Source organism: Pantoea sp. X-Soil-OKNW-556 (assembly GCF_059730695.1).
Map to the genome: position 1 here is coordinate 2,814,125 of NZ_AP035990.1, position 57,671 is coordinate 2,871,795.

The window sequence follows — 57,671 nt, forward strand, 5'->3', positions numbered from 1 at the left end:
ACCGGCAGCGTTGCCCCTGCCAGCGCATCCTGCCAGCGACCGCCAAATAACGCCTGCTGGCGCAGTAATTCCGCATCTTTCAGTTGAATACGCGACATGCTTTTCCCCTGTGTCTGTGTCATTTCACTGTAACGCGGCGGCACAGCGCAGGATGTTTTTCTGCGACGGGGAAATAACACAGGTACGCGTTTTGCGACGGGAAAAGAAATTTTATGCTGTGCGGCCCGGATGGGCCGCGCAGGGGGGATTAGATCTGGAAATCGATTGCCGGTTCGTCGCCGGTTTCGTAGGAGAGCGCCTGACGTTTGATCTCTTCCAGCGACAGGTTGGCGTTACACAGTTCGAGGAACTGCCAGACATAGTTACGTTGCAGCTGGCCGCGCTTCAGGCCGAGCCATACGGTGTTGGCATCGAACAGATGATGTGCATCGATTTTCACCAGGTCTTCGCCATCATAGATGTCGCAAGCCTGGTCAGCGAGAATACCGACGCCCAGCCCCAGTTCGACATAGGTTTTCACCACATCAGAATCCTGTGCGCTGAGCACGATGTCTGGCTTTAATCCGGCGGCCTGGAAGGCCCGGTCAACACGCGAACGGCCAGTGATGCCCTGCCGATAGGTGATCAGCGGATAACGATTTAGTTGTCCCAGCGACACCGGCTCGCTCTGCAACAATTCATGATCGTGCGGCACCAGCAGCGAGTGATGCCAGCTAAACCACGGAAAAGCCGCCAGACTGGCGTTGTTCACCAGTTGCTCACTGGCGATGCCGATATCCGCTTCACCCGCCAGCAACATCGCCACAATTTCCTGCGGCGATCCCTGGTTCAGCTCCAGCCGCACATTGGGATAGAGTTGACGAAACGCTTTAATCACCCGTGGCAGGCTATAACGCGCCTGCGTGTGGGTGGTGGCGATGGTCAGCACCCCGCTGGTTTCATTGGTAAACACATCCGCGAGGCGGCGCACTTTACCCGCTTCATCGAGGATGCGTTCAGCAATGGTCAGCAATGCTTTGCCGGGTTCCGTCATCCCCAGCAGACGTTTGCCACGGCGGATGAAAATTTCAACGCCCAGCTCATCTTCCAAATCGCGTATATGGCGACTTACCCCGGATTGTGAGGTAAAGAGCGTATTGGCGACCTCTGTCAGGTTGAACTCGCAACGGGCTGCTTCGCGTATAATTTTAAGTTGCTGGAAATTCACACCCTTTTCTCCTGATTCCTGCCCTGTTTCTTCCATGTTATGAAGTTGCTGGCAGCACAACAAATAATTAAAAACGGTTTGTTATGCGGAATAGTAATAAGGGGATTGGAGGGAGACAGGTTGGTTCAAGAAGGTTCCACCCACCCACCGCCTGAAAGCCTGCTGCTTGCTTAATTGCGCGATCAATCGCGCCGCTACAAATGGCAGCACATTACTCGTAGCGGCGCGATTGATCGTGCAGGCAGCAATGATGATATGACAGCGAAGTTAACGTCGTGCAGCGGTGAAAGGCGGTGTTGAATTGTAGCGGCGCGATTGATCGCGCAAAAAAAGAGGCTGGCGCAAGGCCTGGGATTGCAAAGGGTGCGGCCAGGCACCCTTTGCTCGGTCGCCACACCGGCGAACTGCAACTACATCAGCCCAAGGCGAACGAAACCGGCACGAATCCAGCCGCTATCAGCTCACCAGCATCAGTTCACGATCTTCCACCATCGGCTTGTTCAGCAGCGACAGCAGGATATTCTTCACCGCCTGAGCCGACGGAGAGAGTGGCAGGCGCGCCGACACGTTCAGCGACAGCGGCAGGTTCAGAGATGGGCTATTGATACGCGCCATCCACGCATGAGTGGAACTCACCAACGCACGCGCCGCAGATTCCGGCAGCACGGTCACACCCATCCCGCTGGATACCGCTGCGGTCAGCGTCGAAATCGATTCGATTTCACCAATAATACGTGCACTCAGGCGACGCAGGGAGAAGGCTTCATCCACGCGTTTACGCACGGCGCTGTAGTCGCGTGGCAGGAACAGATTCATCTGTGCCACATCGGCCAAATCAACAGTTGCTCCCGGACAGTCAGTAGCACCGACCAGGTAGAGTTCTTCTTTCATCAGCGGAATGCTGTTGATGCCCGCAGTCGGTGCACGGTCATACAGCACCGCCATATCCAACTGACCGTTCATCACTTTTTCATTCAGCGACGTACCGCTGTTCTCGTGCAGATACACCAGCACATCCGGGTACTGCTCGCGGACGGTTTGCAGCAGCGGCATGGTCAGCGACGACGCTGCGGTTCCCGGCGCCAGACCAATCGAAACCTGACCATTCAGCGCCTGACCAGCATTGATCACAGCCGTCTGTGCCTGTTCACACTGGCGCAGGATGGTGCGAGCGTGGGCATAAAGAATTTTACCGGCTTCCGTCGGCGTCACACCACGCTTGGTGCGGATCAGCAGTTGCTGATCAAGTTCATTCTCCAGCGTAGCAACCTGCTGGCTAAGCGCGGGCTGCGCAATATGCAACACTTCTGCTGCCTGAGTCAGGCTGCCGATATCGACGATTTTTACAAAGTATTTCAGTCGTCTTAAGTTCATTTTGCCTCCGTAACGGATCCCCGAATGCCCAATTATAATTGGAGCTCTTAGCCTGCTGGCTTGTGTCATAAAGATTGCAATATGCAGGCCAGGTTTTATCAGTTCACAAAAAAGCTTTACCAGATTTTTCCTAACGGCGCGGAAAATAAGCGTTTCTGATTACCCCATAAGGGTTAATAAGCGCAGGGCATGGCACGGATTGTTGAAAGATTGCGCTGAATGCACCATTACGGTGCAGAAAATGCGAGGCAGATGTGCAAAAAAGTGATGACCCGACGTGCACCATTGGTGCAGGTCGGGTCATGGATATCACGCAACTACGCGTGGAGACTGGATTTCCTGGTACTGGCGCACAGGCTACCGTGCAAGGCAGTAGCCTGATTTACTCAGAAGGTCATTAGCGTTTCTTACGGTTACGATGCATGTCGATGGACACTGCCGCAACGATGATGATCCCTTTAATAATGTCTTGCACGTAGGCGTCCACACCGACGAAGGTAAAGCCACTTTTAATCAGACCGAGGATCACCGCACCGATCAGGGTGCCGGTAATACGTCCCACCCCCCCCATCAGGCTGCTACCGCCGATAACGGCTGCGGCGATGGCATCCAGTTCGTAAGCAAGGCCCATGCTGGATTGCCCACTGCTGACGCGCGCCGCCAGTACCACCCCGGCCAGGCCAGAAAGTGCCCCGGCAATGGTGTAGACGATGATCAGGTACTTATTCACGTTGATGCCTGACACTTTGGCGGAAGTCATGTTGCCGCCAATCGCGTAGACATATTTGCCGTAGCGGGTATGTTTCAGCGCGATATGGAACAGGAACGCTACCACCAGGAAGATGATAACCGGCATTGCGCCCTGGCCAATTGAGGTAAAGCCATCCGACAGGAAACTGATTGGGTTGCCCTGGGTGTAGTACTGCGCCAGACCACGAGCAGACACCATCATCCCGAGCGTAGCAATAAACGGCGGGATACCTGTGCGGGTAATCAGCACCCCGCTGACCAGACCACACAGCAGCCCTACCCCAATCCCCGCGACAATCGGAATCGCAGCAGGCAGGTTCACCAGCGAAGGATACATCGGCGACAGGCTATCGGAGGTTTGCGCCAGACTGGCCGCCACCACCGCCGTCAGGGCGATTACCGACCCTGAGGAGAGGTCGATACCGGTGGTAATGATGACCTGAGTCACCCCAACCGCGATGATACCGATAATCGCCACCTGCAATACAATCAGGACCAGACGGTTAGTGTTCAGCAGGAAGGATTGGTCACGCACATACCAACCCGCAATTTCGAAAATCAGGGCAATGCCCAGCATAACAACAAAAATACCGGTGTCTTTGGGCAGCTTGTGACGCAAGTTGCCGAAAAACGAAGTCTGCTCGGTGGCCTGGGAGGCCGTCACTTTCATGTTGCTCATGGTTGTCTCACGCCTCACTCGGATGCCAGCGACAAAATGGTTTCCTGGTCGGCCTCTTCTTTATTGAGGATGCCGGTTATACGTCCTGCGTGCATCACCATCACGCGGTCACTCATGCCGAGGATTTCCGGCAATTCTGACGACACCATAATGATGGCGACGCCACGGTTAGCCAGTTCACTGATCAGACGATAGATCTCTGCTTTGGCGCCTACGTCGATACCACGCGTCGGTTCGTCAAGGATCAGGATCTTCGGCTGCGCCAGCAGCCAGCGGGCAATCAGCACCTTCTGTTGATTCCCCCCGCTGAGGTTATTGATAATTTGGTCCATCGTCGGCGTTTTAATGTTCAGCTTACGGATCTGCTCCATGCAGTCCTGCGCCATTTTCATATGACTGACGAAGCCGCTTTTTCCGATGTAATCCGGCATGTTGACGATGCTCATGTTCTCCAGCACCGACAACACCAGGAACAACCCGGACTTTTTACGGTCTTCCGTCAGGAACGCCATGCCTTTTTCAATTGCAGTGGACGGTGAGTCGATCTTCACCGGAACGCCGTCAATCAGCACTTCGCCGCTGTCGAAACTCTCCATACCAAACAGGCTTTCCATCACTTCACTGCGTCCGGCCCCCACCAGCCCGGCAACGCCGAGGATTTCGCCTTTACGCAGGGTAAAATTGACATCCTGAAAGCGACCTTTGCTGTTGAGGTTACGTACCGTCAACACTTCTTCACCGATGGCGTTATTGAATTTCGGGAACAACTGGGTGAGTTCACGGCCTACCATCTGCGTAATCAGCGACTGACGGGTAAACTGCGTGGTGCTGTTGCTGCCCACCCAGGCACCGTCACGGAAGATGCTGATTTCGTCAGTGATGGAGAAGATCTCATCCATTTTGTGGCTGATATAGATGATGGCTTTGCCCTGCTCACGCAGGTCACGAATAATGGTGAACAGATGCGAGACTTCGGTTTCTGTCAGTGCCGAGGTTGGCTCGTCCATAATGACGATGTCTGAGTTCCACGACACCGCTTTGGCGATCTCCACCATCTGCTGCGCTGCGATGCTCAGTTCACCGACCATGCGCTCGGCTTTGAGACGGATATTGAGTTTGTTCAGCAGCTCTTGCGTCTGCCGGTTAAGCAACGCGTGATCGACAAAGCCGTATTTCATCGGTTCGCGACCCAACCAGATGTTTTCGGCCACGGTCATATGAGGCACCAGATTCAGTTCCTGGTGGATCATGGAAATCCCGGAACGCAGCGCGTCCATCGTGTCCTGAAACTGCACTGGCTCCCCTTTAATGCGGATGGTGCCCTTATCGGGACGATACATCCCGATAAGGCATTTCATTAAAGTGGATTTGCCCGCGCCATTTTCGCCCATCAGGGCATGTACCGACCCCGGTTTCACTCGCAGTGAGACATTATCGAGTGCCTTCACTCCAGGGAAGAACTTGCTGATGCCTTCGGCTTCAAGCGCAAAAGCGGTCATACATCACCTCCGTACGGCTTTGTCGGGTTCGGTTTATTTCTGGTTCATGCTGGCGAACTTGGTGTAGTTGTCTTTGGTGATCAGCTGGAACGGGATGTCGACGATCTTCTGTACCTTTTCACCGTTGACCAGTTTGATAGCAGTTTGCACTGCACCTTCACCCTGGCCTTTGGCGTCCTGGAACACACTGGCGACCATTTTGCCGTTTTTGATCATCTGCAACGCATCAGGCGTACCATCTACACCAGCAACCAAAATGTGGTTCGGGTTTTTGCCCAGAGCCTGTAAAGCACCGATCGCCATTTCGTCGTTGTTGGAGGCAATAGCCTGGATATCATCCCCCGCAGTCAACCAGTTACTCACCACATCCACCGCATCGTTGCGGGTGAATTTTGCAGTTTGCTTCTGTACCACTTTGATGTTCGGATATTTTGCCACCACCGCTTCAACGCCTTTGGTACGCTCACGGGTTGATTCGTTCGCAAGGTCACCCAACAGGATGGCGACGTTACCTTTACCGTTCATCGCTTTGGCTAATGCTTCCATTTGCAGACGACCTGCCAGTTCGGAGTCGGAACCCACGAAAGCCATTTTGTCGGTGAGTTCGCCCGCCGGTTTACGGTTAACAAAGACCAGCGGGATACCGGCTTTGCTTGCTGCATCAATCACTGGTTTTACCGCATTGGTGTCAACTGGGTTAACAATGATGGCGTCCACGCCCTGCCCGATAAAGTTCTGCACCTGTTGCAGCTGCTGTGCAACGTCGCCCTTAGCGTCTTCCACCTGCCCTTTGATGTTGTCTTTTTGCATCTCTTTTTGCATTGAGGTACGCAGAATGGTCAGAAAGTTGTCATCAAACAACGCCATAGAAACACCAACCTGGAGATCTTTTGCCATTGCAGCGGCAGGTAACATGCAAACTAACAGGGAAGTCACTAACGCTTTTTTAATGTTCATAGGTAACCCTTCTTTATCGTTAACATGCACAGGTTGGCTGATACCTCGAATGAAAAAATTCTTTTACATTCACTCAACGTCACTGGCGTTTTTTATCTGGTTGTAGAGGTAAGGCTTCTGGTTTAACGTTATCGGTTTGCAACAACTCCTTTCTGTAACTTGTTCCTTATCAACAAGTTATTTTCAAAACAGCGTTTCGGGTTGTAAAAGTTGTTCCGCCAGTGATGATAAGCAGTTCATTTATTCCATCTCGATGCCATTTGAAATTTTCATCATAAAAGCACTGAAACGATTGTTTTAAAATCGGCAAATAACAAAACTTTGACACGCATCTAACATCTGCGAGGAATTGCGTTTAAAGTGAGATCTTGCTGGCAGTTTGAATTGTGATCATTCAAGGCAGAAAAACAGCAATCCGCTGCTTTTCCGCGCACTTAAACCAAAAGTGTGCAGGAGGGCTTTGACAACGGGAATCGGCATCGCTAATATGCGCCTCGTTCCAACGATTCCTCTGTAGTTCAGTCGGTAGAACGGCGGACTGTTAATCCGTATGTCACTGGTTCGAGTCCAGTCAGAGGAGCCAAATTCTGAAAAGCCTGCTTTCTAGCAGGCTTTTTGCTATGTGTAATCAGGACCTTCATCGATACCTGCCCTGCCATTGTCATTAGCCCTCCTTTTGTCCGTTGACATTCCCAACAACATGTTTGAAATATTTTGATACACCCGGGTGACGCATCCCGTTAATGCATTGAGGGTAGAGCAAAATGCCAATATCTAAGTTCCTGCTTTTAACCATTGGTCTCATAGCTAACATAGCAATGGCAGATGAATGTAGCAGCACCGATACAGGCGGTTACTTTAAGCGACATAGCCTTAAAGAAACCACAGCCAGGACCATCGCATGTGATTATCAAAATGAACAAAAGATGTCTCTTTATGATGGTGAAATTGGGCTTGCGTTATCCGGTGGTGGCACGCGCGCGGCCCTCTTCTCTCATGGGATTATACAAGGCCTGCACGATAATGGGTTGCTCGATAAAATAAGCATTATCTCTTCTGTGTCCGGTGGGGGGTATGCTGCCTACTGGTTAATTGCCAACAGCCATCAGGCACAAAAAGAAACGTTCAAGCAGCAAAAAATATTTGAAGACTGCGTACCCATTTGGGCGACCAGGGAGGGTTCCGATGACAGACGGATTTTGAACAACGTACCTGATATGCCTCGTTGCCCAAACAATAATTATCTCCTCCACAAAAATCCATCTTACCTGCAAGACGCCTACCGCTGGCAGGCTAATATTGCAACGCATCCTGATCTTTTTCGCAAAACCCCAACTAACGTTAAAGGTGATGCTCAGAAAACTAATTGGCTAAAGCTTTTAGAAGTAGTCGCGAAAGGAACATACGATGCAACAATATTATCAAAAGTGGGAGGTGGACTGACTGGTTCACTATATGAACAGGGGATTAAGCGCGTATGGGGCCCTCTACCAGAACATTCGATGCAGACCATTGATCTGAATTGGTCTCAGCTTCAGGCAGATTATAACAAACACAAGCTACCGTTTTGGATCCTGAATAGCAGACACGATCAGAAGAGTGTCGAAAATGTGGATGAAGAACGTATTTACGAAATCACTCCCTATGCTCACGGTTCTGAAGAATTAGGCTATACCACTTTACCGTTCCCCTTTAAAAATATTTCGACCGCAGTGCGATTGTCCGGGGCTTTTGTCGATTATCAGGGACTCACCCCAGATAACCAAATGGGGAGGTTTATGAAAGCGATGCGACTGATATCCAGCACCACCTGGGGTGAAGAGATTTCAGTTCCCGACGCTCAAACCAATAAAAAAGTTCGGTTAAGTGATGGAGGTGGTGAAGAAAATCTGGGTGTTATCAGTCTGATACGCCGTGGGGTCAAAAATATAATTATCGCTGATGGAAGCTACGACCGAAGTGGAACAATGGAAGATCTTTGCCGGGTTAAACGTATACTGGAAAAGAATTCAATGCAGATAACATTTTCCAGCCTGCCTGACCTGCCAGATGTATGTGCAGGGCGAAAGGCTTATAACATTTCGAGGTGGCTCAATAAGGTTTTGCCAGGAAATATCAGTTGGAATAGTCAACAACATCAGCCAATAAAGGTTTTCTATTTCAAGCTTGGCTGGAATGAGCCTTATTTTCAGCGACAATTGAACGCTTACCACCAGAAAAAAGTTGATGCAGCAGAACCTGCTGCTGCGTTCCTGACCTTTTTCTATTTAAATAACGCTAGCTTGCGCAATAAAAATGACAAGAATATGTATTTCCCCCAAATAAACACCGCGAATTTGACCCTGAACTCAAGCTCTTATCTCTTCTGGGGTTATCGCGAGCTTGGACGCTATATGGCAAGAGAGTTGGATGCCAGCGCTATTAATAATTCGGGGAAAATTAAAGTATGTGTGCAGAAGGCAGACAATTTAAGTGCTCAGGAAAAACTTTCAGAACAAACACCTGTAGCCAGAGATGGCAGGATGTTTTCGGCTTGTTTGAACGGAGAAAATGTTATGCTTTCCGAAGTTAAAATTTAATTTTTTCTCTTTTTCAAAAGATATGAGTACAGGGCTTTTGAAAATAAACCAAATCACAAGAGGTTAACGTGCTGCTCCCGGCAGGCGCGATAAATCGCGCCGCTACGCTCTTGTACGGCAATCCCGGCTGGCATAAATACCGCTCCAATACAGCGTAAGAATTTATTAGCACCAGTAAATAACGGCTTGACGTTCAACACGATATCTACAGCTTGGTGAGGTGTTTGGCTGAGTCGCTGAATTACTCAGACCTGACTCCTTCACGCTATTACAGAAACAAACGCACCTACGCACTCTCCCCTGATTTCACACTACAAAATCGTAATGTGAACCGTCTGGCAACTCAACATCAACACGCAGCTTGCCACCCGCCGCTTAAACATAGCGTTTTAGCGTCGATAGCTTCACATCCCGCCCTGGCTACGACAGAGGGTTTTTCATCAGCCAGTAATTGTTCCAGCGTACGCCCCATACATCACTCTTTCTTTGTCAGTTGCTGGAGATGCCCGGTCAGTAGTCTAAGGAAGAGTTGCAGGGAGGTTGTGAGTGAGGTTGGGAGAAGTGAGAGGGTTGAAGTTAGTCATAAAAAAAGCCGGAAAGGCCATAATAATCAATTCCGGCGTAACATTATAAAGTTACGAGTGCATCATTTATCAGATGATAACCTAATCGCCTTTGAAGCAACCAATATATTTTAATCCTTTAAAATCACTTCCTATAGCAGGAAGGTGGTCAATGTCAGAGCTTGAATACCATAAAATAGAATTTGCTTTATTAATCCCCAAACTCAAGCATGTTTTTTTTACGTTATTCATCTCACTCTGGTCAACGGCTGCTTTCTGAAGAATTTCGTCAAGAGGTATATCTTTATCTTCTCTTGGTATAATTCCAATAAAATCATCATCATACCAATTTATGCCAAGATACTGACAAAACGCACAAACTTTATAGGAGGGATCTTCAAAATCACCTTCGGTGGAGTAATCCAGCTCGAAGTATTTAAAATAGTCGCCCTCTGAATCATGATTACTTCCTATCCAAAGATGTACACTATCAGCTTCGTAAGCATTACTCATCATGAGCATCCTGTTCGTTTCATGTGGATCGAATGGTATTTTTCTATAATATCCATAGCTCGCATCTTAGTTTCAGCATTTATTAAGTCACTGATAAGTTAGTGATAGTGTTTGAGTTCTTCGGGGAATTTTGTGTTAAAGGAAGAGTTACAGGGAAGACTGGATGCGTTGTCAGGAAAAGAGATGAGGATTAAATTAACAGCAAAATAAGGCCGGAAGTTTAGATATGTTCGCCTCCGACTTGTTTATGGCTCGATTTATTTAATTATTTCTTTATCACTGCATAACAAGAAGAAATATCACCCATATAAATAATCAAACCAAGCATCAAAATTTGAAGGCCCAATTAAATTTTCCACTCGAAATCTCAAATCATTTACAAAATCATCTTTAATAACATCATCAGCTATGACTAACGAGTCATCAGACAAACTTTGATATCCTGATTGTACAGCCATGATCGTATCAAGTGAAAATATTTTTATAGGTGAATAACCAGTTTCTATTTTTATATCACTCGGCTTTAACGAAGAATAAAACTCATGCAATTCAGATGATGATAATATTTTCACCCTTGTTTCATCACTAATATCTTCAGGTAGTGTTGTTGAATCCATTCCTGCGATTGAATACTTATTTAAAATAAACACCAACTTTTTAATCGCGTCATTTACATCTATCATAATCACCTCTGAAAATATTAAGTTCAACACTTAACCATTCTTGTTCGTGTTGTCACACGATCGATGAGTCGTCCTTTGCCCGCATTTTCAAAATTACCCCAATGCTCCTGGAGACTATGAAGATGCTCATCAAAACCGCTCGGATGGTTCCCATTCTGCAAGAAAACAATATTTCTCGCATCCCCCTGCCAGAGAGTTCCAAGTTCACCATTACCCTTAACACTATTAATATGATGACCTGTATACCCCATTTCAGACATAATTGAAGTGAGTTGCCGATTATTTGTAGTATTGAGGATTACTTCTTTCTCTGCCGCAGACCAATCGCGTATTCCTCCACCAGCAGCCACTAATTCGCGTTCCTCTCCCTATGCACGGCTAATTGCTGTTGCCCTTGCTCCTGGCTGAGCAGTGATAGATGAATTAGGTTTATAACGAACCAAATCATCAGCCGATAAACCCCATTGGTCATCCAACCCAGAGGTTCTGGCACATACCCCTACAAATTCAACCCATCAACCCTATCGGGTCCAACTGGGTGTAACGCCCGCCGCACGGGTCATAGTACCGGAAAGTGTTATAGTGCAGACCGGTTTCGCGGTCAAGGTACTGCCCCTTAAAGCGCAGGTTCTGCGATACTTCCCAGTCAACACCGGTGCACCGGCTGTTAATATTGCGCGGCCAAAAAACCGCACAAGAGTTTTAAATAAGGAAACTTTGTGAAACTGTTAAAACAGCTTGTCGTATTTTATGTAAATAAAGAGGAGGATTTATAGCAAGATCGGAAATGAGAGGGGCAATAGATGACGGGAAGATAAAGCTGGAAGGTTCGTTAAAATCGCATCCAGCCTCAACTAAAAACCTATATTTTATCGAAATCTATATTTTTATATGGGAAGCCACCTGGAAATGAATCAGGATTTATCTTTTTGGATAAAACACCGAAAATCAAAGAGGTAATATTTTCATCAAAGTATTCAACATCAGGAGATCTCGATGCGACTATTGCAGTTTTCCAGGAATTGCTATTTTCCTTATCATTTACAACCCAAAACAAATAATCACCATTATCAGTTACGCCTACTGGCAAAAGGCCATCATCGTTAGGATATAGGATATATTTATAATAATCAGCATCTTCCTGAATAAGATAATTAAAATCCTCAATAATCAGACTTTTCTGCTCAAAAAAGTTTATATCTTCATTTTTTGAAAATGGGTTAAACAATGCAATAAAATCTGCAATTCTACCGGTGCCATAAGCGCTAATGAATTCAACATAATCTTCTGGGAATTCTATCTTATCATCGATGAGGGGCCAAATTTCACCGTTCCCATTTTCATTAGGCAATGCGGGAGGGATTAAAATGTTTTTCAAATTCGAAATAGTCATTTTTTACATTCCTGGAGGATTAAGAAGGGTCACATGCTCATAGAAGCCACCACTACCTTCTGCACTTATTGTTATCCCCGCAGGGATTCTTGAAGGTCCTTTGTATATTGGTGTTACCGACATATCAACTGTCTCCCCTCGTTCTAAAGCCTTTCTTATACGTCCTTCAACACTACTCATATCAGGCGTGTTAACTGGACGATGCTGGATAGTGACCAGATTTCTTACATCATCACCTGAGCCCCCCAATTGCCGCCCCAGCAAATGCCCACGAGCACGATTGGACCCGGCACCGGTAATAAATCCAGGTGGTTGAATCGCAGGATTCGCATGCGTGCCTGTATTTATATCGCTAGCATCCAATCTGGCCCTAACACCAGTAGGACGACCTAGCTCATCCAATTCTCCATAGCGAATATTGCAATTGCTTAACCCTAAGGGATCTACCCAATTTCCGGGGTTTGGCACATACCCATACAAATTCAACCCACCCATCAACCCTATCGGGTCCAACTGGGTGTAACGCCCGCCGCACGGGTCATAGTACCGGAAAGTGTTATAGTGCAGACCGGTTTCGCGGTCAAGGTACTGCCCCTGGAAGCGCAGGTTCTGCGGCACATCCCAGTCAACACCAGTGCGTTCTCGTGTGGTGCGTCCCCAGGCGGAAAACACCCCCTGCCAGACAGTGTCACCGCAATTATTTGTCACCCGGTCTGGCAACCCATTGATCTCGGTGTGATACCAGTAAACCTCAGCGTGTTGCTGATAACTGTCGATGCGCGCTATCGGTTCGTAGCTGTTTTCAGCATAGACATACTGCACCGCAGCTTCGGGTTTGCTGTCGCTGTGCTCACCCACCATCTGCATGCCGGACCACGCGTAATGCGTGCATTCGGGCTGCACCGCATTGCGCCGCCACACCTGCTTGCCGATGCGACGGCCCAGCGCATCGTATTGATACTGCGCGCGGGTATATTCGGCATCCCCCTCAATCAACACCTCGCAAATGCGGTGTTCATCGTCGTAACTAAAATGCTGCACAATGCCGCGCTGGCTATCATGTCGTTCGGTTATACGACCAAAACCGTCGTATTCCCAGCGAATGCCTTCCAGGCGCTTCAACAGGTTATCCCACACCGGATGCAGATCTTCGCTGGTGCGGTTATCCGCCGCGTCATACCAGAAACGTTCCTCGCCGCCCGGCTGAATGCTGCGCGTCATTCTGCCTGCGGCATCATAGCCCCATAAAGACTGACTGTATTTTTCTGCCGGGCTGGAAGGTGCGCCATCGGTGACAATCTGGCGAATGATTTGGTCAGCGCGATCCCACTGATAACGCCGTTCCGACACCAGCCGCTGGCGCAAATTATCGACGCTGCGACGCTGGGTAATGCGCCCGGCAATGTCGTACTGCGTCTCCAGTTCCAGTTCACCCTGGGTGCGATGCGTTTCGCGATGCAGACGGTCACGCTGATAGCCCGCCAGCGCATGCGTCCGCCCACCTAACGTTAACTGCATCTCCAGCAGATGGCCGGTACCGTAGCGCAGGTACTGCATTTCACGCCCATCGGGGTACACAGAAGCGCTCAGGTTGCCCAGCGCATCATACTGGTGGCGATATTCGCCAGAATGATTCTGTTCACTGACCAGCCGACCCAACGGGTCGCGTTGGAATACCATCACTTCCGCGCCAGTCGGTTCACATTCGTTGATGATGGCCTGGCGCCATGCATCGTATGAGAAGCGGTGGATCTCGGTGCTCAGAGCATGGTAGCGATACTCGGTGCGGTGCTGCGGCGTTTCGCGCGCCGCCATCCTGCCCAGAACATCGTATTCATAATTCACCACCGTTGGTGCCAGTTGACTGTCGCGCACCGGGTGACGGATCAACGTCTCCACCTGCTGCACGCCGTTGTACTGGTATTCGGTTTTACGTCCGGCGTAGTCCTGTTGCTGCGTGAGCAGTCCGGCTGGCGTGTAGTCAAAATGCCACTGCTGTCGGTTGCCGTTGGTTAGTGTCACCAACCGTCCGGCCCGGTTGAAGTCATAGCGAGTCACCTGTCCGGCGGGATCAACCGCCTCAATCACCTGACCGCGCGCATTGAGCGTTACCCTGCGTTCCAGCATGCCATCAATATTCTGACCGCATAGCAACCCGGCCTGGTTGTACTTAAACAGCGTTTCCCGCCCGTCGGCGCGAACATAGGTTTGCAGGCGTCCCGCTGCGCTCCACTGGTAGCGATCGGTGTTACCCAGTGCATCGGTAGTGCTGATCAATTTTCCACAGGCATCGTACTGCCGCTGGCTTTGATAGCCCGAGCAGTCCTCTTCACGGATCAACTGCCCGCGCATGTCCCACCAGAATTGATGGCTGTTTTCCAGCGCATCGATACGTCGCGTCAGATCGCCCTGTTCATTCCATTCAAAACGGGTAACGCCGCCTGCGGGATCGGTCAACGCGACCACATCACCCGCCAGATTGTAGTCGTATTGCCACAATGCGCCGTCCGGCAGTACCTCCTTGAGCGGCAGCGCGTACAGCGGATGCCAGGTGGTGATGCGGGTGCGATCCAGTGGGTCGCGCTCCATCGTCATATTGCCGCGTTCATCCCAGGCGTATTCCCAGCGTGCACCACCTGGCTGCGTCATCGCCAGAAGTTGCTCGCTGCTCGCCGCCCAGTCGAACGACCAGTCTCCACCGTGTGGGTCGGTCCAGGCGGTAATACGGCTGAGGGCGTCCCAGTGGTGCTCGCTGCTGACGCCTTCATCATTGCTGACACACGCAAAGCGCTGCTGCTCATCTGTCTCAATGCGCCAGCTCTCCAGCACCTCATCCCGTTCGTCGCATACCTGATACGCATGGACGCGCCAGTGCCGTGAGTTATGAGCAGGCCGCCACTGATACCGGATCGTTAGTCCGGTCGCATAGCTGTGCCATGCCATCATATCGCTCGCCTGATCCCAGCCGTAGCGACGAGTGACGATAGCGTCGGCGTCCGTCACGGTCGTCAGTTGCCCCTGGTCGTTATAACCGTAGGTAACCAGCAGATGACGTGCCCCTGCCGCAATCTGGTAAACCGCGCTCAGACGCCCGGAATGCGTGCCATATTCCAGTTCCACATCCAGCGCGTCGTTATCGCTGGAAATACGAACCAGTTTGCCTTCATCATTCCAGCTAAAATGCTGTACGTTTTCGTGGCGGTCATAGAGACGATGGATGCGCCACTCGCCCGGTCGCGTTGGATCCGGCTCAAACAACTGATGCTCACCTTCGCTGGTCTGCATCACCATCGCGCCATTCGGGCTGCAAAACAGCTTCAGCCCCTCCTGCTGAAAATCAATCACATCGCCAGGGTTGACCTCCCCCATGCCCAGCTCGCGTCCGGTCATGTCCTGGTAGATCAGTTGATTACCCGGCAAGCGCCAGAGGCGAACTTCAAACGGCAGCATCCAGCCAGTACCGAGCATACCGGTAGCCAGATTGCGGCTGTGGTAGATACGCTGCCAGTAGAGCGGCATACGATCCGGCAGGACAAAATCGAGATCCTCTTCGCGTGCGAGGATTTTGGCCCCGGTGGCGATATTTACCGGGTGTAAGGTCTGGACAGCGGCTTCCATGCCAATGTTGCCGAAAATCGGGCAGATCGTTTCTTTTGCCAGATCGCGCAAAATCAAGCGGCTGAAGCCAAAGCGGTACAGCTCCGGCAGGATACCCACCAGCGCACCGCCGATCAGGTTCCCCGCCATGTACGCCCAGATATTTTTACCGCTGTGGATGTCACGAACCGTAATGGTATCGCCACCGATGCGCACCCGCGGATTTTCACTCAGTTTGATTTCCGCTTCGCAGGTACTTTTGTGTCCGTTACGTGCGGCGGGTTGATTGTTGATCAGTACCTTTTTCGAACCCTGCGCAATAAAATTGCTGCTGGTGACCATATGACCTTTGGTGCAGGCCACGGTATCGAGCGGCAGCGGAGTCGCATACGGACTGGCGCTCTCCACCACCGGCTGCATCAGGCTGGTCCAGACGTTTTTACCCCAATCCTTAACATCATCCAGTGAGAGATGACTGGCTCGCTCGGCTACCGCCATCAGCGCGGCACCGGGGTTAAGCGCGGTCTTCATTGCCGCCGCCACGCCGGTCAGCGCCAGCATGCCTACCGCCGCCCAATCGATGCCATTGTCAGCCGCCGCTGGCGCATTAAGATAATCGCGCGACACGCTACCCGCCGCGCGCGCCGCCAGCTTCCCTTTGATATGGACGTTGCCGGATCCGCTGACAATAAACGCATCCGGCGGTCCGGGGTCAATAAGGCTGTCGACCAGTGACGCCGCCGCATTGCTGATCGTCTCCAGGCCGCCACTGAACACCAGCGTAGCTATTGCTACGCCACCCAGCAGCGCACCAACGCCGGTTCCGGCGGCGATCACGATGCCAGCGACAATCGCGCCTTCCACCAGGCCGCCGACAAAATCCGCCAGCGCCGAACTGTGCACCAGCGGATCGCCGATACGCGCCGCGAGATAATCTGTCATCCTCAGCCTCCCGGTTGCAGACCAGCTTTGATCGCGGTCCAGAAGGCATCTGCATTCGCATCAAACGGCTGCATCCGGCTGAGGGTAAACGCCAGCAAATGGTCATTCACTCGTGCCACGGCGAGCTTTTCATACACCATCACATGTTGATTTTCGAAGCGCAGTGCCACCTCACGCGCCGGTAAACCGGCAACGTCGCTGTCCACCACCGGCCCCAACACCACCTTTTTCATATTGCGTTTAATTTTGGCCAGTTGCTGGCTGAGGTATTGCTCCTCATCCCCCACCGGGATATCCCACGCACGGGTGATCACCAGGGTCGCATCGGCGAACTTCAACACATTGATGCTGTGATCCTGGACTGCGCCAGGCAGGTTAAGTACCCCTTCAGAGAGGGCAAAAGGGACGGTTTTCATGCGTTATCTTTTCCTTGATTAAATGCCGCTTTGACGGCGTCCTGGATTTGCGCCGGGGTTGGCTCTACGGCGGGCAGTGCGCCGGGTTGCTTCAGGTTGAGATCCAGCGTTCCGCCGGTGTTGATCTGGCCAGTGCCGGATGCATCAATATTAAAATTCACGCATTGCAACGTGACCTGACCGTTAGCACCTAATTCCAGCACCGACTGGCCCGCCACCAGGCGGATGCCGCTGTCGGAAGCCTGCACAATCGCCCCCTGGACACGCTGAATAAAACCGCCACCCACCAGTTGGGAGTGGGCCAGTTGCGTCGCCTCCGTGTGGCTACCTGACACCGTGCCGTTGTAGTCCTGGGTGACACTGACGGTACGCGAACCGCCAACGCTGTGGGTCTCGTCGTTTTTGACGTTAGTATCCATGTTCTTCTGTGCCTGGATCCATAGCTGCTCTTCGCCCGCCTTATCCTCAAAACGCAGCGCATTGGCGGTGTCTGACGTGCCATCTTTCGAGCGACTGAGAAATCCCATCTGCGTCGCCGCCGCGGGCAGCGCCCAGGGTGGCATACTCGCCTCGTTATACACGCGGCCAATGATCAGCGGGCGATCCGGGTCACCATTGATAAAATCCACCACCACTTCATCGCCGACACGCGGGATCTGCACCCCACCAAAGCCCTGGCCCGCCCAGGCACTGGAGACTCGCACCCAGCACGAACTGGTGTCGTCACCTTTTGCCAGTCGGTCCCAGTGGAATTTCACCTTCACCCGGCCATAGCGGTCGGTCCAGATCGATTCACCTTTTGGCCCCACCACTTTCGCGGTCTGCGGGCCATGCGTTTTCGGCCACGGCGTTCTGGGGGGCGCACGATAGGTGATCGTGGTGGGTAACACGGTAAAGGTGATGTTGTGCGATGCGGTGACATCGCCGCTGGCATAGCTGTTTTCCTCGAAGCGATATTCCGCACTGGTGGTCAGATACTCACCGTTGTCGCTGAAATGTGGCGCATTGAGCAGCTCAAAGGTGTAACCGGGCGCAATGCCGGTCGCCGTACCGGTACCGCTGACACTGTGATGCTCCACTTCCCACACTTCCTGGCGGATGCGGGTATAGAAATCGCCGTGGCTGTGATCAACAAAATGGCCCGGCCAGTCGTACACATCCACCGTACCCGGCGTGGGCGCGACCGGATTCTGCCGTGCCTGCAACATCCAGGCATTCGGTTTGCGGAAATCGTAATCGTCGGTGCTGTACATCCCCGGCGTGACGCTCTCTGCCAGCGACCACTGGCTGATCCCCTCTTCCGTTACGCTGCCACCGGAAACGGCAACGTGGTAGGGAATGGTGGCGTAGCCGCTAAACGGCTGATGCTGATCGGCCGCATCGCACAACACCAGCGTATGTTTATCGGACTCGTGGCGGAACCAATAGTAGATCCCCTCCAGCTCCATCAGACGGTTGATAAAATCGAAGCTGCTTTCCTGGTACTGCACGCAGTACTCCCACACCCGATAGCTGCTGGCGAGCTTTGACTCGACATTGACGTTGTACTCCTTCAACAACGTCTGCACGATCTGCGGCACCGTCTGGCTCTGGAAAATACGCAGGTTACGATCACGCTTCATCGGCCACAGGTCCGGCTCGACGGTCAGCGCATAAACCGCATAACGCGTGCCGTTCAGCTCCTCGCTGCGTACCGCTACGCGGGTGATCTTGCCGTTGATATAGCGTGGCGTAAGCAGATTCTGGGTCGGCAACGTAAAAGTAACCGCTTTACCCAACAGGGCATGACGATCGATGCGGGCATCGGTCGACAGCAGGTCCGCCTGAAGGGTGAATGATTCTGACAGGGCTTCACGCCCGCTGAGTTTCCAGAACAGCAGGCCCTCCGTGGGCAGCTGGACGGTGATGCGTGAGAACATAAGTAAATCCCGGAAATAATTAACTGTGAGGATCGAGCAACCAGACACCTTCCGCGCCAATGGTGAGCGTTTGGGCGCGTGCGCCGTTATGGCCGCTGATGGCGAAGGTGTAATGTCCCGGTGCCAGTTGCAGTGCCGCAAAGCCATTCGCTGCGGGGACCAGCGCCTGCGGCTTGCCATTCACCTGCACCTGCTCACCCGGTTGCAGGCGAATGTAAACCTGAGCCACCGGTGCCGCAGGAGGGGCCGGTTCCGGCTCACGCTGAGCCGTCTGGACAGGTGCCGGAGCAACCGGTTTTTCTGCCGGAACCGGTGCCGGTGACACAGGCGCCGCAACAGGCGTGTTGTTCGCCTGCACCGGAGCATCTTCACTGCCCCCGGCCATCATTAGACCTACGCCCAGCCCCACCAACACACCCGCAGCGACCAGGCCTGGCAGCGCGAAGCGGTGTTGCATTAAACGTTTAACCGGTGAAACCGCTACGTCTTCTTCCACCGCCTCCACCGGCACCAGCATGGTGCCCGGACCGCTGATTTTTGCCGCGAGCACCGGCTCGGCTTCCCGCTCCGGCAGCGCCATTAACTCGGCAAATGCGTCAATGCTTTGCGGGCGATCTTCTGCCTTCAGCGCCAGCGCGCTGTCGACCGCTTTCAGCAACGCCGGGGAGTAGCCCGCCGGACGACGTTGCGCCAGTGGCTGATAGTTGTCTTCGATACTGCGAACCACGCTGACCGGCGGCGGTGCGCCGGTGATCAACGTATGCAGCACGGCACCCAGGGCATAGATATCGGTCCACGCGCCCTGCTCGCTTTCATCGTTATCGCTGTACTGTTCAATCGGCGCAAAGCCGGGACGCAGCATGGTTTCGCTTTCATCGGACAGGTTGCCGATGGTTTTCCGTGCCGAGCCAAAATCGAGCAGCACCGGTTCACCGTTGCTCTGGATCTGGATGTTGTCCAGTGAGATATCGCGGTGCAGATAACCCGCCTCGTGAATGGTTTTAATCGCCCCAAGCAACGGCGGTAACAGGCGGCGAATCCAGGCTTCGTCAATCTGCTGCGGATTGCGCGCACGCAGCGTTGACAGCGTGGTGCCGCTGTAAAACGCCGTCCCCATGTAGGCGGTGTCGTTCTGCACCCAAAAGCGCAGGACATGTAACAGGTTGGGATGATTAAAACGCGCCAGCAGGCGAGCTTCCTGAATAAAACTGTTCAACCCGGCATGGAAGGTTTTGCTAAAACGTTCGCTGCGTAGCACCAGGTTTAACCCTTCGCTGCGCACCGCCAGCGAGGCAGGCATAAACTCTTTGATGGCGATATCGCGCTCCAGCTGATGATCCCAGGCGCGATAGACAATGCCAAAGCCGCCACCGCCGATGACTTCTTTGATCTCGAACTCATTAAACCGGTAACCCAGGGGCAATGCGTTGGGGACATTGAGGTGATTATCGTGTTCCGACATAGACGAAAACTCTCTGATAACGAACGGCTTTAGACAGCAAACTGGCAAACAAACTCGCCCTGCTCGGCTCGCACCTGTACCCGGCGATAACGTTCATCGCGGGCATGGGCGCTGAGCAGCATCTGACTCATTTGCGGCAACAGGGTATTGGTGAGAATGGCATCGACCATACGGCCGCCGGATTCCACCTCGGTGCAACGCTGCACGATCTGGCTGACCACGGCATCGTCGATGTCTGCCGCGATACCGTGGTTCTCCTCCAGACGGCGCACGATGCGTGCCAGTTGTAACCGGACGATTTGCGCCAGCATCGCATCGCTTAATGGGTAGTACGGCACCACCAGCAGGCGTCCGAGCAGCGCCGGAGGGAATACCTCCAGCAATGGCTTGCGCAGTGCGGTGCTGAGTGCATCCGGCTCCGGCAGCAGTTCGGGATCGGCGCACAGCGCGCTGATCAACTGCGTACCGACATTGGAAGTCAGGATGATAATGGTGTTACGGAAATCGATATGGCGTCCTTCGCCATCTTCCATCCAGCCTTTGTCGAACACCTGGAAGAACAACTCATGCACATCCGGGTGAGCTTTCTCGATTTCATCCAGCAGCACCACGCTGTATGGCCGACGCCGCACCGCTTCGGTTAGCACGCCACCTTCACCATAGCCAACATAGCCCGGCGGTGCGCCCTTCAGCGTCGAGACGGTGTGCGCTTCCTGGAATTCGCTCATGTTGATGGTGATGATGTTCTGCTCGCCGCCATACAACGACTCGGCCAGCGCCAGCGCGGTTTCGGTTTTCCCTACGCCAGAAGGGCCGCACAACATAAATACGCCAACCGGTTTATTGGGGTTGTCCAGCCGCGCGCGTGAGGTGCGAACCCGTTTCGCAATCAGATCCAGCCCATGACGCTGACCAATGACCCGTTGGTTCAGGGTATCGGCCAGATTCAGCACCGCATCGATTTCGTTCTTCACCATGCGCCCCAGCGGGATGCCGGTCCAGTCGGCGACCACGGCGGCGACCACGCTGGCATCCACCGCGGCAAACAGCAGCGGTTCTTCGCCTTGCAGGTCATGTAACTGCTGCCGGGTGGCGTCCAGTTCGCTGCGCAGCGCCGTATCATCTTCACTGACGCAACGTGCGCGCAATGCGATAAGTTGATCCACCAGCGCCCGCTCCTGCTGCCAGCGCGCTGTCAGCGCATCACGCGTGGCGCACAGTGCAGCCTGCTGCCGGGCAATCTCCTGCTGGCGATCAGGTGCTCCCAGCCCCACTTTGGCCTCGCGCCCGGCGATTTCTGCTTCAATGTCGAGCGCCGCCAGACGATGTAAACAATCTTCCAGCGCCGCAGGTTGCGCCCCCTGGCTGACCGCCACCCGCGCACAGGCGGTATCGAGCAGCGCGACCGCTTTATCCGGTAACTGCCGCGCCGGAATGTAACGATGCGACAGTTTGACTGCGGCGCTGACCGCTTCATCCAGCAGCAACACCTGATGATGTTTTTCCAGCGCACTGACGGTGCTGCGCAGCATCTGAATGGCTTTGGCCTCATCCGGCTCCTGCACCTGCACCGTCTGGAAACGGCGCGTCAGTGCCGGATCCTTCTCAATGTATTTTTTATATTCTGCCCAGGTGGTGGCACCGATGGTACGCAACTGACCACGAGCCAGTGCCGGTTTCAGCAGGTTCGCCGCGTCGCCGGTCCCCTGCTGCCCACCGGCACCAATCAGGGTGTGGATTTCATCCACAAACAACACAACAGGGGTGGGACTGGATTGCACTTCGTTGATCAACGCTTGCAGGCGCGCTTCAAACTCGCCCTTCATCCCGGCCCCGGCCTGCAACATGCCGATATCCAGCAGCCAGAGTTGCACATCGCGCAGTGGCGCAGGCACATCACCGGCGGCAATGCGCAGGGCCAGCCCTTCCACCACCGCCGTCTTGCCGACACCGGCTTCACCGGTCAGCAAGGGATTGTTCTGGCGGCGACGCATCAGGATATCCACCATCTGGCGGATCTCTTCATCGCGTCCCGTCACCGGATCGATACGGCCATCACGCGCACGCGCGGTAAGGTCCTGCGCGTATTGCGCCAGGGTGCTGCTGCCTGCTGCTGCCGGAGCGGCGGCGACATCCGGCTGCGTCAGCGCCTGCTGCGCCTCTTTGCTGTGACCGAGTAAAGTCTCGAATTGATCCAGCAGGACATCGACGTTAATGCGTGAAAACTGAGATGAAATACCTTTCAGCACGCTGGCAAGGCTGTAGGTCTTGAGCATGCCGATTAACAGGTGGCCGCCACGAATGCGGCTGGCCGCATATTTGAGCGAGGCATACACCCAGGCGCGCTCCACGGCGCTGTCGATGTGTTCGGCGAGATCGGAGACGGCACTTGCGCCGCGTGGCAGGCGGTCGAGCGCCGCCACGATATCCCGCGTCAGCGCGTTTTCATCCAGTGAAAAATGACTGATCACCTGCTGTAAGTCACCGTCCTGCTGCTGCATCAGTTGATGCAGCCAGTGCACCAACTCGACATACGGGTTGCCGCGCAGCTTGCAAAAGGCGGTGGCGCTTTCCAGCGAGGTAAATAACAGCGTGTCCAGTTTACCGAATAACACGGCTCGGCTGATTTCTGACATATCGAATCTCTGTAATAGAAGAAGCAGGCTATGTGACAGGAAAAGGCGATGGGGCTACCGTGCGGTAGCCTCAACTTCAAAAACGAAATCTTCACGATCGACAGGCTGTGCCGGCTGCCCCAGCCAACTGGTGTAACCCAACCGGGCATTGCCCCCCAGGGTCGTGCCCTTGACCTCGTCAGCGGCGAGGATCAGGCTGAGATCCCACTGCATTTCAATGCCGAGGTAGTGCCGTACCCAGTCGCGAACTTCACAGGCCCCACGCGCATCGGGCAGGAAGTGCGCGTACTGTTCTGCCGTGAGGGGACCCAGCCGCAGGCGGAAACGGTGCTGCACATCGCGCACTGCCACACCGAGAAACGCGGACTCGCCCAAACGCGGCATATGTCGTCCGGCCGCCAGACGTGCCTGATCGCGGCTATCCAGCGTCAGCCACTGTGGCTGGTTCTGCTCCAGCCTGACCGGGACGCCAAAGTAAAGGCGCAGAATCCGCACCAGCCCTTCGGCATCGTGCCCATGCCGGCTGAGGTGCCCCACCAGCATCAGGCGCGCATGCAGGCTGAGCGAGCTGGCCTGTTGCTGTGCCGGAAAACCAATCCCGGCCAGACAGGCCAGATAGTCCTGAAAACGTTGGTCGTCGCCGCGATCGAGAGAAGCCGTCGGCTGCGCATCCGCCCAGGCGCGATAAAACAGCAAGGTGGCACGATGATGAAACAGGTCGGCAAACGCCGCCAGACTGTGATCCTGATGGTGGTCGATACGTTCACGCACATACTCGGTCAGATGCGTAGGCAGTGGACCATTTGGACCAAACAGGCCAAAACTGTAGATAGAGATAGCATGACGGCCATCCGTCTCACGCTCACGCACCCCGGCGAGGGTCGCGGGTGCGAAGGTCAGGAAAGGTTTTTGCCCGATGCGCACCGTTTCGAACTTCGGTAGCGGTGCACGTCCCAGCGCATAACGCTGGCCGCTCTGCGCATTGATCCGACGCAGCAGCTGGAACAGATCGTAGCGCCACGGTGCCGCCATCACCGCTGACCAGAAATCATCTGGCAAACGGCTGGCACGCGACAACGGGATAATTTGTGCGCCCTCACTCATAACAACGCCTTCTGGCCCATACGTGGCGGCCAGTAACCGACTTCGCCGCGTTGCTGGCTGCTGAGGGTGAGTTCGGTAAAGCTGTTCAGCGCCACCAGCCGCGCGAAGACACGTTCCAGTACGCTACCGAACAGCCACGGACTGGCCCCGGAGAACACCTGTTCATCCACCTCCAGCGCAATGCTGACCCCACGCGCAAACACTACCGGTCCCGGTTCCGGCACTCGGCGATGTACCGCGCTGAGCTGGCAATGGCGAATACCTTCGATCTGGCGCGCCACTGGCGCTTCCGCCAGGTTGGCGTACAGGCTCAGTAGCTGGCGTAAGGCGCTGGCCCCCTCACCATCGGCGCTGTCCATCAGGCTGAGGTAGTTCATTTGCAGATGGCTGATCAGCCGCCAGGAGGATAATCCTTCCGCCAGCGCCGGACGCGGCGGCGTCGGCCCTTTACACAATGTCAGCTGGCTCACCGGGATCGAATCCGGCATCACGAAATTACCCTGCTCCTGTTGCAGCAACATCAACGGCAAATCGCGGCTGGTACACATCACCTCGGCGGAGAGGTAACGCATCTCGTCACGCCACGGCGTGTGGTGTTCGTCCACCAGCGAGAGAAACACTTCGGAGCCGATATAACCGGTCCGGGTGCCGTAGCGTTGCGCATGTTCCGACAGGGTGCGCTGCTCACGGCGCAGAGAAAAATAGGCACCGTAGTCACCCTGATCCGGGCTGAAGGTGCTCCAGAAGGGGCGAAACACCTGCTCCTCGCGCTGCCCTGCCACGGTAGCAAACAGACGTTGCACCGAATGCACTTCGTAATCCAGCGGGCGGATATTATCCACCACCAGATGGTATTCATGCTGGCTGTCGCTGACTTTCAGCCGTTCTGCCATTTTCGGAAACAGGTTAATCACCGGGGTGCAGTGCAGCGCCAGATGACTGCGATCGACCACGCTTTCCAGATCCGCATCGGCTTTATCCAGCAGGATGATGATGTCAAACGCGGTGGCTTTGTCACAGCGCGGCAGGAACGTGGCCAGCTGATGCAGACTGATAAACTGGAAGCGGGCTGGAAAGGCAAAATACTCCTGCAACAAACGGTAGCCGTCGAAGTTACGCAGATCATCCGGCAGCAGCGCCTGCTCCGGTGCAAAGCCTTGTTGTTGCAGCGCGTTATCGGTCAGCACCTGACGTTGCGGCTGCGGTTCCACCGATTGCAGCACCATGCCAACACGGTGCTGCATCAGCAACTCCAGTAACTTCAGCGCCTGAATATCCGGCCCGCTGAGGTAGAGCATCAACTCATCCAGCGTCAGTTGGCTGAGCGAGGCCACCCCTTCACACTCAATGCGGATACGCAACGCGCTGGCCGCTCCCAGACCGCTTAACTTCAGCTCACCGAGTGGGATATCACCAGGTACGCCACCCAGCGCCACATCGCTGATGCGCAGCGGATGCAGCATCACGTCATGTGCCGTGGTGTAACTACAGGTGACGCCCGATTTTTTCAGGCTCTGGCTCTCCATCATGGTGCCACGCGGCACCAGAAAACCGTTGCTGATGTCCCCTTTGCGGCTATCCGGCGTCAGTTGCGCTATCGCCATCGAGGGTGTCGGCGCTAAATAACCCGGCGCGATCATCTCCAGCAGTCGTTGTGAAAAGCGCGGAAACTCGGCATCCATTTTCAGTTGAACGCGCGAGGTGAGAAACGCAAAGCCTTCCATCAGTCGCTCAACGTAGGGATCGGCGATATCAATGCCGCGCATCCCCAGCCGTCCTGCCACTTTGGGATAACGTTCGGCAAACTCTGCGCCCATCTCACGCAGATAAGCCAGTTCGCGGTTGTAGTAGTCGAGTAGTTTGCTGTCCATGATTACCCCGCATCCTGTAATTCGAAATGACCATTCTCCAGATCAACCTCGGTGCGAAACAGAAACTCCAGCGGATACGGTACGCACCACAGACGCCCTTTGATCTCAATCGACAACACGTTGTGCAGGTCAAGCGCGGTCAGATCGCTGACGCAACGCACCTGCAAGCCCTGCGGCAGAATGCGCGGTTCAAAATGCAAAATGGCGTTGGTCATTTTGCGCTGGATGTCCTGCCATTCGATATCTGACATATTTTGTCCGGCCAGCGGTGCCACACCGAAATTCCACACCGAACGTTGTACCTCGCCATACGGGCTGAGATCCTGCTGTGCTTCGTTGTTGATGGTGTTAAACAGCCACTGCAAGTCGCGCAGTACATGGCGACGCAGGGTGCTGTGGGTGATCAGCACGCTATTACCCGGCTCGCTACGTTTGTCCGGTGCATCGTCCGTCAGACGATCCAGCAGCGAGGATTGCAACTTGTCGCGTGAGGTCAGCGTGTCGCGATTTTTACGCGCACGATACCCCCCATGCAGTTGGGCGTAGCCGTCATCACGACTCATGATCTGGCCCGATGTCGTTAAAGGTCAGGCGCTGAAGGGCCAGCAGCGAGAACTCCGCGTTGTCGCTCAACCAGACTTTCTGACCAAGGCCGATAAACTGGCTTTCATCGTGGCCCAGCGGCTGCCATTCGGTAACGCTGCCACGCAGCCAACGTTCTTCGGCCTGTACCGGTAAGGGATAGCGCAGCGGAATCTGACACACCTGTTCGCTGCCATCTACCAGTTGGATCAACGTATGACGCCACACCAAATCCGTGACGCTGGCCGGTGGCTGGAACTGCATTTCACGGATGGCGGCAAACGGCACCCAGTAATAACGCCCATTGACGATGGCCTCACACACCGGACCGAAACGGCTGTCGCCATCCATCAGCCATGAAAACGCCACCTGCTGATCCTGCTGCTCCAGAGTGCCGGGATTGGCCTGCGCATCGTCCAGCGCCTGTTGCCGCAACTCGGCACCGCGTGCCGCGTCACCCGTGACTTCGGCCTGCAACGCCGCCAGCAGGGTTTCGCACCACGGCCAGGCACTGCCCGGCAACTGCGGCTGCGCTTCACCGCGCAACACCGCTGCACGCTGCTGTTCCCCGGCAATCGCCTGCTGGAGCAAGGTGATGGTCGGCTGCGCCTGGGGGGTGAGCGCCAGCCAGGATGGCAACTGCGTCTGCGCGCGTCCCCAGTTGCCCGCCAGACACAGCAGTTGGACAAAAGCGGCGCGCAGATCGGCATCGGCTGGATTGGCCTGGATTTGCGCCGTAATCTGCGCCAGATTATCCGCCAGTGATGCAGTTGCCAGACGTTGTTGTAACGACTCCATGCAAACTCCTTTTGCGTTAGTTAAGGGTGCGGTAAGCGGCAGCAGCTGGATCTTGCAGCTCCGGGTGCAGCTGCTCCACCAGCTCGACTTTCAGCGGCGCGACACTGTGTAACCAGGGCGACCAGACTTTGCGTACTTCCTGTAAACGGGCGCGCAGCGCGCTTTCATCAGCGGCTTCGCTGGCGGGCATCTGCACCACCACCTGCTCCGGTGCCAGCCAGCCGTTAAACTGTGCGCTGAATGGCAGCACCAACCAGCTTTCCGGCGATTTCTCATTCGCCAGCACCATCCGTTCACGGTTTACGGTGGTAATGGTCAGCTCGCTGGCGGGTTGCCCGCTGCTTAATCCGGCAATCGGAAAACCCTGTACAAAAGTGACGTCGACCGACTTTGGCGCACCGCGACCCATCTGCGTCAGGGTGCTGTGGCCGCTTAACCAGCCATCCTGACCGCATACCAGGCCCTGCTTCGACGGTACAAAGATGGCGCTGGATTGCGCCGGTTGCTGCCACCAGGTACGGAAGTGGCACCCATCCAGCAGGCTAAATTGCTGCCAGGGGGTAGTGTCGGCGGGTGGCGAACTGATCGCCGGAGCCGCAGGTGCCGGGACGGCCGCTTGTGGTGGCGGCGTGACAACCGGTTGCCAGTTTTGCTCCCGCTCAGCATTCCCTTCGGCCAGCGCATTGCCATCCGCATCCTGCAATTGCCAGTGCAGCTGTTGCAGCGCTTTACACTGCGACGCCATCAACCCGGCAACACGCGGCAGAAAGCTATCCAGCACCGTGGCACTTTTTTCCCCTTTGGTGACAATGCGCAGGTTCACACTCTTCTGACACCAGCTCGCCAGTTGGTTATCTTTTACGTCATCAATCCACACATCCAGTTTCTGTGTCGGGGACTGCACAATGCGGTAGTTCTCGGCCATAGCCTGCGTACTCAGCAGCAACGCCGCCAGTCCCAGTAATCCATATTTCATGTTGGCGTTCTCAATCGCGAAGAGGGAAGAACTGCGCCGCATCAGAAAGCGAGTGCAGTAAGGTGGTGTCCTGAGGCGAACCGACCCACACGGCCAGCGCACTGAAATTGTCCTGCTGACCGTTGGACGGTTGATCGTTTTTAATGATTTGTTGCATCAACGTGAGCCACTCCTGCGGCGTGTTGACCATATGCAACGATTGCTGCATCTGCTCCAGCGAGACGCCATGCCAGAAACCGTCGGTGCAAAGGAGAAAGGCGTCACCGTCTTCAATCTCCACCACATCGCTGTAGCTGGCATCGCGCTGCTCATCGCCCATGCCGAGGGCAAAATAAAGCAGGTTGGTGTTGATGCCTTCAGTCTGGTGCCCGGCATCCTTCATTTGTTGTACCAGGCTGTGATCGGTGGTGACGTGATAGAGATAACCGCGCCGAAACAGATAGAGCCGGCTGTCCCCGGCATGCGCCCAGTAAGCCAGCTCGTAATCACGGTCGATAAACAGGCTTACCAGCGTGGTACCCATTCGGCGGTGCTCGCTGCTCGCCTTCTGTTGCTGACGGATAGCCTGATTGGCGTGATTGACATAATTACGAATCGACTGCGCATTCAGATGGGTTTCGCCGTTAAACGTCTCCATCAAGCTGCTGCGGGCGATGGTGGCGGCGACATCTCCGCCAGGGAAACCGGCCACGCCGTCACAGACGACAAAGCAGGCTGAGCGTTCACCGATGATCTCACCGGTCTGATCCTGATTGCTGGCGCGGTCGCCCTGATTCGACGTGGAAGCAATAGTGATATTCATGCGTCATCCGTGTGGGTTTGTGAATCTTTGTACTGATTAACTTCCATGTCATAGGCGTGCAGGAAGGCTTCGCCAAACAGGGTGTGGAAGTCGTCTTCTATCTCACCAGCGGTTTCGCCGTAGCGCTCAACAAAATGCTCCCACAATGCCGCCTTACGACTGCCGGGCAGTGCCAGACGAGACACGGAACCCGCCTCACGCGCTTCCTCTTCTAACTGGTCCGGGTTAAAGGATTGCAGCATTGACGCGATGATGGCGCGGATACCGGCAATCATCCCCAACTGATGCGCCTGAAGGTCGATCAGTGCATCACGCACAGCCTGGCGTGGCGGCATAAATCCGGGCATCCGACTGCCAAACATCTGCATCAGCACGGTTTTGCCCGACGGCAGCAGTTTGAACGGGTTGTTGGCATCGTCGAGGATCACCGTCATATCGGCTTTCACGCCACGCTTGAGAATCGAGCGTGAAGAGAGTAACGCCACCGTGCCTTGTGAGAACATGCTCAGCATCTGGCCGAACTGGCGCATCTGGTCGCGATCGAACTGTGGCGTGGGCTGCAAATCCTGTAAGCCCATCCCTTCCAGCAGCGCATCGAGTAATTCACCTTTCAGTGCATCACCGCTGCTTTGCGCGGCGGCTTCACGCTGACTGCTGGAAGCCACCGGATCAATGCGCAGACGCCCTTTGGGTGTAGGTGATGGCGTACGCTGCACCGCCTGCGGGGTTGGCAGCGTGATGCCACCATACTCCAGCGGTGTCGGGCTGACGTCTGCGGATTCGGGTTCGGGTTCTGATTCAGGCTCTGGTGCCGGTTCTGGCTCCGGCACTGGCAGAGGTTCAGGCTCCAGAATTGCTGCTGGCGTAACCTCCGGTTGTGCCAGTGGCACCGCCCCGCCCATCATCAGGCCGAGTGGATCATCGTGATGGCGTGGATCAGGGGTGTTCTGGCTGCCAAACAGGCTGAGTGGGTCCAGCTCTGCCGTTGGGTTTTCCACTGGCGTTGGCGCGGCGACACGTTTCTGCCCCACCAGCGCACTGGGTGTCGCATCGTCAAAAATGCTCTCCTCGGCAAACAACGCATCACCTTCATCAAACAGGCTATGGGTGGTGGGCTGCTGTCCGATATCCAGGGGCGCATCGCTAATCAGCGCCGCCAGCGGATCCTCCGGGTTGCGCTCAACCGCGGCCGGGGCAGTCAGCGGATGGGCCTCGGATGAAGCGGGTACTGGTTTATTCCGTTGCGATAAATCGTCAGAAATGGAGAACTCTTTCGCCAGGCTATCCCAGATTTCACTGGGGATGGCGGCGGTGTTGCTGCTGACAGTGGGGGGTTCATCCGCGATGATTGCCGCTTTGGCCGCCGGTTTTGGCACGCTGCTGGCTGGCTGTGCCGCGTGAATATCGTTGACCAGCAGTTGGTAATCATCAATGCCCAAAATATCGCCATCCTGTAATTCCACCTGGCGACCCCGTTCCAGCGGAATATCATTCAGCAGCACACGCGTAACATTGCCGCGATTGGTCAGGCGACATTCACCATCGGCGGAAATATGGACGATCGCCTGTAACCGGGAAATGGTTCGGTCATCATCGGGTAATACCAGGTTGTTATCCACACCACGGCCAATGGTGCCGCCGGGGGGTAAGAAGTCAAAAAGAGTTTGCGGCGGCTGATGGCCGGGTTTAGTCGTTATTATCGTAAAGCGCATAACGGATTCCTGCGGTTAGCTGTTCGGCATCTATATCGCGCCTCTCTCGGAAAAGAGGCGGAATATAGGAAGCGTTTTTATGACTGGTAGCGGCGCGATTTATCGCGCTCTTTTCGAAGGGTTAATTCTGTACTTTAAACCGCGCGATAAATCGCGCCGCAACGGAATGAGTGCACTTATAAGGTAAAAAGCAATGTGCTAGCCACAAGTAAAATGAAAGAGGTCAGAAGAGATTTATTTATACAAACGACGGCCCCAAATAAAAGGGGCCAGCAACAAGAAACAACTTAGAAATGGTTATTCATAAGGGATAGCTTTAAGTTGCTCTACACGATCCAAATCAATTCTGGCGACGCATTTATCCGTAAGCGTATCGTGAGTAATGGTTCCTTTCTCAGCCATAAAAGACTCAAGATTACATTGACCATCGCGGTACTTCAGCCAACCGCGCTGGGATTCGGTTAACGTTGACGTGTAGCTTTGTAAATCTGCCGGTGAGGCGGAATACTCAGCATCGATTCTTTTCTTTGCATTTCCATATTCCTGATTCAATTGTTTCTCAGCGTCTGCTTTTGATGCTTTGTAACAGGCATTGATTTCTGCATCGCTGGTTGCGTTATTACAGTCATCTTTAGCAAATGCTGAAACCTGATACAAAGATGCGACCATCGCCAGGAGTACAATCTTTTTCATTTAGCTTATCCTTTTTGCTTGAGGTACTGAACGCGCTGGCGTCCTTTCTCATAAGATTGCATAACCGAACTTTTTTGTATATAGGTGATCAACTCGTTCACGTCATTGTGCATACCTGCTTTCATCGGGCTGGCACCCTTCGTAAAACCCTGATACACAAAATCGACCAACACGTCCCTAATCGCCGGTTTGAGTTGATTCCATTCAACCGCATCATTAAACGAGGATGTCCAGTTACGGTAATTATTTGCTGCACGCTGTATATAACCGGGATAGATCAACTCAAACAGATTTTTTTGCATGGTATGACTGATTTCACCAATGGCATCTCTGTTTTTATCGACAAATATCTTTGCCTGCCCCCCTTTTAAGCCTGAGCCAGAGGCAATCATTCTTGCCTGACTGTCAGGCACACCTGCACTGGTAAGATCCTTATAGCTATCCGTTTCTTTCCTGCTGCCAATATCATATCCCCGACCGATAGTGACACCAGATAATGCAGTCGGTGGCCAGTGGATCATGCGGCTAAAAAATGCGCTACCTTTAATATCGTTACCTTCCGCATCAAAAGTTACCTGACCAAATTTAACTTTTAATACACCAGCGACATTTTCATATTTTTGTGGCTCAACGGGAACAACTGCCGGTGCCGGGTTACGACTTTGTGAATCTTCAGCCGCTAAGGTGCGGAAAGTTTTACCGTTAACATCTACAACCCCATCGGGTTTCGCCATAAATTGTTTTTGCAGATGAAGGATATAATGGACTGTTCTCGGTCCACAAATCCCATCCTCACTCAATCTGGCTGAAAACTTCTTATTCAGCAGGTTTTGAACAATCTTAACATCCTGAGAATTATTGATACCATGAATACCTACTGAATGATAAATTTTCATGAGCACATCCTTATCCTGATAAAATCAAACCGGGAGACACAACGGGTCTCCCGGAGGGCTAATTAAGCCTCTTTATTTTCCTTAATATTCCATCCAGCACTGCTCTCCGCGCCCTTACCACCCGTAGAGGTCTGCTCCCAGTATTGTTGTTTCACTTTAGATGCCTGGAAGGAGTAGGTAATACCTACAGTATCACCATTGTCTGAACCGGTGTAATTGACTGCTGTAACCAGCACATCTTCTAAGGTGATACGTGCATATTCGACCTGCTGACCACCCGCTTTACAAATTGAGAGCTCAACTTTAGTCAGGTGTTTACCATTTGCACAATATTTAAGGATCGCAGTAGTTGATTTATCAATTAATGCATCAACATGCAGGTCATTGAAATTAACCTTACCCGCACCACCGCCACCGCCAACCGCCATATTTCCAGGTTGGGTAGCGCCCCAGTTAAAGGAGGTAATATCGGTCCAACCGGTGTGGTTAGAATCTTTCGATTCACCGGTCACACCATCAACTTTTAAAAACATATCAATAGCCATAATTATCTTCTCTTGCTTGATTTACGTTCTGCTTTGAAAAAGCATCGTTATGGCAAACAGGAAAGCATGGGGCTGAATAAAACCATCCATATTTTACCTCTGCCTCGTTTTCTGAATAGATTGCTACATGTTTATTCAGAGGGGTTCTCATTGCACAAACAGTGAATAAGAAAAAGGTTCAGAGAACCTGCTCTTCAGGTTCTCTGATTAAAGCGCGTGTTACTTATCGTTGGTTTTCAGCGAAGGCAGTTTCGATACCAGACGCAGTGATACCGTCAAACCTTCCAGCTGATAATGTGGACGCAGGAAGAATTTCGCTGCGTAATAACCCGGATTGTCTTCCTGCTCCTCAACATTAACCTCAGCCGCCGCCAGCGGTTTACGTGATTTGGTTTCCTGGGAGGAGTTAGCCGGGTCGCCGTCCACGTAGTTCATCACCCAGTCGTTCAGCCAGCGCTCCATCTCATCGCGTTCGCGGAAGGAACCGATTTTGTCACGCACAATGCACTTCAGATAATGAGCAAAGCGGCAGCAGGCAAACAGATACGGCAGACGTGCCGCCAGACGCGCATTGGCGGTGGCATCCGCATCGTGGTATTCCGCCGGTTTTTGCAATGACTGTGCGCCGATAAAGGCCGCGAAGTCAGAATTCTTACGATGCACCAGCGGCATAAACCCGTTTTTCGCCAGCTCGGCTTCACGGCGGTCGCTGATAGCGATCTCGGTCGGACATTTCATGTCGACACCGCCATCATCGCTGGGGAAGGTATGGCACGGCAGGTTTTCTACCGCCCCGCCCGATTCCACACCCCGGATCGAGGTACACCAGCCGTACTCTTTGAATGAACGGTTAATGTTGGCCGCCATCGCATAGGCTGCGTTGCTCCAGGCGTAGTTGTTGTGATCGGAGCCGTCGGTTTGCTCTTCGAAATCATAACTGTCCACCGGATTGGTACGGATACCGTACGGCAGACGCGCCAGGAAGCGCGGCATCACCAGACCGAGGTAACGTGAGTCTTCCGATTCACGCAGGCTGCGCCAGGCGGCATATTCGGTGTTCTGGAAAATCTTGGTCAGATCGCGTGGGTTCGCCAGCTCCTGCCACGACTCCATCTGCATCACTTCCGGTGCAGCACCGGTGATAAACGGACAGTGTGCGGCGGCACCAATACGCGCCATCTCACCCAGCAGTTCCACGTCCTGCGGGCCGTGGTCGAAGTAGTAATCGCCAACCAGGCAACCGAAAGGCTCTCCACCAAACTGACCATATTCCTGTTCGTAGATTTTCTTAAACAGCGGGCTGCGATCCCAGCCCACGCCTTTGTAGCGCTTCAGCGTCCGTCCCAGCTCCTGCTTGGAGATACTCATAAAACGGATTTTCAGCATCTCATCCGTTTCAGTGTTGTTCACCAGATAACTCAGGCCACGCCACGCACTTTCCAGTTTCTGAAACTCCTGGTGGTGAATAATCTGGTTAACCTGCTGAGATAACTTATCGTCGATTTCCGCGATCAGGGACTGGATGGTGCGATAGGAGTCGTTGGAAATCGTGACGGTGTTTTCCAGCGCCTGCTGCGCCAGGGTTTTGACCGCACTTTCAACCGCTTCCCGCGCCTGATCGTTTTTCGGGCGAAACTCTTTGCTCAGTAACGCGCTGAATTCATCCTGGCTGAAGCTGGATGCGCCTTGTGGCTGCTGTTGGCGTTGCTCGCTCATTATTGCTCCTCCTTACCTTCTGCCGCGTCTGCCTGCTTCGGCAAATGCGTCAGTGCCTGCAACAACGTCGGGTCATGCAGAATCTTGCCAATCAACTCTTCCGCACCGTTTTTGCCGTCCATATAGGTCAACAGGTTGGCAAGTTGGGTACGTGCTTCCAGCAGTTTGTTCAGCGGTTCCACATGACGGGCAATCGCATCCGGCGAGAAATCATCCATGCTTTCAAAGGTCAGCTCGACATTCAGCTTGCCCTCTCCCGTCAGGGTATTATCGACCTGGAACGCCGCACGCGGCTTCATCGCCTTCATACGTTCGTCGAAGTTATCAATATCGATCTCAAGGAATTTACGGTCATCAACGGCAGCCTGCGGTTCCAGCGGCTTGCCAGCCAGGTCTGCCAGTACGCCCATCACGAACGGCAGCTGGATTTTGCGTTCCGCGCCGTAGATCTCCACGTCATATTCAATTTGAACGCGGGGCGCGCGATTGCGGGCGATAAATTTCTGCCCGCTGGATTTCATAGTGGCCATGATTTTCTCCATAAATGATGCGCGGGTTAAGGCGCGCAGGTCTCACTGCGTGATGAAGCGTTGGACGCGGCGTTAGTCGTGGCGTCCGAAGATGTTTTGCAACTGATGAACGCCGTCCGGCGCCAGGTCGCGGATGATGTCCATAAAATCGAGTTCGATCAGCCGCTGGACGCGGTCAATCATTAATGGGGCCGGATGGCTGGGTTCATGTTGGGCGAAGTATTGCTTCACTTTTTCCAGCATCAACTGAGCATCTGCGCGATTGGTCAGCTGTGCTGTGCGCCAGTCAGCGACAGAGCGCGGGGCCGGTGCGTCGGTCTGTTGATCGTCGGAGGTGTCCGGTGCCACCTCAGCCACTTCAGCTGATTGCGTCAGGCTGACCAGCACGGCAAAATTTTTCTGCACTTGCGTCATATCAGGTACGGCGCTTTCACCCAGTCGTTCGGCAATGATGTGGTGCAAGCTTTGCAGACGCTGATCAATTTGCTGCACGGTGGCGGCAGCGGGCTGTCCCTGCTGCGCCAGCTCATCACGCAAACGTGCCATGCCGCCCGGATAGTCTGTCGTCTCGCTTTTGCTGCCATCGCACAAGGCGATGGCATCGCGCAGGGTGATGCCATCCGAGGCGTGACGTAGCAGCCATGCCTGGCGAACAGCGGCAGTCAGCGAGGAGGCGTCCTCCAGCAGCGCCAGCGCATTGATGCGATAGAACGGATCCAGCTCGCCATCCTCTTCGAGGCGGGGCCACAGGGGATCCCAATAGCGCAGCAACGCCTGTTCAATCAACGCCAGCCCCTGCGCATAACCCGGCAGCCCGTTAAGATGGGTCCATGCCTGGGTGAGGGACAGCATCACACGTAAATCTTTGCTGCGACTCAACAGTTCGGTCGCCAGTTTTTCTACCCGGTTCCAGTCAGCCGGTTCCGCCGGGATGATAGTTTCACCAAATTGCTGCTCGGCTTTACCGGCGCTGGCCTGTTCCATCGCCTGAAAATCAGCGTGATATTCCAGGTTTTCACCGCAGGGGTCGTCGTTGCTGATCGGCACCAGCAGTGCGTCGAGATCGATAGTCATGCGGGTTGTACCTCAGGATTCAAACATCGGGGGATAAAGTCCATTTCGTCCAGGTTTCGCACCGCCAGCCGGATCAAACAGCAACGAAAACAACTGGGCAGTGAAGTTGCCGCTATGCACATGGGTGTACAACGGGAAACCGTCGCTTTGGTTGGTCCACCAGAAACTGGTGTAAAACTGTGGGTCAAAGCTGTCGGCAGGCAGTTGCCAACTCAGGTTCGACACGCTGCCTCCGTCACCAATAATCGTCAGAATGTCAGATGACTCTCCCGCTTCGGGCGGCTGTGGCTGGGGAATGCTAAGTAACGCCTGATCCAACTGTTCCGGGCTGCTGTTATCCCGTCCCCCCCGCAACAAGGTATTTCCCACCTGTTGATACCAATCACCCGAGCGGGCCAACAACGCAGGCGACCACTCCGTCGGGCTGAAGTGGCGCAGAGCGCACAGCGGATAGTGGCGACCCACGCTATCACGCGAAGCGGTGAGACTGCCCATCTGTACCAGCTGACTACCCAGCATGGGCGGCACAACAAAATTCCACACCGGTGCACTGAGAAAGGCGCGCGAAGGGGCGCTCTCCCCTTCAGCACTGGTTTGCCAGTGGTGTAAACCCACCTGAAACCAGTGCGACCATTGCCGTAGCAAGCTATCGGGAAAGCGCCGCTTAACAAAATCACCCGCGCTGGGCAATTTGCCGTACCAGCCGGGGGCTGCGTATTGCGTCATCGTAAGGCTCCGATTCAGGGGCAGCTAAAAGCGGGAAGCTGGAACGGGTTGCGAATGCTGCCGGGGGTAAATGACAGCGTGACCTGATGTCCTTCGACGTTAAAACTGGCTTCACGGGTCAAACCACCCGCTTGCGACACGCGGGCGCGATCAAAAAAGCGATTTAACGCCCAGGGACCGCTGGTGATGAGCGTTGAGGTGGTGCCGTTGGTTAAACCAAGCTGCATCCTGACCTGACTGGTCCCCCCCGGCCCCGGCCAGTTGACCATCTGCACGGCCTGTGGACCGTGGCTGTAGCGCAGAATTTGTCCGTCAACATCCAGCGTCAGGGTGAGGATATCGTTATCCATTTTCACCGTGCGCAGGGTGACGCGGAAAGATGGCGTGGTCGCGCCATTGGTGAAGAATGCATCGCGGATTGACTGAGCCTGCTGGAACGGTCGCAGCAGCGCTTCGCCACCCGGTAAGGTTTTGCCGTCAATCCCCGGCGTAAAGCGCCACGCGGCATGGGTGGTATCGACCTTGTTCGCCAGGTTGTCGCGGAAGAAGCTGTCCATCAGGCCGCTTCCCGGCGCAAACATGCGCGCCAGATCGTCGGGCGTCACTTCGTTGCGGCCGGTGCGCACCAGCGGATAACGTCCGGCGATGGCCTGCTGACAGAAACTCCCCACCTCCATCTGGATGCGTTTGCGCACGTTATCCATATCACGACGCTGGGCATCCGAACTGGCCCCTACCGCCATGCTGGAGACCATGTTTTGCAAGGTACCCGGCAAACGACCGGCGCTGGCCTGCACGCGGCTGATGGCATCACTTGATGGCGGTGGCATGCCGCTGTTGGCGGCATCCTGCACCGCAGTCAGGTAACGATACAGATCGTCGATCTGGTGCAGAAAATCGTCCACCGCCAGCACTTTACTGCCCTGCTGCAACGGCTGCGCCAGCTCGATGATCGAGGCAAAATGCGCGCCCACCACCTGTTCCGGTGCCGCGCCGCCGCTACTTTGCGCTGCATTGGCTTTGGGCGCGCTGAACAACGCCTGCAAGGTGCGGGTGGCGCTGTTGTCTGAGGCTGGCGGCGTTGACTGTTCCGCTTTGTCATCGGCTGGCGCGCGCGTCAGCGTCAGCACTTTACTCAGGTTAATCACCAACTGGCGCAACGGCGAATGGTTGCCGGAGAGCAAGCGGGCCGTGTTGATACGCTGTGCGAGGTCGGCGCTGTTGTTGAGCTGGATATCGCTGAGGAACTGCTCCCATTGGCTAATGTAATCCTGCATATAAAGCTGGCGTACCGCCAAATCGGTCTGCTGGCTGTTCTCCTGTTGCGTCGTGCCACCTAACACCCAGCCATCATCCTGGTACAGCGCCTGCGTCACCGGCGCGATCTGTTTGTCGACGTGCTGCCAGTACCCTTCCGGGGTATACAGGCCAGAGACACCCTCGTTGACCGACTTACCGCTTTTGCGCGAAAACACCAACTCGCTTTGTGGACCACCCAGTGCAGCCAGGCTGACGGTGGGTAAGCTGCCATCACGTTGTAGCAGGCGCTTCAGGCGTCCGTAAACGCGCTGTGATAGCGGCATCTGATTAATCAGCGCCTGCTCGCGCTTTACCAGCGCATCATCCTGCGCATAGGGCGAGGACTGAATTTGTGTCTCCAGCAATTGTTGCAGATGCCATGCCAGTTGCTTCACTTCCTGCTGAGTCACGTTCTGCGGCAGCTCACGCGAGATATTCAACATCAACCAGGCGTGCAGGAACTTGCCGTCATAATGCTTCGGTTGATACAGCATCTGATACGCCTTCAGCGCCTCGTAGCTGTAGTCTGCATCGCTGCCGTTGTCATTACGCAGCCAGCGGGTGATGTTTTGCGCCACCTGGGGCAGCAACAGTTGCTTCAACGCTTTGTTGTACAGCGCCTGACTGGCATCGCTCACTTCAGTACCACGGTACAACCACATACGACGCGTCAGTGGCGGGTCCTGCAATGAAAAGTCTTTACTCTCTGGCAAATGCAGCAGCGTATTGAGATAAGGCACCAGCGCAAACAGATCGCCGGTTCCCTGGCGTTGTAGCTGTTCACCCAGTTGCTCAACCTGCGGCGTTTTTGCCGCCATCTCCTGCAAATAGGCTTTGTTTTTGCTGTAACTGGTGAGCCATAACGCCCCGGCAATCACCACCACCACCAATAACGCCAGATAGCCAGACCATAAACCGGCGCGATTGCGCAGCTCCCACCAACGATTGCTGGCCGCCAGCCCGGACTCCTGAAAGACGACATCTTCCAGCATGTCCTTGAGGAAGAAGCTTTGTCCCTTGCCAGGCGGAATCGGCGCGTCTTTCCCCACCTGATCCCAGCGGCCTGATTCACCCTGCTGTTGCCCCGGCAGATGGAGCGCACGGGTCAATTCCCCCATCACGCGGTCAAACGGCAAACCTTCCTGCGTGCCACTGGCGAAGTAGATGCCGCGTGGTGCGAACTGGGTTTCGAAATCGGAGCGGGCGAATAACGTTTCCAGCGCCTCGGCCAGCAACGGACGTAATGCGGCAAACTCCTGCGGGAACAGATAACTTTCTGCGCGCGCCTGGGCGTCGCTCTCTCCCAGCAGGGTATCGGCTAATCCGGCATCCAGACGTTGTTGCAGCAGCGAATATTCCTGCTGAAATTGGCTGCTGAGTTCGAAATCGGCGGTGGAGGCTTGCGCCCAGGGAAAGGTGAAGCCCCAGATTTGCTCGCGCTGTGCTTTATCCAGCCCGGCAAAATAGCTGCGGAAGCCCTTTAACAAATCCGCCTTGGTGACCAGCACATAGACCGGGAAACGGATACCGAGACGATCATGTAACTCCATCAAGCGCTGACGTAACGCCAAAGCCTGATTACGCAGCGCTTCCGGTGTCTGGCTCAACAGATCCGCCACGCTCAGGGTGACGATCACCCCATTGATCGGCTGACGACCACGATATTTGCACAGCAGCGCAAGAAAGTGGTGCCACTCGCTGGCGTCGCGCTCCTGCTGACTCTCCTGGGTGGAGTAGCGCCCGGCAGTGTCCAGCAGTACCGCTTCATTGGTGAACCACCAGTCGCAGTTACGCGTACCGCCAATGCCACGCAGCGCCGCCTTACCCAACTTGTCAGCCAACGGGAATTGCAGGCCGGAGTTGACCAGTGCGGTGGTTTTCCCGGCTCCGGGTGCGCCGATGATCATGTACCACGGCAATTGATAGAGATACTGGCGGCTGAATCGTTGCGCCCAGAACGGCGTTCCTTTGCTGTGATGGCGTTGGAAATGGGCTTTCTTTAGCATCTCCGTGGCTTCGCCAAAACGGCTCGCCAGCACCTGTTCCTCGTTGGTCAGCCGTTTGCGATCCTGATCGGGCACGTCCGACTGTGGGGTTTCGAGGCTCGACATCAACTTACGATTGAGCCACATGTTGTAGAAACGAGGTATCGCCTGGCTTAACCCCCACACCAGATACAGCAAGGCAATGCTGATCACGCGATTCTGCTCCGGCTCCAGTGGCCGCGAATCGACAATCGAGAACACCGGGCCAATGACCCAGATGATAAATGACAGCGCCGTGATGCCGACAAAACCCCAGGCGAGGCGGCTGGTCAGCACGGCAAAAAGCAGATTCAGCATGGATTAGTTCCCTCTCGCCAGGCCGTTAAGTTCAGCGTGCGTTGCATCCGGTGCCACCAGCAGCGTGATTTCTACACGACGGTTGCGTGCACGGTTCTCGGCGTTGGTGTTCGGCACCAGCGGATTGCTTTCGCCGCGCCCTTCCGCTTTAACGCGCGCCGGTTGGGTCAATTGCTGTTGCAGCAAGGTCTGAACCGACTGCGCGCGCGCCAGAGAGAGTTCATAGTTGGAGGCAAAGCGGGCGCTGCGGATCGGCACGTTATCGCTGTAGCCCACCACCAGAATCTTGCCGCTGACGTTGTTCATCGCCGCCGCAATACGCTGGATAACCGCTTCATAACGGCCACGCACCGTGGTCGCACCGGAGGTAAACAAGCCATCCCCTTTCAACGTCACCACGCTTTGATCGGCTTCATCGCGAACTGCCACCAGACCGGCATCAATTTCCGGTTTGAGGAAGGTTTTCAGATTGAGCGCGGCAGGTGGCGGCGGTGCCGGGTTAAGGATCTGCATTTCCGGTAATGAGGTCTGATAAATGTTAGCCAGCACCGGCGTGGTGTAATCTCCCAGTCGCCAGTTAAGAATGATATAGAACAGGCAGGCACCGAGCGCGGCCACTGCGGCACAGGCCCACAGCGGAATCATCGGACGCCACAGCTTGCGCAGCACCGGTTGATCGGTCGGATGCACCGACAGCGCCGCCGCATAACTGCCGCGGACGCTTTTAATCATCTGTAACAGCCGTTGTTTGATGGTTTCCAGCTGCGAACGCCCGTTGTCCAGTACCCGGTAACGCCCTTCAAAACCCAGCAGCAGGCAAAAGTAGATCAACTCCAGCAGCAGGATATGCTGACGCGGATTTTGTGACAGTTTTGCCAGCAACTGGAAAAACTTCTCCCCGCCCCAGGTTTCATTGTGAAAGGTGACCAACAAACCGTTGCTGGTCCAGACGCCACGGCTACCCCACGGCGTCAGCGCGGCGGCTTCATCCAGCGCGGTGCACAGGCAGTAACGCGCACCAATGATCACTTCATAACTCAGGCCAGACTGCTGACAGCTCAGCTCAAAGCGACGGATCTGGTCAATTAACTGCTGACGCAGACGCGCGGGATCGTCATGGGAAACGGAGTGCCGGATCTGCGGGATGGCGTTAATCAGCGGATTTGCCGCTGCCACCAACACATTCTGGTGGCTAACATCGGGCTGCGCGGCATCACTATTCGGTTTCTGTTGTGGCTGCATCATGCGTGCTCAGTTTTGATTATTCTGACTGACTGCGAATGGCCCAGAACTCCATATTCAGGCCTGGAAATTCACCGGCGAGATGAAGTGCAAAGGCTCCCGAGCGCTCCATCTCCTTCCACAGCTCGCTGTTTTTATCCAGTTCAAAGTAGCTGTAGCCCGCATGCCACGGGATTTGTGGCGGCGCACCCGGCATGGCGATCAGTGACAGGCCAGGTAACTGCAACTGCACCAAATCGCGAATTTTGGTGACGGGCGCGACTTTCATCTGCGCCGGGAAATGGGTTTTTAGCGCATCGGCGGGTACGCTGGCTTTCACCGCCAGCACAAAGCCGAATTCGCGCACCATGCTGCTCTCCGGTACCGTGGCCACATTCAGCCCGTGTGATCGTTGCGTCAGCGGCAACTGAATCGCGCTCTCTTCCATCACCTGCGACAACCCCTGCCGGAGTTGCAACGTCAACCGCATGAAGCAACCATGTAGATCGTCATGGTCATAACGCGGGAAGGCGTCAGGCGTGCGGGCGGGCGACCAGGTGCATAGCTCTGACGCCAGTTGTAGCCAGTGGCTATACAGGGATTCGGGATGCAGCAACGGTAAGGTTTGCAGATGCGCGTGCAGACCAAGCTGCCGGTTTAACAGCGCCAGCAGCATGAAATCGACCATATCAGCGCTGTTGAATCGCCCGGTACCAGGCGTGCGCTGGCTCAGTTGTTGGCTGCGTTGCTGAATCAGGCCATGCAGGTCGTTCAGCATGCTTTGCAGCCCGTGGTTTCCGGTCAGGGTGAGCATGGGCGGAATGTAATCACTGTCGAGACGAACATGGTTATCGCTACGCTTTTCCACCACCCGCGCCACACCCATCGCGGTCCATTCGGCGGTGAGGTCTTGCTCCAGCATCAGACGCAGGCGCAATTTACCGAATTGCACCGTGGCCGCGCCAACGGCCAACGCATTGTCATCCTCGACCTCCGTTTCCCAGGCGAGATAACGCGCCAGCGAGTCCGACGCATCCTGAAAGGTCACGGCCTCGCGTCCATTGCGTCGCGTCGGGATCGCCAGCACCACTTTCGCCCGATCAACATTGTCCGGCAGATCCAAAGGAGCCGGCCCCTGCTGTGGCTGACTGAAGGCGAAGAAGGTGCCATCCGGCAGACAACCACTGGCCGCACTCAATGCCAGCTTGCCCTGGCGCAGCAGCGCGTCATCAAATTCAACGTCAAAAAATCCCCAGGTGTAGACACGCTGGGACTGGCCCCATTCCCGTAAGGTACTGTGCAGAAAATTTTCCGACTGCTGGAAGTGATGCGGGCGCAGAAACATACCTTCCGTCCACACCACCTTTTCGGCTCTGTTCATAATCATCCTTTACTGCTTAACCAGGCGCAGGCCGTTGATATCCGCCACAATGCTGGCATTCAGCTCACCATCGTTACTTTTCCAGAACTGCCAGAACGCACTGTCATCCCCGTCCGGGAAGGGCAGTGCCAGACGCCAGACTTTGCCGTCCAACGTCTGATATTCCGCCATGATGCCGATGAAGCGGGCTTCGGCCAGACTCTTACCACTGAGCGTGTTACTGAGTTGCCCTGCTCTCAGGAAGAATTCCTGGTTATTGAGCAGTGAAGCGCCGAGCACTGCCCCCGGCTGGTTTTGTAGTGAATAGAAGTCGGCAGACATAAATGCGGCGTCAGAGGTGAGTAGCATCACCCGAACTTTGAGCGGCGCACCCGCATTGATTTGCGGATGCGCCTGGAAATGCAGGTTGTAGCGCGCTACTGAGGTTTGGCTACTACTGCATGCCGCCAGTAACAGGACGAACAGCGGCAAACACCACTTTCTCAGGCGACTTATCAACATCACCTGTCCCTCCATGTTTAGCGAGATTAGTTGATGATCCAGGTACCGCTGTTACCGTTCTGACAGGCTTTGCTGTCGCCATCGACCGACACGCAGGTCTTTTTCTTTGCGGTACGCACCCGACGTTTCGGCTGATCGGCTTTCAGGGTTTGATCGTAGAGATCGCTTTTCACCAGAGCGCGGAACGGGACATAACCAGTGAGCTGGGCCGCAGCTGGCGCAGCCGCGGTTTTCTGCCCTTCTGTCGGTGCGGCTTCGGCCTGTTGCTGTTGCTGCGCCTGCTCGCCAATCGCCAGCCAATTGTTCTCAACCATGCCAAGGACCGTGTAGGTTTCACCGGTTTTCAGCGTGGTCACCACTTTGCCGCCGTAGTCAGGGCGCGTCATCACCGAGGTCGGGTAGAGCGCGCGATAGGCGTCATTGACAGGACTGAACTGCGCAGGCGGATTGACCGCATGACGGTGGACCAGGGTTACACCGTCAACAGTGCTGGTCACCAGGGTGTCGTCAGTGATGGGTGGTGGCGCTTTACAACCTGCAACAACAAAGACAAACAGCAGGCTTAACGCAATGCGGAGATTCACCATTTTCTTCATGTTTAGTTCCATTAATCTCTAAAAAATGGCCATTGGCCGGTTGTTAGCAAAATAAATCACTGAATGCCGGGCGAACCGATGCAATCAGGACCATTTAGAAAATTGACCACACTATTTATCGGAATCTCTTGACCAAATGTCTGCTTAAAATTGATCAGTTCCAATTAAGTATTTCAGATGCAATAAAAGGGAGCGTAAGACCAGGAGGGGGTTGATATGCAGTTATAAAACATTCACTAAAGTGATCAATATCTGCAACTCAATAGGGGGTAAAGCAGCGTGCACAAGATTTACTTATGACATTCCTGGTCTGAAATCCACCCTGCCTTATAAGACCGCTCAATCAGGGTGCAAAAGTCGTGACGAATATTAATCGCGAGCAACATGGATCACAATCGATCTAAATCAATTAGTTATGATCATTCTGTAGCATCATAGCTACCGCACGAGCCTGGTAAAACCCGCCCGTGAGCATAAATCATCATCCATGTGTTAACATCGGGCAAAGGTTTACATAAGCCTGACAAAATATCAACGTGCGGTATTCCTGGAAACATCCATAAACATTACTTAACAAATAATTCTAATGGAAATTTACCTCGTTTTAGGCAGACAAAATCAGAATCGTCTTAAAAAATGATGCAATTAATAAGAATTTTGCTACTAACAATGAAAATTCACACATCTAAAATTCATAAAATTTCACAAAAAAAGTGGTCCTGATTGAGTACGCATTTACTCAATTTGAGTTATGTCAGGTAAGACAGGTTTTTATACTTACAAAACCAAAAAGGGACATAGTTATGTCTGTAAATGGCAGAATTTTGACCTGTCTCTTAGATAGAAACATGCAGCTTGAATGTGAAGGGAATGGAATGAATACCGGGTTTACACCAGAATGAACGGAACAGGCATAAAAAAATGGCGCGATTTATCGCGCCATTACGAGGAAATCGTCATTAATGACGCTTATCCACTTTTGCCACCAGTCGATCACCCAGCCACTGAATACCGCATACCAGAATGATCAGCACCGCGATCACCGCCAGCATCACGTTGGTTTCAAAACGCTGATAGCCGTAGCGAATCGCGAGATCCCCCAGGCCACCGGCACCAATCGCCCCGGCCATCGCGGAGGCACCCACTAACGCCACCAACGTAACGACGAATCCCGCCAGAATACCCGGTAACGCTTCCGGTACTAACACTTCCCAGACAATACGCAATTTACTGGCTCCCATAGCACGCACAGCATCGATCAGGCCACGATCCACCTCGCGCAAGGACACTTCCGCTACACGGGCAAAATAAGGCGTCGCGGTGATCGACAGCGGAACAATCGCCGCCCAGGTTCCCAGCGACGTGCCAACCAGAAAACGGGTAAACGGGATTAGCGCCACCAGCAGAATAATGAAGGGTAAGGATCGAAACCCATTGATGATGATCCCCAGCACCTGATTAATCAGCCGGTGTTCGGCAATGCCACCGGGACTGGTCACCACTAAAATCAAACCCAATGGCAGCCCGGCAACCAGTGAAAACAAGCCAGAAACCAGCGTCATCAGCAAGGTTTCGCCAATGGCGTTAAGCATTAAATCAATCATTACCGGTGACATAGCCGATTCTCTCCACTTGTGCCTGCTGCTGTTGCAGCCAACTGATGACGGGTTGCTGTTGCGCCTGCGGCAGCGCAATAAAGAAACGGACTACCGCGTAGTGCTGAATGTGGTCTACCCCACCCTGCAATAAACGGAATGCCCCCGGCCAGCGCGTTGCAAGGCGCGTCAGTAAATCGCCCTGATCATCTTCACCAGCAAAATCAACGCGATAAATGGCTTCACCGACAGGCTGTTGCTGAAGACGCGCCGCCAGATTTTCCGGCAACTGGGGCAGCAAACCGCGCAGCAGAGTTTGTGTCAGTGGGGTTTGCGGATGGGCGAATACCTGCCATACCGGCCCGCTTTCAATAATTTCCCCGGCGTCGATCACCGCGACCCGATGCGCGACGGATTTGATTACCTCCATCTCATGGGTGATCAACAGAATGGTGATGCCAAGTTGCTGATTAAGAGATTTCAGCAACCCCAGAATGGAGCGGGTGGTTTCAGGATCTAACGCTGAGGTCGCCTCATCGCACAGCAGCAACGCGGGCTTTCCCGCCAGCGCCCGGGCAATCCCCACGCGCTGCTTCTGACCACCCGACAGTGCCGCCGGATAGTGATCCGTTTTATCGGACAACCCCACCAGCTGCAATAACTCCGCAACACGCTGCTGACGCAGTGCTTTCGCCACACCGGCAATTTTCAGTGGCAACGCCACGTTCTGCGCCACGGTTTTCGCCGAGAGCAAATTAAAGTGCTGAAACACCATGCCAACCCGGCTACGTACCGCTTGCAGGTCCTGTTCCGACAACCCACTGATCGCACGCCCCTCGATTTCAATCACGCCTTCGTCCGGCTGTTCCAGGCCGTTAAGACAGCGAATCAGCGTCGATTTCCCGGCACCGCTGCGGCCGATAATACCGAGGATTTCGCCTTGATTGACGGTCAGAGAGAGTTTGCGCAGCGCATGAGTTGCACCAAACGTACGAGAAAGATCGCGTACGTTAACCACCACCGGTGCACGGTGCACAATATCTGTCGTATCCGTGGCCGCACGGCGCGATAATGAAATGTCATCGGGAAAGAGTAGTGTCATGGTTCACCTGCATCGGGCGCGCATGGCCCGGCTCGCGGGCCGGGAATCAGCGCAGTATACGCAGCGACTTATTATCACTTAATCTCGATTTCAGAATTGTTATTCACAAAAAGCATATAAAGCGCACAGCCTTACGTTTTCACCCGGCATGCTGTGCTAACATCACCTTTTCGCACCTTGTTATTGAGCACTATGTCAGAAACGACCAAACGTAAAAATGACCCTGAAGGGCTGAAGAAACGCATCCTTGCTGGCGCACTGAAAACCTTTGCCGAATTCGGTATGCAAGGGGCACGGCTGGAGCAGATTGCTGAACACGCTCAGACCACCAAACGTATGGTGGTCTATCACTTCGTTAATAAAGAGAAGTTGTATATCGAGGTGCTGGAGCAGGTTTATCAGGCGATTCGTCAGCATGAAACCGGGCTGAATCTCGCGGCGATGGCCCCGGAAGAGGCGATGACCAAACTGGTAGAAGCCAGTTTCGATTACCACGTTTCGCACCCGGATTTTATGCGGCTGGTCTGCACCGAAAACCTGCTGCGCGGTCGCTACATCACCCAATCAGAACGTATTAAAGCGCTGAATAAAAGTGCCCTCGACCTGCTCGATGACATTTTGTCGCGCGGGCAACAGCAGGGCATTTTTATCACCGGCGTGAATACCATTGATGTGCATCGCCTGATAAGCAGCATCTGCGTCCATCATGTCTCCAACCGTTATACCTTTAACGCGCTGTTTAGCCCGGATAACAGTGAAGAGGAGAGTATCCACCGCAATCGCCAACTGGCGGTTACCGCCACGCTCCGTTATATCCGCAAAGCCCCTTAGTCTGCGGCTGCGCTGTGATGGTCTACGCTTTAGTCAATGGGACCATCACAGACCTCAGACTAAGGAACGCCGTAGTGAAAGATTCCCACCTTTATCCTTTACGCCACACCGCCAACATCGATAACGAAAACCGTCTGTGGAACTGGGCGCAAAATAGCGTCGTCGGTCTGCGTGCCCAGCTACAGCGGCCAACCTGCGAAGCGGAATTACAACAGCTGCTACGTCAGACCACAGGCAAAGTACGCGTGCTCGGCAGCCGTCTGTCACCAGGCCGGATGCTGGGCGTCGGGGCACAGGATCTGCTACTGGATCTCAGCGCAATGCAGGGGGTGATCGCTGTCGATGATGAGAGCGTCACCTTTGCCGCTGGCACCCAACTGGAGCAGATCTATACCACCCTGACAGGGATGGATCGCATGCTGGCCTCCTCGCCGGGCGTGATTGCGGTCCAGACTCTGGCGGGTGCGATGTCAACCGGCACCCACGGTCAGGGGCTGGATCAAAGTTCACTGGCTGACGAAGCGACTCGCATTCGCATGGTGTTGGCGGATGGCAGCCTGCGGGAGTTCACCCGTGATGATGCCGATTTTTCTGCTGTACAGGTGGGGCTGGGCGCATTAGGCATTATCACAGCCGTCACGTTACGCACCCGCCCTTTTCGCCTGTTTACCTGCCATAAATATGCCGTTACGGCTGACAACCTCGGTCAGGATCTGCTGACCTGGAATCAGCAATACGAACTGAGCAAAGCCTGGTGGTTTGTTGACGACAATCTGCTGCATGTGTGGAATGCCGAAGAAGCCAATCCCCAGGATCAACAACGTTACTACGCCAACCAGCGTGAAGTGATTGAACATGGCGAGGGGACCGACAGCAGCCTGAATGAAACTATCGATCAGACGCTGGCCCAGATGCATCGCGATACGCAGATTCACGGCAAAGGGGGTAAACAGTTCCGCACCGTGACGCGTTTTCGCGACTTCACCGACATCAGCGGCGATATCTATCAGTTATTTTGCCGTGGCATTGCGGTGCCGCAGATCAATGTGGAGATTGGTGTCCCGCTGGCGCGAACGCCCGCTGTCATCGGGAAAATTAAAGCATGGTACGCGGCAAAACATCCACATATGCATTACCCGATTATTCTGCGCTGTACCGGGCCATCGTCGGCATGGCTCAGCCCGGCGTATCAACAGCCCACCTGCTTTTTTGGTTTTGTGGTGTACTACGCCGACGACGGTTCGCTATCGCAGGAAGGCCTGCATTTTCTTACTGAAGTGGAAAAGCTGCTCGCGGCTGAGGGTGGCCGCCCCCATTGGGGAAAATATTACGATCCGCAGCGTTACACCTGGCGGGATATCTATCCACAGTGGGATGCCTTTCGCGCGGTGCGCCAGCAGCTCGATCCACAGCGACGTTTCAGCAACGACTACGTTACCGCCCTTTTCGATTAAGCCTGACGAGAGGAAAGTATGTTTGCCTGGGTCACTTTATTAACACAACCCGATTATCTGGTGGGCGTGCACGCGCTGCACCGTTCGTTGAAAAAAAGCGCCAGCCGCTGGCCGCTGGTGGTGATGGTCACCGATGCCATTGACCAGACGACGCGTGAAGCCTTGCAGGCCGAGGGCTGCGTCATTCATCCGGTGGTGCCGCTGACACCGCGAAGCGATCTGGCGCAGCACTATGCCTCGGCGCAGTTTGGCGAGGTGTGGAGCAAGCTGCGGGTCTGGGAATTGACCGGCTGCGAGCGCGTGGTGTTTCTCGACGCCGATATGCTGGTACTGCGCAATATGGACGAACTGTTCACCCTCGATTTGGGTGAATATGCCCTCGCCGCCTGCCATGCCTGTCGCTGCAACCCGAATCAAATTGCCAGCTATCCCGCCAGCTGGCAGCCAGAGCATTGCCACTACACCTGGCAGGAGCGCCAGCAACCTGCCCCCGCCAACGTCGATCTGTATCTCAATGGCGGCTTTTTGGTGTTGAAACCTGATATGGCGGTCTTCCGGCAGTTGCAGGAGAAAGTTGCCACCATTGACGATTTGCGCCGCTACCCGTTTTCCGAGCAGGATTTGCTGAATGAGGTGTTTGCCGGGCGCTGGTTGCCGTTGCCTTATATCTACAACGCGTTAAAGACCTTACCTTTCCAGCATCCTGAGCTGTGGCACGCCGAAGAGGTTAAGAATCTGCATTATATTCTGGCGAAACCGTGGAAACGCGATTTGTATCAACCGGAGATGGAACGCGATCGCTACTATGCGCTGGATAAGTTGTGGTGGCAGATGGCGACCTGACGGCGCGCTTGAACGCGCCGTTGGGCAACGCAGAATATTATACGGTCATCCAGCGTCGTTCGGTGGCAGATATCGCCACCGCTTCCAGCACCTTCTGAACCTGTAATCCTTCCGCGAAGTCTGGCCACATCCGGTCACCTGCGGCGATGCCGTTAATCAGATCACGAATTTCGACGGTTTTCTGATCGTTAAAACCAATACCGTGTCCGGCTGAAACGCAGAAGTTGGCATAATCCGGATGCGCCGGGCCGGTGAGAATGGTTTTAAAACCCTGACGTCCGGCCGGATCATCGTGGATATAGAGTTCCAGCTCCGCCATTCGCTCCTGGGTGTATCGCAGCGTGCCTTTGGTGCCGGTCACCACATAGGTCAGCCCCATTTTGCTGCCGCAGGCGATACGCGACGTTTCAAATACGCCATGCGCACCATTTTTGAAGCGTAGCAGCGCGCTGGCCTGATCTTCATTTTCTACCGGCAACAGGCGGCTGGCATCTTTCGGGTCCGGGCGTTGCTTAATGACCGTCATCATATCGCCACTGACTTCTGCGATATCGCCCACCAGATAGTGCGCCATATTGACGATATGCGCTGAGAGGTCGCCGAGTGCGCCCAGCCCCGCCAGCGCTTTCTGGCAGTGCCAGTCGAGCGGCGTTTCCGCTTTCGCCAGATAGTCTTCGTTGTGGGTACCGTAGAAATGCACCACATCTCCAATTTCACCACGGGCAATGATTTCTCGTGCCAGTTGGCTGGTCGGGTTTTTCATATAGTTGAAGCCTACCAGGGTTTTTACCCCGGCCTGCTGCGCAGCCTGCACCATCTCTTCCGCATCGGCGACAGAGAGCGACAGCGGCTTTTCGGAATAGACATGTTTACCGTTGCGGATCGCTTCCAGCGCCATCTCTTTGTGCAGGAAGTTGGGGGCGCAGATATCCACCACATCAATATTGGGATCACGCACCAGCTCACGCCAGTCACCGGTTGAACGCGCGAAGCCAAAGGTTGCCGCCTGTTTGGCCGCCAGCGCCGGATTGACCTCCGCCAGCATCTCACGCACGATTTCACCCTTCAGGGCAAATACCGTGGGTGCCTGCGCATAAGCGATTGCGTGACAACGACCGATGTAACCACTGCCAATCATGCCGATTCTGACTTTGTTCATACTGCACATCCTGGGTTCACAGAAGAAGTGATACGGAATATAAATTTCACCCTTAACAGCCACAACGGCCAAATGAAATATCTGTGATCATGCATGCGATGAATCTGACAAAAACGACAAATCAGAATGTAATTTTTCATAGAGTTAGTGACTGCCATCACAATCAAGCTTGCCATTTATTTCCTTTATGGATGGGATGTTCCATTTTCCTGCAAGACCCGCTCCGGGATTTTTCTCCCACAGACCGGGAGAATGCTGCTTTCTTCAGCAGTCAGAACAATTTGTGCAAAAGGGCTTTGACAAGCCGCGGCTCGCTCGTTACTATGCGCCCCGTTCAAACGATTCCTCTGTAGTTCAGTCGGTAGAACGGCGGACTGTTAATCCGTATGTCACTGGTTCGAGTCCAGTCAGAGGAGCCAAATTCGAAGAAAGAGCAGCCTGAAAAGGCTGCTTTTTTTTTGCCTGTAGCGGCGCGATTTATCGCGTGATGTAGATTACGCCTGCGCCGTTACTGTCGAAGTCTCTAAAGAAGGTGAGGTGAAGAAATTCACCGATAGCAGGGCTTCCCCATGAGTCAAATTCCGGGACTGTAGCTGAGTGGTGAACACCCGTTTAGCCAACCCAACTGTCACCATCTTGCTAAACAGAGTCGCGTCATTATCCTGGCTGCTGTCTGTCTCAACCGACCTCTTAACGCGCGCAGGGGCGGCAATATATTGAACCATTGCAGCGAAAATATCGGGATGCATTATCAATCCCGCAGCCCGATGCTGTGCGTTACCCGCTTCAGACATGAACCTGACGAGGTTATCAATTGATTCGTGATTAAAATCATGGGATCGGACCACCTTCGCAAGGTCATTTAGCGCTTTTTCGAGTTCGGTTATCCTGGAGGCATGCTCGTTAATCTGTGCTACGTTTTCATTTGCGCCGTAACCCACCAAATCTGCCAATTCGGAATTCCTGTAATTGAGTTCCTCCAGGACAGAACGCCCTACCTTTTGAAAGACAATCCCGACACTCTCGCCAATTGACTTCAGATATTTAGCTAATGCGAGCGGAGAATGGCACAATATCTTAACCAGTGCCGGGAGGTTTTGTTTCCTGTCAGACGCGATATTTGTTTCCAGATCGGTATAAATTTCCTTGTCAAAAAACTCATCTCCCTGAAGATGGCCAGTTTCATGAATTATCGTTTCCGGCAGCTCTTTGAGTTTAATGCTATTGACCGCAATATGAATGGGATAGTCGCCCCCCTCAACAAAGCCGTGGATGTGACTGCCGAATATCTCCATCTCTTTGCGCAGTGGGTTTGTTGATTTCTCGTGTAAATGATGCGAGGTAAGAACACTAAACTCTTCAAGCACCTCAATATCTTCCAGCGTTAACTCAGAAGAAAGTTGAGTAATACCATAGAACTTATCTTCTATATCAATCCGCATTTCCTGTGATAAATCCCTGGGGTCAATGCCGGTTAACTCGGTGAAATAACGCCAAAAATCTTGTTCGCTTTTTCCATTAGCCAAAGCGTCTTTGGCTATCTCTCTGGTTTTTTTAACACCATCATCGATGATGGTTTTTATTTCTGGATACTCACTCGAAAATGTTTCATCAGAGGCACGCCCCAGTTTTTTATACAATGAATTCGTGTTTTCGTTATGTACAATTTGTTTACCATCAATTTTGTAGTCGGCTCCCCTGGTATTCACTTCTGATAAGGCTTTGTCCCATATTTCATTTTCAGTTTTTAAGTACTTATCCTTGTATTCTTTTCTTCGCGAAACGAAGTCGTGCTCTTTGTTATTTGCTTTCGCATCGACCAGAGTCTGAGTAATGTCTGAAATTTTCTCAGCCAATTCCTTTTCATTCGCATGACTTTTTTTAACAACTTTCTTCCAGAAATTATTGCCAATTATCAGAAAATACTCACCCGCATCAACAATGGAAGAGAAAAAGTCATTGTCAGACCAATTCTCCACCACACCAGCGCCTTCCAGATCACGATGCTTATCAATAAGCGACTTTATATCATCATCTATATTTATCTCGGATTTTAGCTCATCTATCCGCTGATAACTTTGCAAAATCTTAAAGGTTTCCGATTCACTATTTCTGTACTCATCACGGGCCTGATAGAGATCATCCAGCTCCTTTACGCGTTGTGCCGTATCACTCGACAGCGTTTTTTGACCGATCTGCGTTTGCACGCAACCCTCTTTACGGGTTCCCGCTCTTTTCTTAACACGACAGAACTTACCCACAGAGGCGCTCTGTTCAGCATCTAATGGAACAAAACGCCCCTCTTCGTTTGGTCCAATACGATAATGCAACCCTCCATTTTTATCCTCAAGTACCTGAATAAATCTCACCGCATTTTCCGAAAGATCACCATACTGATAAGGTGATAGCAGAACATGGGTTTGGGTCATGGTTAACGTTTCATCTGGCCCAATCATTGACAGAAAAATATCATTATTGAAAATGGGTTTATCCTGATGTGTTTTTTTCAGTGCATGTAATGCCGCATCGATCGTCCTGACTTTGATCCGGCTATCATCAATAACTCGATAACTACCATCCTGCTCTACCTTTATTTGTACATTGAGGTCAGGCGGGGCATTTTCACCCACCGCATTAAAAATATTCTCCGGGCTGTTTTTTTCAAGCCTGATATACCCATCATTCCTGTTCAGGAAATAATCTTTTGATTTTTTATCAAAATAAATATCCGGGCTGTTATCTAATTTTTCGACTTGAGAAAAAGCCGTGCCAAAAGCACCCTCCGGCACAGCGTAGCCATCCAGATGATTCCACTGTATTTCTTCTTTTACCGCCTGCTTAAGGTCTTCTTTTTTTGCATGACCACCTAAGAATTTACCGGCTATATTATCCAGTTGTTTACCTGATATCTTTTCCCGCCAATATCTTAGCTGATAGCCATCTGATTTTCTGGCAAGTAAATTCCCTGCACCCTCGACAGAATACATCCTTTCATCATTGCCAACTTTAAAAACAATGGTTAAGGATTCATCAGGTGCATTATAAATAATTCCGCTATAAATATGATCTTGCGGTATATTATCCAGATTGAAGGTATCTGTCTGTGGTTTTTTATCCGGTGATACTTCTTTGACAAAAGGAGCAAGCGCCTCATGCTGTTTAAGTTTATTTCCCCAGGAATTTTCTTTATGATTTTTAAATGGCGTGAATTCATTGACCTTCCGTGGGCCATTTTCCTGGTGAAGATCATGCTTCAATACGATTCTTTTTAGTGCCTTCTCTGCAATTTGTTGCAAATCCTGCACCGCTTTCTCCGTACCCAATGACATAAAGTCGGCTATGCAACCTATCCCATCATTAGCCAGTGCCACTTTCGCCTCGTCCAGCCCCTCATTGGTGGATGAGGTTATCTCTTGTATACGAAGCGGTCCAGCATCTGGCTTACTTATTATCTCTATTGGCGCCTTCCCCGTGTCGTTTTTCAACACTTTGAATTTTTCTGCTTTATTGATAAATATTATTTTTTTCTGAGATTCTTCTTTTGTAATCTCTGTTATCTTTATCAGATCCGCAACTGAGTTTACACAACTTCCGAATGGGATAAAACCAAGAAGTTGATTTAAAAGATTGTCTAATTTATTTAATGCCTCATCGTTATTTTCTTCATACTTGCCATCTTGCGGCAATAGAGGAAATAAAGGGGCCACTTCAGGCTGAATATTAAACCACTTAAATGCTTCAGCCTGAGGCAGTATTTCAGGTAATTCCTCCTGAACAGCTTGATAGACAACATGAATATTTTCTGCTGTAAAATTTGACACCTGAGATGTCCAGTTAGATCCTGCAATCGACAAGGGTTTGATCAATTTAACTTGAGGGATGGCAAACTTATAATCCTCCGCTTTGTTTTTATGCATCATATGTGGGATAAACTTATTAATAAAGAAGAGGGAATGCTGCTCGACGTATTTACTGATATCTTTTATTTCAAGGGATGAAACAGGGATCTCACATATGCCGGAGTTAACCATATCGGTGATCATCATCGAGGGACTCAACAGATACGCGCGGGTGATAATACCCTCTAAATTTTGAACAGTGATAATAGTCCCCGCATTTAACGGAACATTATTTTTATTGCCATTAACACTGATGATTAATCGATTTACTTTGACCCTGAGCGTGCCAGCGGAGACTGCTTTCTCAATGTAATTTTTGGCTTCCATCGGCAGCGAAGACAGAATATGTTCACATGTCTCAACAAACTCCCTCGAAAACTTTTCTTTTATTAACGTTAATTTTTTAGCATCATCATTGCTTTCATCTGATGCGTTCATTGCAACAGCAAAATCTAAATGCGCGGAGAAGAGTTTATTACTTAAATGATAAACCTGTTTCAGATCTTTTAATAACTTACCTAATCCTCTAAATGATGACGTAACCTCATTAATCTTAATATTATTTTCTGTCACCGCAGATGTTGTGATTTGGTCTTCATCATACAATTTAAAATAATCCTTGCTATCTGGCGGCATAAATTCAGGGTCGGCATGAAGCAGAGTCAGCAAGGCAATAAACTGCAACTGAACTGGATTTTCATTCACTGAGAGAGAAAGGTCATAGGTTTTAGCGCAGGCTGCACCAAAATTCAGCATAATACCTTCAAGAGAAAGTACGCGGTAATTAAGATAGGGATGATTTTCTGTTTGCCCCCCATGAGTCAAGTTAACATTTGCCAGCGGGAACAGATCAGCTATTTTATGGTCAATAATCTGCCTGATTGCCGCCAGTTGTGTTCGACTTAACCGTCTGAACTTTTCAGCTTGTTCGTTTTGATGTCGGGAATGTTTTATAGCATTCGTATCCCCCGGCGATGGTGAAGATTTGCTAGCAGGCAATGATGATAATACCGCTTCTTTTATTGAGTGAAGATCAGATATTTTAACATCACCTTTTATTCTTTGATAAAAAGAGTCCATAGCATAAGTTATAATATCTTTATCAACCTTGATAAGACTGCTAAAAAACAGACTGGCCAGCCATTCTTTTTTATCAGGAAGACTTAGGATTTTAGTCATCAATTGTTCTGGTGAAACGGCAAAATCACCGCCTCTAACCAGAGTGCGAACAAATAAACTGAACTCGTACTGATTAACGTCAGTCAAACCTTGACTCAGAGCATTATTACAGACACCCGCATATGCGTTAAGTAAATTCTCAACGGTAACATCCTCGCCATTTATTATATTATCCTGCAAACTGAGCATTCTCATATTTTCAGAATGCTTATATAATAAATTATATTCATACATCTTGGTAACGGGAGGGGCAGCCAGAAAGTCTTGCCAGATAATTGATTTTATTTTCTCTTCCGTTGATGTTTCAGTTAAGGATCCATTAACGCTGATTGAAAGCTGGTTGTTGAGCCTCCGTAATAATGGGGTGGTTTCGCCTGTTGTGGTAGTATTGGACCTGTCTGGTAGCAGTTCTGGATGTTGTAGCCATATGTCATCTGGTGTTTGCGTCGTGATTAAATCACTCTCCTTCCCGGCCCCCTCCACCAGCGGTAAGAACAGGGGGAATAAACTTATGTTTTCAATGCCGCGAAATGTCGTGGAAATACTGTCGGTCAAACTCTGAATCAGTGGCGATAATGAGACGCCATCCCGACTCGTCGGAGCGTCCTGCTCCGGTTTCCGCTGAATGGCAGCCCGTTTGGGTTCAGGTGTTGGATCAAACTCCGGAAATATATCATCTTTGACTGGTTTATGGTTTTTATCACTCGCAAACAGATACTGGGATGTATGCAGCGCAGGCTTACCACAATTATCCTGTAGTAATTGCTCCCAAACATTCCCGGTCGCATGACTTGTCAGCGGTAAAGCATCCTCTAATAGCGGAAGCAATGGATTACTATGCGTTCGTAAATCGGTCAGCCCGAGCAGAATATTTCTTAACACTTCGGCCAACCGAAACCACTCCGTTGTAAAGGTGTTCCATGCCTCTTTTGACGCCGCCAGCTCCCTCTCATTTTTCATTTGCCGCTGAGAGTGGATGAGTTCTGATCTTAACGGCAGCTTATTTAACGCAGTGACATATGATAAAAATTTTTCTACCCATTCTTTGCGCTCCTTAAGTACATCCAGTGCGTTT

Annotated in this window: 42 protein-coding genes, 2 tRNA genes and 2 pseudogenes (2 of these 46 running past the window's edge); 6 read left to right on the forward strand and 40 right to left on the reverse strand. The window is 53.0% G+C overall.

What is annotated here, in order from left to right:
• The 6 genes from AC6I8T_RS13280 to AC6I8T_RS13305 form a co-directional block, all read right to left on the reverse strand.
• Positions 1-98 carry the start of an NAD-dependent succinate-semialdehyde dehydrogenase gene (locus AC6I8T_RS13280; protein ID WP_021182775.1) on the reverse strand. It extends 1,360 nt beyond the left edge of the window, so the window shows 98 of its 1,458 coding nt (coding positions 1-98); the start codon lies at positions 96-98; its stop codon lies beyond the left edge, outside the window.
• Between the two features lie 149 nt (positions 99-247).
• The gene (gene cbl, locus AC6I8T_RS13285; protein WP_021182774.1) at positions 248-1,207 is read right to left on the reverse strand and encodes an HTH-type transcriptional regulator Cbl; all 960 of its coding nucleotides are present in this window, start codon (positions 1,205-1,207) and stop codon (positions 248-250) included.
• A gap of 456 nt (positions 1,208-1,663) precedes the next feature.
• Positions 1,664-2,581 carry a nitrogen assimilation transcriptional regulator NAC gene (nac, locus tag AC6I8T_RS13290; RefSeq protein ID WP_021182773.1) on the reverse strand — a complete coding sequence of 306 codons (918 nt, stop codon included), beginning with the start codon at positions 2,579-2,581 and terminating at the stop codon, positions 1,664-1,666.
• Between the two features lie 397 nt (positions 2,582-2,978).
• Positions 2,979-4,001, reverse strand: a complete 1,023-nt coding sequence (locus AC6I8T_RS13295; RefSeq protein WP_497834304.1) for an ABC transporter permease — start codon at positions 3,999-4,001, stop codon at positions 2,979-2,981.
• A 23-nt stretch (positions 4,002-4,024) separates the two neighbouring features.
• Positions 4,025-5,509 carry a sugar ABC transporter ATP-binding protein gene (locus tag AC6I8T_RS13300; protein ID WP_021182770.1) on the reverse strand — a complete coding sequence of 495 codons (1,485 nt, stop codon included), beginning with the start codon at positions 5,507-5,509 and terminating at the stop codon, positions 4,025-4,027.
• A gap of 33 nt (positions 5,510-5,542) precedes the next feature.
• Positions 5,543-6,466 (reverse strand): sugar ABC transporter substrate-binding protein, encoded by a 924-nt coding sequence (locus AC6I8T_RS13305; protein WP_208724062.1) that lies wholly within the window; start codon positions 6,464-6,466, stop codon positions 5,543-5,545.
• A 507-nt stretch (positions 6,467-6,973) separates the two neighbouring features.
• On the opposite strand from AC6I8T_RS13305, the gene AC6I8T_RS13310 reads away from it, so the two are divergent.
• Both AC6I8T_RS13310 and AC6I8T_RS13315 read left to right on the forward strand, forming a co-directional pair.
• Positions 6,974-7,049 (forward strand) — tRNA-Asn (locus AC6I8T_RS13310).
• Between the two features lie 181 nt (positions 7,050-7,230).
• Complete coding sequence (locus AC6I8T_RS13315; protein ID WP_497833995.1) at positions 7,231-9,045, forward strand: patatin-like phospholipase family protein; 1,815 nt, start codon at positions 7,231-7,233, stop codon at positions 9,043-9,045.
• 306 nt (positions 9,046-9,351) lie between these two features.
• Here AC6I8T_RS13315 and proR read toward each other — a convergent pair.
• From proR to AC6I8T_RS13475, 32 genes and pseudogenes are all read right to left on the reverse strand, one after another.
• Positions 9,352-9,465: pseudogene (gene proR / locus AC6I8T_RS13320) on the reverse strand (transcriptional regulator ProR); the annotation flags it as partial.
• Positions 9,466-9,710: 245 nt separating this feature from the next.
• Positions 9,711-10,124 carry an immunity 22 family protein gene (locus AC6I8T_RS13325; protein WP_497833996.1) on the reverse strand — a complete coding sequence of 138 codons (414 nt, stop codon included), beginning with the start codon at positions 10,122-10,124 and terminating at the stop codon, positions 9,711-9,713.
• Positions 10,125-10,420: 296 nt separating this feature from the next.
• Positions 10,421-10,834, reverse strand: coding sequence for a hypothetical protein (locus tag AC6I8T_RS13330; RefSeq protein WP_497833997.1), 414 nt, complete (start codon positions 10,832-10,834; stop codon positions 10,421-10,423).
• Positions 10,828-11,154 carry a hypothetical protein gene (locus AC6I8T_RS13335; protein ID WP_497833998.1) on the reverse strand — a complete coding sequence of 109 codons (327 nt, stop codon included), beginning with the start codon at positions 11,152-11,154 and terminating at the stop codon, positions 10,828-10,830. The genes AC6I8T_RS13330 and AC6I8T_RS13335 overlap by 7 nt, the downstream gene beginning before the upstream one ends.
• Before the next feature lie 160 nt (positions 11,155-11,314).
• Positions 11,315-11,449 (reverse strand): annotated as a pseudogene (locus AC6I8T_RS13340) (RHS repeat-associated core domain-containing protein); the annotation flags it as partial.
• Between the two features lie 217 nt (positions 11,450-11,666).
• Complete coding sequence (locus AC6I8T_RS13345) at positions 11,667-12,197, reverse strand: SMI1/KNR4 family protein (RefSeq protein ID WP_497833999.1); 531 nt, start codon at positions 12,195-12,197, stop codon at positions 11,667-11,669.
• Between the two features lie 3 nt (positions 12,198-12,200).
• Entirely contained in the window at positions 12,201-16,736 is a 4,536-nt protein-coding gene (locus tag AC6I8T_RS13350) for an RHS repeat-associated core domain-containing protein (protein WP_497834000.1), read from the reverse strand.
• A 2-nt stretch (positions 16,737-16,738) separates the two neighbouring features.
• A complete protein-coding gene (locus tag AC6I8T_RS13355) occupies positions 16,739-17,152 on the reverse strand; it encodes a DcrB-related protein (RefSeq protein WP_497834001.1) in 414 nt (137 codons plus the stop codon).
• Complete coding sequence (locus AC6I8T_RS13360; RefSeq protein ID WP_497834002.1) at positions 17,149-19,071, reverse strand: type VI secretion system Vgr family protein; 1,923 nt, start codon at positions 19,069-19,071, stop codon at positions 17,149-17,151. Before AC6I8T_RS13360 ends, AC6I8T_RS13355 begins: the two co-directional genes overlap by 4 nt.
• 19 nt (positions 19,072-19,090) lie before the next feature.
• Positions 19,091-20,533, reverse strand: a complete 1,443-nt coding sequence (locus AC6I8T_RS13365; RefSeq protein WP_497834003.1) for a serine/threonine protein kinase — start codon at positions 20,531-20,533, stop codon at positions 19,091-19,093.
• Between the two features lie 29 nt (positions 20,534-20,562).
• Positions 20,563-23,169, reverse strand: coding sequence for a type VI secretion system ATPase TssH (gene tssH, locus AC6I8T_RS13370; RefSeq protein ID WP_208724046.1), 2,607 nt, complete (start codon positions 23,167-23,169; stop codon positions 20,563-20,565).
• Between the two features lie 54 nt (positions 23,170-23,223).
• On the reverse strand, positions 23,224-24,273 hold the full coding sequence (gene tssG / locus AC6I8T_RS13375) for a type VI secretion system baseplate subunit TssG (RefSeq protein ID WP_415173494.1): 1,050 nt from the start codon (positions 24,271-24,273) through the stop codon (positions 23,224-23,226).
• Entirely contained in the window at positions 24,270-26,144 is a 1,875-nt protein-coding gene (tssF, locus tag AC6I8T_RS13380) for a type VI secretion system baseplate subunit TssF (protein ID WP_208724044.1), read from the reverse strand. The genes tssG and tssF overlap by 4 nt, the downstream gene beginning before the upstream one ends.
• 2 nt (positions 26,145-26,146) lie before the next feature.
• Positions 26,147-26,707, reverse strand: coding sequence for a type VI secretion system baseplate subunit TssE (tssE, locus tag AC6I8T_RS13385; protein WP_021182757.1), 561 nt, complete (start codon positions 26,705-26,707; stop codon positions 26,147-26,149).
• Positions 26,697-27,524 carry a type VI secretion system accessory protein TagJ gene (locus AC6I8T_RS13390; RefSeq protein ID WP_021182756.1) on the reverse strand — a complete coding sequence of 276 codons (828 nt, stop codon included), beginning with the start codon at positions 27,522-27,524 and terminating at the stop codon, positions 26,697-26,699. The genes tssE and AC6I8T_RS13390 overlap by 11 nt, the downstream gene beginning before the upstream one ends.
• A 16-nt stretch (positions 27,525-27,540) precedes the next feature.
• The gene (locus AC6I8T_RS13395) at positions 27,541-28,500 is read right to left on the reverse strand and encodes a hypothetical protein (protein WP_497834004.1); all 960 of its coding nucleotides are present in this window, start codon (positions 28,498-28,500) and stop codon (positions 27,541-27,543) included.
• Between the two features lie 10 nt (positions 28,501-28,510).
• Positions 28,511-29,302, reverse strand: coding sequence for a PP2C family protein-serine/threonine phosphatase (locus AC6I8T_RS13400; protein ID WP_021182754.1), 792 nt, complete (start codon positions 29,300-29,302; stop codon positions 28,511-28,513).
• Complete coding sequence (gene tagH, locus AC6I8T_RS13405; protein WP_497834005.1) at positions 29,299-31,014, reverse strand: type VI secretion system-associated FHA domain protein TagH; 1,716 nt, start codon at positions 31,012-31,014, stop codon at positions 29,299-29,301. Before tagH ends, AC6I8T_RS13400 begins: the two co-directional genes overlap by 4 nt.
• Before the next feature lie 297 nt (positions 31,015-31,311).
• Positions 31,312-31,707 (reverse strand): lysozyme inhibitor LprI family protein, encoded by a 396-nt coding sequence (locus tag AC6I8T_RS13410; RefSeq protein ID WP_208724041.1) that lies wholly within the window; start codon positions 31,705-31,707, stop codon positions 31,312-31,314.
• Between the two features lie 5 nt (positions 31,708-31,712).
• Positions 31,713-32,603 (reverse strand): pesticin C-terminus-like muramidase, encoded by an 891-nt coding sequence (locus AC6I8T_RS13415; protein WP_415173490.1) that lies wholly within the window; start codon positions 32,601-32,603, stop codon positions 31,713-31,715.
• Positions 32,604-32,665: 62 nt separating this feature from the next.
• Positions 32,666-33,148, reverse strand: coding sequence for an Hcp family type VI secretion system effector (locus tag AC6I8T_RS13420; RefSeq protein ID WP_208724039.1), 483 nt, complete (start codon positions 33,146-33,148; stop codon positions 32,666-32,668).
• A 219-nt stretch (positions 33,149-33,367) separates the two neighbouring features.
• Positions 33,368-34,864 carry a type VI secretion system contractile sheath large subunit gene (tssC, locus tag AC6I8T_RS13425; RefSeq protein WP_021182749.1) on the reverse strand — a complete coding sequence of 499 codons (1,497 nt, stop codon included), beginning with the start codon at positions 34,862-34,864 and terminating at the stop codon, positions 33,368-33,370.
• Positions 34,864-35,394, reverse strand: a complete 531-nt coding sequence (gene tssB, locus AC6I8T_RS13430) for a type VI secretion system contractile sheath small subunit (RefSeq protein WP_021182748.1) — start codon at positions 35,392-35,394, stop codon at positions 34,864-34,866. The genes tssC and tssB overlap by 1 nt, the downstream gene beginning before the upstream one ends.
• Positions 35,395-35,466: 72 nt before the next feature.
• Positions 35,467-36,468, reverse strand: coding sequence for a type VI secretion system protein TssA (gene tssA, locus AC6I8T_RS13435; RefSeq protein WP_497834006.1), 1,002 nt, complete (start codon positions 36,466-36,468; stop codon positions 35,467-35,469).
• A 12-nt stretch (positions 36,469-36,480) separates the two neighbouring features.
• On the reverse strand, positions 36,481-37,194 hold the full coding sequence (gene tagF, locus AC6I8T_RS13440) for a type VI secretion system-associated protein TagF (RefSeq protein WP_497834007.1): 714 nt from the start codon (positions 37,192-37,194) through the stop codon (positions 36,481-36,483).
• A gap of 14 nt (positions 37,195-37,208) precedes the next feature.
• Positions 37,209-40,835, reverse strand: a complete 3,627-nt coding sequence (gene tssM / locus AC6I8T_RS13445) for a type VI secretion system membrane subunit TssM (protein ID WP_497834008.1) — start codon at positions 40,833-40,835, stop codon at positions 37,209-37,211.
• A 3-nt stretch (positions 40,836-40,838) separates the two neighbouring features.
• On the reverse strand, positions 40,839-42,080 hold the full coding sequence (locus tag AC6I8T_RS13450; protein WP_497834009.1) for a DotU family type VI secretion system protein: 1,242 nt from the start codon (positions 42,078-42,080) through the stop codon (positions 40,839-40,841).
• A 16-nt stretch (positions 42,081-42,096) separates the two neighbouring features.
• Positions 42,097-43,437 (reverse strand): type VI secretion system baseplate subunit TssK, encoded by a 1,341-nt coding sequence (gene tssK, locus AC6I8T_RS13455; RefSeq protein WP_208724035.1) that lies wholly within the window; start codon positions 43,435-43,437, stop codon positions 42,097-42,099.
• Between the two features lie 9 nt (positions 43,438-43,446).
• On the reverse strand, positions 43,447-43,938 hold the full coding sequence (tssJ, locus tag AC6I8T_RS13460; RefSeq protein ID WP_021182742.1) for a type VI secretion system lipoprotein TssJ: 492 nt from the start codon (positions 43,936-43,938) through the stop codon (positions 43,447-43,449).
• Positions 43,939-43,964: 26 nt separating this feature from the next.
• Positions 43,965-44,546 carry an SH3 domain-containing protein gene (locus tag AC6I8T_RS13465; RefSeq protein ID WP_497834010.1) on the reverse strand — a complete coding sequence of 194 codons (582 nt, stop codon included), beginning with the start codon at positions 44,544-44,546 and terminating at the stop codon, positions 43,965-43,967.
• A gap of 947 nt (positions 44,547-45,493) precedes the next feature.
• Positions 45,494-46,150: a methionine ABC transporter permease gene (locus AC6I8T_RS13470; RefSeq protein ID WP_036624884.1), complete on the reverse strand. Its 657-nt coding sequence runs from the start codon at positions 46,148-46,150 to the stop codon at positions 45,494-45,496.
• Positions 46,131-47,231 (reverse strand): methionine ABC transporter ATP-binding protein, encoded by a 1,101-nt coding sequence (locus AC6I8T_RS13475; protein ID WP_302474896.1) that lies wholly within the window; start codon positions 47,229-47,231, stop codon positions 46,131-46,133. The genes AC6I8T_RS13470 and AC6I8T_RS13475 overlap by 20 nt, the downstream gene beginning before the upstream one ends.
• Positions 47,232-47,423: 192 nt before the next feature.
• On the opposite strand from AC6I8T_RS13475, the gene AC6I8T_RS13480 reads away from it, so the two are divergent.
• From AC6I8T_RS13480 to AC6I8T_RS13490, 3 genes are read left to right on the forward strand one after another with little or no spacing between them, the layout of a single operon-like run.
• Complete coding sequence (locus AC6I8T_RS13480) at positions 47,424-48,062, forward strand: TetR/AcrR family transcriptional regulator (protein ID WP_021182738.1); 639 nt, start codon at positions 47,424-47,426, stop codon at positions 48,060-48,062.
• Between the two features lie 17 nt (positions 48,063-48,079).
• Positions 48,080-49,516 (forward strand): D-arabinono-1,4-lactone oxidase, encoded by a 1,437-nt coding sequence (locus AC6I8T_RS13485; protein ID WP_497834011.1) that lies wholly within the window; start codon positions 48,080-48,082, stop codon positions 49,514-49,516.
• An 18-nt stretch (positions 49,517-49,534) separates the two neighbouring features.
• A complete protein-coding gene (locus AC6I8T_RS13490; protein WP_497834012.1) occupies positions 49,535-50,359 on the forward strand; it encodes a glycosyltransferase family 8 protein in 825 nt (274 codons plus the stop codon).
• 37 nt (positions 50,360-50,396) lie between these two features.
• Here AC6I8T_RS13490 and AC6I8T_RS13495 read toward each other — a convergent pair whose 3' ends face one another.
• Positions 50,397-51,518, reverse strand: coding sequence for a Gfo/Idh/MocA family protein (locus AC6I8T_RS13495; RefSeq protein ID WP_497834013.1), 1,122 nt, complete (start codon positions 51,516-51,518; stop codon positions 50,397-50,399).
• A gap of 343 nt (positions 51,519-51,861) precedes the next feature.
• Here AC6I8T_RS13495 and AC6I8T_RS13500 point away from each other — a divergent pair.
• A tRNA-Asn gene (locus tag AC6I8T_RS13500) sits at positions 51,862-51,937 on the forward strand.
• Positions 51,938-52,012: 75 nt separating this feature from the next.
• Here the strand turns inward: AC6I8T_RS13500 and AC6I8T_RS13505 are convergent.
• Positions 52,013-57,671: the 3' portion of a hypothetical protein gene (locus AC6I8T_RS13505; protein WP_497834014.1), read on the reverse strand. Its footprint extends 650 nt past the window's final position; only the last 5,659 of its 6,309 coding nucleotides appear in the window; its start codon lies off the right edge, out of view; the stop codon is at positions 52,013-52,015.

Bases quoted from the DNA above. Each gene is read 5' to 3' on its own strand.
- AC6I8T_RS13295 (WP_497834304.1), bottom strand. From the start codon at position 4,001: ATGAAAGTGACGGCCTCCCAGGCCACCGAGCAGACTTCGTTTTTCGGC.
- AC6I8T_RS13475 (WP_302474896.1), bottom strand. From the start codon at position 47,231: ATGACACTACTCTTTCCCGATGACATTTCATTATCGCGCCGTGCGGCC.
- AC6I8T_RS13315 (WP_497833995.1), top strand. From the start codon at position 7,231: ATGCCAATATCTAAGTTCCTGCTTTTAACCATTGGTCTCATAGCTAAC.
- AC6I8T_RS13350 (WP_497834000.1), bottom strand. From the start codon at position 16,736: ATGACAGATTATCTCGCGGCGCGTATCGGCGATCCGCTGGTGCACAGT.
- AC6I8T_RS13305 (WP_208724062.1), bottom strand. From the start codon at position 6,466: ATGAACATTAAAAAAGCGTTAGTGACTTCCCTGTTAGTTTGCATGTTA.
- tssF (WP_208724044.1), bottom strand. From the start codon at position 26,144: ATGGACAGCAAACTACTCGACTACTACAACCGCGAACTGGCTTATCTG.
- AC6I8T_RS13470 (WP_036624884.1), bottom strand. From the start codon at position 46,150: ATGTCACCGGTAATGATTGATTTAATGCTTAACGCCATTGGCGAAACC.
- tssK (WP_208724035.1), bottom strand. From the start codon at position 43,437: ATGAACAGAGCCGAAAAGGTGGTGTGGACGGAAGGTATGTTTCTGCGC.
- tssE (WP_021182757.1), bottom strand. From the start codon at position 26,707: ATGAGTCGTGATGACGGCTACGCCCAACTGCATGGGGGGTATCGTGCG.
- AC6I8T_RS13400 (WP_021182754.1), bottom strand. From the start codon at position 29,302: ATGAATATCACTATTGCTTCCACGTCGAATCAGGGCGACCGCGCCAGC.
- AC6I8T_RS13360 (WP_497834002.1), bottom strand. From the start codon at position 19,071: ATGTTCTCACGCATCACCGTCCAGCTGCCCACGGAGGGCCTGCTGTTC.
- tssJ (WP_021182742.1), bottom strand. From the start codon at position 43,938: ATGTTGATAAGTCGCCTGAGAAAGTGGTGTTTGCCGCTGTTCGTCCTG.
- tssB (WP_021182748.1), bottom strand. From the start codon at position 35,394: ATGGCCACTATGAAATCCAGCGGGCAGAAATTTATCGCCCGCAATCGC.
- AC6I8T_RS13490 (WP_497834012.1), top strand. From the start codon at position 49,535: ATGTTTGCCTGGGTCACTTTATTAACACAACCCGATTATCTGGTGGGC.
- AC6I8T_RS13420 (WP_208724039.1), bottom strand. From the start codon at position 33,148: ATGGCTATTGATATGTTTTTAAAAGTTGATGGTGTGACCGGTGAATCG.
- AC6I8T_RS13325 (WP_497833996.1), bottom strand. From the start codon at position 10,124: ATGATGAGTAATGCTTACGAAGCTGATAGTGTACATCTTTGGATAGGA.
- AC6I8T_RS13345 (WP_497833999.1), bottom strand. From the start codon at position 12,197: ATGACTATTTCGAATTTGAAAAACATTTTAATCCCTCCCGCATTGCCT.
- AC6I8T_RS13390 (WP_021182756.1), bottom strand. From the start codon at position 27,524: ATGGAGTCGTTACAACAACGTCTGGCAACTGCATCACTGGCGGATAAT.
- tagH (WP_497834005.1), bottom strand. From the start codon at position 31,014: ATGCGCTTTACGATAATAACGACTAAACCCGGCCATCAGCCGCCGCAA.
- tagF (WP_497834007.1), bottom strand. From the start codon at position 37,194: ATGACGCAATACGCAGCCCCCGGCTGGTACGGCAAATTGCCCAGCGCG.
- AC6I8T_RS13465 (WP_497834010.1), bottom strand. From the start codon at position 44,546: ATGGAACTAAACATGAAGAAAATGGTGAATCTCCGCATTGCGTTAAGC.
- AC6I8T_RS13450 (WP_497834009.1), bottom strand. From the start codon at position 42,080: ATGATGCAGCCACAACAGAAACCGAATAGTGATGCCGCGCAGCCCGAT.
- tssC (WP_021182749.1), bottom strand. From the start codon at position 34,864: ATGAGCGAGCAACGCCAACAGCAGCCACAAGGCGCATCCAGCTTCAGC.
- tssM (WP_497834008.1), bottom strand. From the start codon at position 40,835: ATGCTGAATCTGCTTTTTGCCGTGCTGACCAGCCGCCTCGCCTGGGGT.
- AC6I8T_RS13300 (WP_021182770.1), bottom strand. From the start codon at position 5,509: ATGACCGCTTTTGCGCTTGAAGCCGAAGGCATCAGCAAGTTCTTCCCT.
- nac (WP_021182773.1), bottom strand. From the start codon at position 2,581: ATGAACTTAAGACGACTGAAATACTTTGTAAAAATCGTCGATATCGGC.
- tssA (WP_497834006.1), bottom strand. From the start codon at position 36,468: ATGACTATCGATCTCGACGCACTGCTGGTGCCGATCAGCAACGACGAC.
- tssG (WP_415173494.1), bottom strand. From the start codon at position 24,273: ATGAGTGAGGGCGCACAAATTATCCCGTTGTCGCGTGCCAGCCGTTTG.
- AC6I8T_RS13415 (WP_415173490.1), bottom strand. From the start codon at position 32,603: ATGAAAATTTATCATTCAGTAGGTATTCATGGTATCAATAATTCTCAG.
- AC6I8T_RS13355 (WP_497834001.1), bottom strand. From the start codon at position 17,152: ATGAAAACCGTCCCTTTTGCCCTCTCTGAAGGGGTACTTAACCTGCCT.
- AC6I8T_RS13495 (WP_497834013.1), bottom strand. From the start codon at position 51,518: ATGAACAAAGTCAGAATCGGCATGATTGGCAGTGGTTACATCGGTCGT.
- AC6I8T_RS13365 (WP_497834003.1), bottom strand. From the start codon at position 20,533: ATGTCGGAACACGATAATCACCTCAATGTCCCCAACGCATTGCCCCTG.
- AC6I8T_RS13395 (WP_497834004.1), bottom strand. From the start codon at position 28,500: ATGAAATATGGATTACTGGGACTGGCGGCGTTGCTGCTGAGTACGCAG.
- tssH (WP_208724046.1), bottom strand. From the start codon at position 23,169: ATGTCAGAAATCAGCCGAGCCGTGTTATTCGGTAAACTGGACACGCTG.
- AC6I8T_RS13410 (WP_208724041.1), bottom strand. From the start codon at position 31,707: ATGAAAAAGATTGTACTCCTGGCGATGGTCGCATCTTTGTATCAGGTT.
- AC6I8T_RS13480 (WP_021182738.1), top strand. From the start codon at position 47,424: ATGTCAGAAACGACCAAACGTAAAAATGACCCTGAAGGGCTGAAGAAA.
- AC6I8T_RS13485 (WP_497834011.1), top strand. From the start codon at position 48,080: ATGGTCTACGCTTTAGTCAATGGGACCATCACAGACCTCAGACTAAGG.